We start from the raw sequence: 56249 nt of genomic DNA, 5'->3' as shown, positions 1-56249 counted from the left end.
GTCCGGCAACAGGGCGAGCTCGCGCGCGCCGAGCAGACCCACGGTGTCCGGCAGCACCGGCGCGTGCAGCGACACCACCCGGCAGCCGCGCAGCAACTCATCCAGGCCGGTACGGGTCACGCCGAGCTCGGCGGCCGCCGGCTCGGACAGGTACGGATCGGCACACCTGACCTCGGCACCCAACGCGCGTACCAGCGCGATGTAGGCGCACCCGGTCCGCGAGGCGCCGACCACCCCGACGGGTGAACCGCGCAGCTCGTACCGGGACGGAGCCGCCTTGGCGGCTGTCCATTCGGCACCGGCGCGCAGGGCGTGGTCGAACCGGTGCAGGCGGTGCAGCAGTGCCAGGGTCAGCGCCAGCGCCTGCTCCCCCACCGCGTGCGCCATCGCCGCACCGGCCTGGGTCACCCGCACGCCGCGGGCGAAGCCGTCGGCGGTGACGTACGGCCGCACCGACGCGCCGGTGTGCGCCAGCAGCCGCAACCGGGGCGCCCCGTCCAGCACCGAGGCGGTCAGTGGCGGGCAGCCCCATCCGGTCACCACCGCGTCCACGTCGGCGAGCAGGCGGGCGAAGCTCTCCGGGTCTCTCGGGTCGGTGCCGGGCGGCGGCAACACCAGCCGCCCGGCGGCGGCGAGCCGCTGGTCGAGTGGCGCCGGGAAGAACATGTCGCGCAACGCGGCCGGCAGAGCGACCGCGACGGTGAGGGCGGACTGCACGTCTGAGAGTTTAGGTCGTAGCCGTTAATGATGGGTACCCCCAGCCATCGCGGCATTCACTGCTGAATCGCAATTTCGGCCTTGACCTAAAGTGCGATGCGCCGCCTACGATCGACCCTGGTCGACACCTGTCGACCCGCACCCCTCGGAAGGAGCAGCCGTCGATGAGAACGACCGCCCGGATAGGTCTGCGAGCGGCAGCCGGTGCCGTGCTCGCGTTGAGCGCCGTCCTCGCCACTCATCCGGTACCCGTGGCGGCCCAGCCCGCCGTCTTCACGCTGTACCTCAGCCCCACCGGCTCGAACAGCAACACCGGCAGCAGTCCCGCCTCGCCGCTGGCCACCCTCGACGGCGCCCAGGCGGCGCTGGTCGCGGCCGATCCGCACACGGACGTCGAGGTACGGATCGGCGCGGGCACCTACGTGGCGACCGGCGCGCCGGCACGCTGGCGGTTCTACGTTCCCGGTCACTCCATCTCGTTCCTGCCCGCGACCTACCGACCGGGCCGGATCACACCGCAGTCCCAGCGGCCGGTCTTCCACGGCCCCGACACCCCGGCGTGGTGGTTCCAGGCGAACCTGCCGGACGGCAGCCCGGGCGGCGACACCAACCTGCGCTTCGTGGACCTGATCGTCGAGCACTACTCGGCCGGCGGCATGACCATCGCCGGACCGACCGGCGTCGACGAGAACGGGGTGGCGGTGCCGACCTCCGCCGGGCTGAACCACAACGTGGTGTCGGGCATGACCTTCCGGGACGGCGGCTCGCTGTACGTGCCGTCGCACTACGGCTGGGGCGCGCTCGACTTCGTCAACTCCAGCGACAACCTGATCGTCGGCAACCTGTTCGAACGCCTGGAGAACTCCGGGGCGGACGGGTTGATGCACGGCGTCTACCTCGCCCACGACAGCAGCCGCAACACCGTGGTCGGCAACCAGTTCGTCGACATCAGCAACGACCCGGTACGCGTGCGCAACGACAGCGACGACAACCGCGTCTACGCCAACGTCTTCGTCCGGGCCGGCGCCGACGGGTTCGTCACCGACTGGTTCTGCGACGCCACCTGCGTAGCGGAGAATCCGGGCCACACCCGGGAGTGCGCCTCGCACGGCAACGTGTTCCACGACAACGAGTTGGTCTCCGGGTACACGGTCAAGCGCCTTGCCGTGTCGCACCTGTTCGTCGGCGACAACGACTACCCCGGCGAGGCCGGGTGCGACAACCACGGGCAGCCGCGGATTCTCGCCTGGTCCAACCACGGCCCCTCGGCCTGACACCGCACGCGCGCCTGCGCCAACCAACGGGTCGGCCCGCGCCGCGACCGTGACGGCCGCGGTTCGCGGGTCGGCCCGGAGGCCGGGGTCTTCGGGCGGGCTCAGCCCTTGATGCCGGACATGGTCACGCCTTCGGCGAAGTACCGCTGCCCCATCAGGTACGCCAGGAAGATTGGCACGAAGGCCACCACCGAGCCGGCCAGCAGCATGTTCAGCGGCACGTTCTGCTGCTGCAGGGAGGCCACGCCCGTGGTCAGCGTGCGCATGCTCTCGCTCTGCCCGATGACCAGCGGCCAGAGGAAGTCGTTCCAGTGCCAGAGGAAGACGAAGATGCCCAGGGTGACCAGGATCGGCCGGATCAGCGGCAGCACGATGGTGCGGTACACCCGCAGCTCCGAGCAGCCGTCGAGCCGGGCGGCCTCGAACAGCGAGTCGGGCAGCGTCTGGATGAACTGGCGCATGAGGAACACCGCCTGGGCGTTGGCCAGGCTGGGCAGGATCAGCCCCCAGTAGGTGTCCACTCCGTTGGCCTTCGCGATGATGATGAAGGTCGGGATCAGGGTGATCTGGTACGGCACCATGAGCATGGCCAGGAACGACCAGAACATCGTCTCCTTGCCCGGGAAGCGTTTCTTGGCGAAGGCGTAGCCGGCCAGCGAGGACAGCAGGAGCACCGCGACCACCGAGACCACCGCGTAGACCAGAGTGTTCAGCGTCCACCGCAACACATTCTGCGCGCCGAGCAACTGATGGTACGCCTCGGTCGACAGCGGCCACGGCCACAGGCTGCGCGGGAACGTCACCGGTCCGGTGGGCCGGAAGGACAGCACCACCATCGCGTAGAACGGGAACAGGGTGACCAGCGCGGCCACCGCGAGAAACACCGCCCGCGCGGCGGTGCCCGCCCGGCCGGGTCGCAACGGCCGGTAGCGCCAGCCGCGACGCCGCGGATGCGCGGCGTCGTCCGTCGGGCGGGCCCGGGTCCCGGGCGGCGCGGAGGTCAGGCTCATTGTTGCCTCCCCAACGTACTGCGCTGGATCAGCGCCACGATCAGGGTCATCACGAACAGCGCCAGACCGATCGCGCTGGCGTACCCCAGGTCGAAATAGTGGAATCCCTGGTCGTAGAGCGCGAAGACCAGGGTGTAGCTGGCCCGCACGGGCCCTCCGCTGGTCATCACGTACACGGTGTCGAAGACCTGGAACGACACCGTGGTCTCGATGACGGCCACGAAGAACAGTGCGGGGCGCAGGTGCGGCAGCACGATGTGACGGAAGCGCTGGACCGGGCCGGCGCCGTCGGTCAGCGCCGCCTCCTCCAGTTCGGTCGGGATGTCCTGCAGCCGGGCGAGCAGGATCAGCATCCCGTACCCGAAGCGGGACCAGACCGAGACGAGTACCAGCGCCGGGATCACCAGCCTGCTGTCGGCAATCCAGGACCCGTGCGGCAGTCCGAGCAGCCGCATGAGACTCGACCACGGACCGTTCGCGGAGAACACCCAGGTGAAGATGACCCCGGCCAGCACCAGGCTGGTGACCACCGGCAGGAAGAAGATGGAGCGCAACAGCTTGGTGCCCCGGAACGATCGGCGCACGAGCAGCGCCATGCCGAGCGCGACGGCCATCGTCAGCGGTACGGCCAGCACCGTGTAGATGACGGTGACCCGCAGGGCCGACCAGAACGTCGGGTCGTCGACCAGGCGGCGGAAGTTCGCCAGGCCCTTCCAGTGCGCCTCACCGCCGATGGCGTAGTCGGTGAAGGCCAGGACACCGCCGGCGATGGCCGGACCGAACCGGAACACGACGAACAGCAGGAAGCAGGGCAGCACGAACAGCAGCCCGGATCGCGCCTCCCGCCAGTTCACCCGGCGCGCGCGGCGCTGTTGCGGCCGGTCTGGCTCGGCGCGCCTCGTGCCGCGCCGCGACCCAGCCCAGTCGTCGCTGACGTTGGCCATCGCTGACCCCCTTGTCTCACGCGGTACGACCCTCAGGCGGCACAGCCTTCATACGGCACGGCCCTCACGCGGCACGGCCGGCCCGCGCCGCCACGACGCGGGCCGGAGCCGCCTGGGAGCCGCCTAGCCCAGCAGCGGCTGGGCGGACTTGGCGGCGGCGCGCAGTGCCTGGTCGCTGCTCTTCTTGCCGAGCAACGCCGCCTGGATCTCCGGAGCCAGCACGCCCATCACGTCACGGGCCTTCGGCTGGATCGGGCCGACCGTGGTCAGCCCGACGTACTTCTCCAGCTCGCCGAGGACCGGGTCGCTGGCGTACAGGCTGCCGGTGGACTTCCTCGGCGAGAAGAAGCTCGACTTGGTGTCGAAGTCCTTCATCACCGTGTCGCTGGTGGCGTAGGAAATCCACTTTCCGGCCGCGGTCTTGTCCTTGGCGCCCTTGAGCATGACCAGCGAGCCCACGGTGCCGTACTGCACCTGCTTGGCGTCCTTGAGCGGCGGCAGGATCTTGATGTTCTCCGCGCCCCAGAACTTCGTGACGTCCTGCGGCGCGAGGTTCCACACGCAGGCCACCTTGTTCTGCGCCACCCGGGTCTGCTCGATGGGAGGCTGCGCGGTCAGCATCGTCTTGTCCACGTAGCCGCCGTCGACCAGTTGCTTGGCGAAGTCGAGTGCGGAACGGCCCGCGTCGCTGTCGAACGCCACCGACTTGCCGTCCGAGCTGAACACGTCACCGCCCGCCTGCCACAGCAGCGGGTAGAAGGTCAGGTTGAGGGTGTTGGACAGGTCGCCGGCGTACTGGGTGACGTCGTACCCCTTGGCCTTGAACTTCGGTGCCATCGCCAGCAGGTCCTGCCAGGTGCTCGGGTAGGTGGTCTGGCCCACCGCGTCGAACACCTTCTTGTCGCACATCAGCGCCTGCACGCTGGTCAGGATCGGTGCGCCGAGCATCTTCCCGTCCAGCGTCACGGACTTGGTCACGTTCGGGTAGTAGTCGGACTTGGTCGCCGAGTCGAGGTACTGGGCGACCGGCTGGATGTTGTTGACGTACTTGGGCAGCTGGTCCGGGATCAGGTACACCACGTCCGGGCCCTTGTTGCCGGCGATCGCCGTGGCCAACGCCTGGTCCCGGTTGGCCCACGGGAAGATCTCCACCTTGACGTCGATGTTCGGGTTCTGCGTCTGGAACGCCTTGACCGTGTCGTTCCAGAACGCGTGGTGCTTCGTGTCGTCGGCGATCACCGGATAGATCCACATGGTGACCGACTGCTTGCCGCCCGAGCCGCCGGACCCGCCGCATGCGACGAGCGACGCGCCCGCGGCGAGTGCCAACGCTATGGCCAAGACGCTCCTGCGCTTGCGCATGTCGTCTTCCTCCCCGGTTGGTGGCGGGGTCACCGGCCAGGACCCTGGCGGATCTCCGCTCGCTTCGCAGCAGAATAACTTACGGTCCGGGCCGATATCTGCCCCCGCGCGACTGTTTCTTGGGTCTAGCGGCCTGCGGACGCGGCCGAAACCCCTCAGTGCGACTGACCGTCGTCGCTCGGGGACGCGGTGAGACCGCCCGGCAGGCCGAACAACTCCACCGCGTTGCGCCAGGCGATCCGCTCCGCGGTCGGGCCGCTGACCCCGGCGCCGATCAGCGACCCCAACGCGCAGGCCGGATCGATGAGGGTGGCGTCGGTGCCGAACATCAGCCGCCGGTCGTCGACCGCCGCGACCACCTCGGCCAGCCGGGCGGCCGGCGCGTGCGAGTAGCACGGCTCCAGGTACAGCCGGTCGCAGGCACGCGCGGCCTCGATGGCGTGGCGCCAGCCGGCCGCGCCCAGGTGCCCGGCCACCGCGCGCAGCCCGGGAACGTCCAGGCAGAGCGCGGCAAGGTCGAGCACAGAGCGATCCCAGGTGTGCACGAGCGCCGGTACCCGGAAATCCGCCACCATGGCCAGCGCGTCGCGCACCTGTGGCGAGGTGATCGGCGAGCCGGTGTACTCGGTGTGCAGCTTCGCCCCGACGAAGCGGCCGGTGGACAGCAGCTCACGCAGGTCCCGCTCGCCGGCCTGCAGCCGGCGGGGGTTGACCGTGACGTACCCGTAGAGCCGATCGGTGGTGGTCAGCGCCTCGGCGAGGGCGCGGTTGCCGGACGGAGCGTCGTACTGCACCGCCGTACTGGAGGAGACGATCGCCCGGTCGATGCCGTACCGGTCCATGACGGCGAGGTTCGCCGCCGTGCCGGAGGCGCCCGCGGTGAAGAACCACGGGCCCCAGTGCGCGTGCACGTCGATGATCACGTTGGCTCCCCGGTCGTCATCGGGGCGAGCAGCGCCCGGGCATTGCCGCCCGCGACGAGGGCGATCTGTTCGGCGGACAGGCCGCTGCGCGCCAGGCGCAGCCGGGGCACGGCGACCTCGTCGAAGGGGGTACGGGAGCCGAACAGCAGGCGGTGCGCGCCGACCGACTCCGCCACCAGCTCCAGCCCGTCGGGCGAGTTGAGCAGCCGCGTCGAGGTGTGGAAGCCCGGCTCGTCGCGGGCCACCAGCAAGAAGTCGCCCAGATGGTAGAAGTGCGTGTCGAGGAAGACCACCCTGGCGCCCAGGCCCGCGTACGGCCGCCAGAACCGCCGCACGTCGCCGCCGGACAGGATGACCAGCCCGAGCCCGGTCGCGTGCCGGGCGACGTGGCGCATCGACGGGAAGTCGGGCTCGATCCCCTGTTCGTCGGGGAACAGCCGGACCGCACCGATCCCCCGGCCGACCACGCGTTCCAGCTCGGCCAGCGCGCCGAGGGGGTCGCGCAGGTCCACCGCGGCGACCGGCAGCACGTCCGGGGCGGTCATCGCGAGCACCTCGTCGTTGCCGGCGCGGGCATCCGACAGCGCCGCGCGCAGGCTGGCCACGGCGGCGGTGGCCACACCCTCGGTATGGATCGGGCGGGCCGGCTCGGGCCGGTCGGGGTATGCCCCGGCGAGCACGTCGATGTCCAGGGCGATGGGCATGGTCGCGTCGGCCCGGAGAGCGTCGAAGCTCATGCCGCCCGGCCCCGGTCGGCTCCCGTGCCGCTCACCTGTTTCAGGGCGCGCAGCGTGTGGTCCCGGTCGTCCGGCCCCAGCTCCGGTCCGAAGTGGTCGGTGGCGAAGCCGGCCGGGATGCGGCCCTCGGCCGCGGCGATCCACAGCATCCGCTGCACGTACCCGTCGACCGGTTCGGCGAAGGTCGCCGCGGCGAACCGGTCGAGCCGGGCGGAGCCGGCCACGAACTCCGGGTACCGGCGCTCCGCGAAGGCCCGCAGCACTCCGGCGCTCGCCGGTACCGCCGCGGCCGCGATCCCCACCAACGCCGCCTGCGCGCCCCACAGCAGGGAGGCGCCGAACATCCGGTCCTCCCCGGTCACGGCCAGCCGGCCGGCGGCCGTGCACGCGGCGATCCCGGCCTGGCAGGCGACCGCGTCGTCGAGCCTCGCCACCTTCAGCGCGGCGACCCCGGGATGGGCCAGCAGCTCGGCGAGCAGCGTGGCCGGGTACGGGTTGGAATACAGATCGAAGGCGATCATCGGTAGGCCGGACGCGCACCAGATCGCGTCGTGTACGGCGACCGGATCCGGCCGGCGCGCGCCGCGATCCGGCGCTGTGCCGACCCCGCGATCCGGCGCTGTGCCCGCGCCGCGCTCCGGCGCCACACCGGGGCCGGGCGGCGGCGCGAAGACCAGCAGGCCGGCGGCGCCGAGCCGGGCGGCGCTCTCGGCGTCGCCCGGACCCGTCACGCCCACGACGACCGGCACCCCGGTGGCGACCGCGGTGGCGATGACGGCCTCCCGGGTCGACCCGTCCAGGAACGGCCCCCGACCGGTGTGCGCCAGCACGGCGAGCCCGTCCGCGCGATCCGCGACCAACCCGTTCAGGTAGCGGTGCAGCACCTGCCGGTCCACGGCCCGGTCGCTGGACAGTGGGGTGGCCGCCGCGGCGATCAGCCGCCACCGCAGCCGCTCGCGCAGCCGGGCGGCTGCGGGGTCGAGGTGCGGCTGGCTCACGAGGTCTCCCGGTGAGCGTCCACGATCGCCGCGGCGATCGCGTCCACGTGCCGGTCCGTGTACCGCTCGTTCCAGTCGATCACCACGAGCCCGTTCGCGACCAGCTCCTCGGCCACCGGGCACAGCCCCGGCCCATACCCGGAGGTCAGCGGGTACCGGGACTCGCCGTAGACCGGGGCACCGGTCAGCGCCGGCGCACAGTGCAACGGTTCGTCGAGGTACCCGGCCCGCGCCGGGATCCCCGCCCGGACCAGCGCGCGGGCGAACGCGGCGGAGTCCAGCGGCGGGCGCAAAACCAGTGGCAGCAGCCACCACGCGTGGGCCTCGACGTCGCGGGCCAGGTGCACGCCGGGCAGCTCGCCGACGGCCGCCAGCAGCCGTGCCGCGGCCGCCCGCCGGGCCGCCAGGACCCCGGGCAGCTTGGCGAGCTGGGCTCGGGCCACGGCGCCGCACAGCTCGCTCATCCGGTAGTTCAGTCCGAAGCTGACGTGGTGCCGGCCGGTGTCCCGTGGCCACCCCTTGTCCGAGAACAGCCGCATCCGCCGGGCCAGCTCGGCGGAGTCGGTGATGGCCAGGCCCCCGTCGCCGCAGGTGATGTGCTTCCACTGCTGGAGGCTGAAACAGCCGATCGCGCCGCCGGTGCCGACCAGCCGCCCGTCCGGGTAGCGGGCCAGCCATGCCTGGGCGCAGTCCTCGATGACCGCGATCCCGTACCGGTCGGCGACGGCGCGCAGTCGCGTCATCGCGGCCGGCGCGCCGAACAGGTGCACCGGGAGGATCGCCCGGGTACGGGGACCGATCAGCTCGGCCACCCGATCCGGGTCGAGGTTGCCGGTCAACGGGTCGACATCGGCGAACACCGGCACCGCGTTCTGCGCGAGAATCGGGCCGACGGTGCCGAAATCGCTGATCGGTGACGTGATGATCTCGTCACCCGGGTCGGGCGCCACCGCGGCCACGGCGACGTGCAGCGCGGCGGTGCCGGAGCTGACCGCCACCGCGTACCGGACACCGTGCAGCCGCGCCATCTCCTCCTCCAGCGCGCGCACCTCGGTGCCCCAGACCGCGTTGAGCATGCCGGAGCGGATGACTCGGGTGACGCCTTCGATCTCCTCCTCGCCGAGAGTGCGACCGCCGGCGTTCATCAGGCTCGGAAAGGGCTCCCTGACCGGTTGCGCCGACTGGGTCGGATAGGACATGCGCGCTCCCCGGGTGCACCTAATACCGGACCTGACCGTAATCTGAGAGACAGTGGGTCAGCAAGAGAGACGGGATGGCATCGTGGACATCGAGATCGGGGTGGTCGGCCCCCACGACCTCGTCGATGACGTGGCCGCGGTCTGTGAGCAGCAGCCGGGAGTGACCGCCTGGCGCTTCGACTACGACCACGAATCCCAGGCGCCGGCGCTCGTCGAGGCGCACGCCGCCCGGGTCGAGGCGTGGCTGTTCACCGGCGTGGTCCCGTACACCCTGGCCCGGGAGGCCGGGACGCTGACCCGACCGGCGGTCTTCGTCGACTACACCGGCGACACGCTGCTGCAGGCGGCGGTGGCGCTGCTGCGCGACGGGCACGACGTCGCCCGGGTCTCGGTCGACACCCTCGCCTCGGCCGACGTCACCGCGACGCTGACCGGGGCCGGGATCTCCACCGCCAAGGTGCGCACGCTGCCGTACCGGGCCGGGCTGGACTCCGCCGACGTGGTCGCCTTCCACCGCCGTACCCGTCGCGGGGCGGACGGTACGGTGGCCGCCGTCACCTGCCTCAGCTCCGCCTACGAGGTACTGCGCGACGAGATGCCGGCCCTGCGGCTGGTCCCGTCGACGCACTCGGTGCGCATCGCGCTGCGGCAGCTGATGCTGCAGGCGGACAGCCAGTTGCAGGAGGACGCCCAGATCGCGCTCGGCCTCGTCGAGCTGGACGGTGGCGACGACGGCCTGCTCAAGGAGGCCGCCGCGCTGGGTGGCAGCCTGGCCCGCTACACCGGGGGTACGCACCTGCTGGTCACCACGCGCGGCCCGCTGTACGAGGCCAGCGGCGGGTTCACCGCGCTGCCCATGCTCGCCCGGCTGGCCGATCGGCACGAACGCGTGCATATCGGGCTGGGACTGGGGCGCAACGCGGCCGAGGCGGAGAGCCTGGCGCGGCGGGCACTTGCCCGGGCCAGGCGGATCGGGCCGGTCGCCGCCGTGGTCTCGCTGCGCGGCGACACCGACATGGTGCTGGAGACCACCGCCGGCTCCCCGGCCGGCTCCCCCGCCGAGCCGGCCAACCTGGCGGTCATCGCCCAACGGGTCGGGCTGTCGGTCCCCACCCTCCAGCGACTGCGCGCGGTGCACGTGGCCGCCGGCGCTGACCCGCTGACGACCCGAGAGGTCGCCGAGCGGCTCGGCGTTCAACAACGGACCGCACGGCGCATGCTGCACCGGCTGGAGCTGGCCGGGCTGGCCGAGCGCATCGGCAACCTGACCCTGGGCGCGTCCGGGCGCCCGCTGACGCTGTACCGCCTCCTGCTGTAACCCACCGGTCACGCCGCGGCGAACCCGCCGGTCACGCCAGCCACCGGTCGAGGTTGGCGGCGACGAAGTCGTCGTCGCGCAGGTGCGGGTACGCCGCCCAGACCCGGTCCAGCTCGGCGAGTTGCCCGACCGACAGCTGCTCGTCCGGGTCCAGGCACCACCGGCCGGCCAACAGCCCCTGGCGCCGCAACACCTCATGGATGCCCGGGATGCAGCCCCGGAAGTCGTTCGCCGCGTCGAAGATGGCGGCATTCGCGTCGGTGAGCTGACCGTCCACGCACATCAGCCGGCGCAGCGCGGCGTCGTCACCGGCCCGCGCGCTGGCCGCCTCGTCGAGCAGGCCGACCGCCCGGTGTACCCAGACCGCCCACTGCCCGAGCAGGCCGCCGACGAACTCCACGTCCACCACCCGGCCGTCGACCACCACCCGGTGCCTCGCCACCAGATCGCCCAGGATGTGGTCGTCGTTGCCGGTGTAGAGCGCCAGGTCGCCGGCCCGACCGGCCCGGCACACCCCGTGCAGGACGTCCAGCGTCCGGTACCGGTCGAACGGTGCGACCTTGATGCCGACCACCGATTCGACCGAGGCCAGCCGCGTCCAGTAGTCGCGGGACAGCTCCCGGCCGCCGACCGCCCGCTGCAGGTAGAACCCGACCACCGGGAGGACTTCGCCGACCGCCCTGGCCCGGTCGATCAGCGCGTCCTCGTCCAGGTCGGCGACCGGCGACAGCAGCACCATGTGATAGCCCAGCCGGGCCGCCAACTCGGCCTCGGCGACCGCCGCGGCGGTGTCGCCCACGACGCCGGCCACCAGCACGGTGCCGCGTCCCGGCTGCCCGGCCGCGGCCTGGCGGGCGCAGTCCGCGGCCAGTTCCAGCACCGGCTCGAGCAGGCCGTGGCCCGGCTGGTGGATGGCGAACTGGGTGGTGTGCACGCCGACCGCGAGGCCGCCCGCGCCGGCATCCAGGTAGTACCGGCTCAACGCCCGCTGGCGCCGCTCGTCCAGGTGCCGGTCCTCGGTCAACGCCAGCGGGTGCGCCGGGATCACGCAGCCACGCCGGAATGCCTCCAGGGCCGCCGCGGACGGATCGCTCGTCGTCGTGGTCACGACCGTGCCACCCTCGGGTCGCCGATCCGCCGCCATCAGAACCGACCGTCGCGCTGCTGGAAGTGGGTCGGCTTGCCGTGCAGCGGCAGCCCGGCGGACACCCAGCCGGCGATCTGTTCGATGAGTTCGGCGGGCGTCACGTCGGGGTACCCGAACAGGCCGTGGCAGCGCTGCGCGTTGGACAGCAGGGCGGTGGCCGCCTCGGTGCCGACCAGTACCGGAGCCCTGCTCAGGGCAGCCCCCATCGCCAGGGCCGCCTGCCGTACCGACAACGTCTCCGGTCCGGTCACGTTCAGCACGAAGGGCGGCACCGCCGCGTGGTGGAACGCGCGCAGCGTGACTTCGTTGGCGTAACCCTGCCAGACCACGTTGGCGTGCCCCATCGAGAGGTCGATCGGCCGGCCCGCGTGCACCGCCGAGGCGATGTCCACCAGCACGCCGTAGCGCATCTCCACGGCGTAGTTCAGCCGGATGAACGCCATCGGGGTGGCGTCGCGCTCGGCGAAATGGGCCAGGACGCGTTCCCGGCCAAGGCAGCTCATCGCATATTCGCCGACCGGGCCGACCGGGGTCTGCTCGGTGCACCCGCCGGAGGTGACCGGCACCAGCGGGTACACGTTGCCGGTGGACAGCGCGACGATCCGGGATCCGGCGAAGCGCGCCGCCACCCGGCCGGGCAGGTACGTGTTCGTGGCCCAGGTGGCATGCTCCCGCCCGGAGGTGCCGAACTTCGACCCGGCCAGAAGCACCACGTTCGCGGCGTCGGGCAGGCCGGCCAGAGCCCCGTCGTCAGCGAGGTCCGCGGCGATCACCCGGGCACCTTCCGCGCTCAGGGTTTCGGCCAGGCCCGCCTCGGAGAATCGGGAAACCGCGAAGACCTTCGCGCCGGTACCGGCGGCAGCCACCGCCCGCACCGCCAACCGCACCAGACTCGGCCCCAGCTTGCCGCCGGCCCCCAGGACCAGAATGTCGCCGTCCAGCTTGGCCAGGTCGCCGACGAGCCCGGTGCGCGGCCGGGACAGCCGCTCCTCCAGCTCCGCCACCGAGTGCAGCATCCATCCTCCCCGCCGATTAACGGTCCTGACCGTAACCGGCGATCGGTGGCAGCGTCAAGCACTCTCGCGGCCGGGCGGGCGAGTGCGGCGCCTCCTGGCCTGTCCGTCCTCAGTGGACGGACAAGCTACGACCAATCTGGCTCGACGCGTCTGACGCCGCGCCGCGACCCAGACCAGTCCGCGGGGTGCCGTGGGAGAACAGCGATCCCGGGCGGATTTGACGACGCTTTCTAACACCGTTAGATTGTGTCTAACACCGTTAGAAAGAGGGTCGGCGCATGGCACCCCGACAGCGGCGCAAGGCTGAACAGCCCAGAAACGAACAGCCCAGAAACGAACAGCCCAGAAACGAACAGCTCAGCCAGGAGGCCATCCGCGCCGCCGCGCTCGAACTGGTCGACGAGCAGGGCTTCGCGGCGCTGTCCATGCGCACGCTCGGCGCTCGCCTCGGCGTCAAGGCCGCCTCGCTCTACTACCACGTGCCCAACCGGGCCGCGCTGCTGCGCCTCATCGCCGACAGCATCGCCACGGAGGCGCTCGGGGCCACCCGCGAGGGCCTCGACTGGCGCACCCTGTTGACCCGACTGGCGACCGACCTGCGCCGCACCCTCAGCGCGCATCCGGGCGCCGCCGTCATCGTCGCGACCCAAGACGTCTCCCCGCAGGTCTACGAGCCCGTGGTGCCGGCCGTCCTGTCCACCGCCCACGAGTCGCTCGACCTCACCGACGACGAGGCGCTGTATCTGGTCCAGTCCCTCTACATCCTGGTCACCGGCCACGCGCTGGCGGAGTTCGGCGACGCGCCGCAGCCTCCCGCCGCGCCCGCCGAGTACTACAACGCGTGGTTCGACATCGCCGTGTCCACGTTCCTCGACGGGATCGCGGCCCGCTACGCCCGCTAATCCACCTAACTACAAAGGAACTCCGATGTTCGCTCCGGCGCTCGTGCTGCTCATCGCCGCACTGCTCTACTTCCTCGTCACCACGTTCGTGGACCTCCACCCGCTCAACAACGTGCGCGACTCGAAGCGATCCGAACGGATCACCGAGGCCGCCATCAACGGGCCGGTGATGGCGCTGCCGGCGGTCCTGCTGGTACTCGCGGCCGCGCTGTCGCTACCCGTACTCGCCTACGCCGGCGGCGCCATGGAGGCGCTCATCGCCGCCGGCGGGTTGAGCCTGTGGTGGCTGCCGTACCTGGCCGGGAAGACCGTGCCGTGGGCGACCGCGGGCACCGGCGTGTCCTGGACGGAGCTGCACTCCCGCACGTACGCGCACACGGTCACCGTGCTGCCCCGCATCGGCGACCGACCCCGGCCGAACCTCGAACACATGATCCTGCACAGCCTGATCCTGCTCGGCGCGGTCTTCACTCTGGTCGCGGCGGCCTCGCTGTGACCACCGACGACCAGACCGTTGACGTGCGTTCGCGTCGCCGAACCAGGCGTGCAGGACGCCTTCAGCCTTGCCGGCACAGGCGGCGGTAGGCGCCCGGCGGCATGCCATTAGGCCGCCTTGTACGCCCGACGGGTCAGTCGCGGTCGGTGTTGTTGAGATACGTGAGGATCGCGATGACCCGCCGGTGCCCACCGTCGGTCGGGGGCAGGTCGAGCTTGTTGAAGATGTTGCCGATGTGCTTGCTGACCGCCCGTTCGGTGATGACGAGCCGCTCGGCGATGCCGGGGTTGGCGTGCCCCTCGGCCATCAGGGACAGCACCTCCAGTTCGCGGGGGCTGAGCCGGGCCAGCGGGCTGGCCTGCCGGGCTGCGACGAGTTGCGCGACGACCTGCGGATCCATGGCGGTACCGCCGCCGGCGACCCGGCCCAGTGCGTCGAGGAAGTTCTCCACCCGGGACACCCGGTCCTTCAGCAGGTAGCCGACCGCGCCCTGGCCGTCGGCCAGCAGCTCGGCGGCGTAGACGCGCTCGACGTACTGCGAGAGCACCAGCACCGGCAGGCCGGGGTACCGGCGGCGTGCGGTCAGCGCCGCGCGCAGCCCTTCGTCGCGAAAGCTCGGCGGCATCCGGACATCCACCACCGCGACGTCCGGTGGTCGGCAGTCGACCGCGGCGAGAAAGTCCTCCGGCGTGCCGACGGCGGCGCTCACCTCGAAGCCGGCGGTGGACAGCAGCAGCTTGAGTCCCTCCTGGAGCAGCACGTTGTCTTCGGCGATCACGACGCGCACGGCAACTCCACCCGTAGTCTCGTGGGCCCGCCCCTCGGGCTGTCCAGACCGACGCACCCGTCCAGTGCGGCCACCCGGCGGCGGATCCCCGACAGGCCCGTCCCGCGGCTCTCATCGGCGCCGCCTGCGCCATTGTCGTCGACCCGGACGAGAAGGCGCGCACCGTCGTGCTCCAGGCACAGGCTCGCCGTGGTGGCGCCGCTGTGTTTGGCGATGTTCGTCAACGCCTCGGCGATGACGAAGTACGCGGCGCTCTCCACCGCGGGCAGCAGCCGTCCCATCGGGTCGATCCGCGTCTCCACCGGTACCGGGCAGGCCACCGCGAGCGCGTCGACCGCCCCGGAGAGGCCACGGTCGGCGAGGATCGGCGGGTAGACGCCCCGCACGACGTGGCGCATCTCCTCCAGGGCATCCTCGACGCCGGAGCGAGCCCGCTCGATGAGCTGATCGGCGAGCTGCGGGGCGGCGCTGCGCTGCCCCTGTGCGACACCGAGCTGGATCGCGATCGCCACGAGCCGGGCCTGGACACCGTCGTGCAGGTCACGTTCGATGCGGCGCAGCTCCGCGGCGTGGGCGTCGAGCGCGCCGGCACGGGTGGCGGACAGCTCCTCGACTCGGCGGGACAGCTGACCGTGCGCGGACGGTGCGAGCAGCACCCGGTACGCGGTGGCCAGGGCACTACCCAGGATCGGGATGCCGTACCGCAGCGCGACGAGCGAGGCGAAGCCCGTCAGAGCCGGTACCGCCAGCGCCCGCGACCAGCTCGTGATCGGGATGAAGAAGGTCATCGGCGCCTCCGGCGCGGCGACCCACCAGAACAACGGAGTGCTCAGCCCGCCGACGGCCAGTACGCACAGGGCCGGAACGCACAGGGCGGCCGGCAACCCGACCGCCGCGTGCAGCACCAGCCAGGCCAGCTCCCGCGGCGTCGCCGGGTCGCGCAGCGCGGCACGCAACCGGACCACGACGGAGCCGGAGTCCGGTGGTGCGCCCTGCGGAATCGCGGCGCCGAGCAGCCGGCCAGCGCTCCGGCGCTGCCCGTCGGCCAGCGACCGGACCATCCGTAGCACCCACGCCAACACCGGGACGCCGATGCCCACGAGGCTGAGCACCGCCGACCCGACGAGGCCGGCCAGCACCAGCGCGGCCACTGTCGCGCTCAACCCGCCGGCCAGCAGGTACCGCGCACTCCTCGCCGCCCTTGCCACGCCCCTCATTGTGCTACCGGCGTGACCCGCGCCGGGAGGCACTGCCGCGCCGCGCCGCGAACCCACCGCGGCGCGGCACGAACGGTGACCCCGGGTCGAACCCGGTCAGACCGCGCTCGGGTAGAGCTGGGCGACCCCGCCGGCCAGGCTCGCCTGTATCTGGCGCGCGTCATTGTCGGCGAGGATTTCGACCGAGCCCGCTTCGAGGGCGTCGAGCGACAGCGCCGCGATCACGGCGGGATCGCTCTTGGGAGCGTCGACGAACGCGACCATGTCGGTATCCAGGTATCCGACGTGCAGGGCGGTGACCTGCGTACCCTGTGCCGCGAGTTCGATGCGCAGGGCATTGGTCAGTGACCACTGCGCGGACTTCGCCGCGGCGTAGCCGCTGTATCCCGGAAAGGTCACCCACGACAGCACGGACAACACGTTGAGGATCGCGCCGCCACCGCTGGCGGCCAGCTGCGGGGCGAACGCCCGACTCATCGCCAGCGTGCCGAAGTAATGGGTCTCCATCTCCAGCCGGATGTCCTTCAGCGAGCCGTCGGAAGCCGACGCGCCCGTGTAGGAACCCGCGTTGTTGACCAGCAGCGAAACTCCCGACACCGTCTCCGCCGCCGCGGCCACCGACGCGGCATCTGTCACATCGATGGTCACCGGGATGACACCCGGCACGTCCAGTGACGCGACGTTGCGGACGCCGCCATAGACGGTGGCGCCCCGGGCCACGAGCTGCTCCGCGAACCGCCTGCCCAGTCCGCGGTTGGCGCCTGTGACAAGGGCCGTACATCCGTCGATCTTCATCGTTTCTCCTCGATCTGTATCCACGCCCGGCGATGTCCTGGTGTCAGGCTGCCGGGCAGTCGTGATATGCCTCGATGAGCCACCGTCCCGCGTGCTGGGACAGCACCCAGGTGGCGAGCGACCACCGGTCGGCGGAGGGCTCGGTCTCCCCCGGGAAGGCCGTTCCGCTCCGGCTGGTCACGATGGCCGTGGTGGCGTTGGGAAAGCGCACCTTCCGCACCTGGTGGATGCGCCGGGAACCCTTGAGCTGCGCAGCGAACGCCTCCGCCATCCTGGTGCGGATTTCCGCCTTGTCCGGCAGGAGAAAACCGGGCAGGATCGCGGTCGCATCCTCGGCGTAGTGGTCGACGAACGCCGCCGCGTCGTTGTCCGCCCATGCCTGCGATACGGCCTCGATGACCGCGCGCACCGCTCGCTCGTCCCCTGTCGGTTCCATGTCGTACCTCCGGTCCGTTGACTAGGTTCCGGTGATACAGACTCGGACCGGACCCCGAACGCATCGGTCCCGGCGCCAGAGGTTTGCCGGCAGGCTCTGGGGTTCCTTCCGCGGACTGGTGGCGTTGGCACGAGGAATTGCGGGTTAAGGTTCTGTGGTGTCGATGCACCCGGAGTCGCCGCCCCTGCAGGCGCACTACCCGGACCCACGGGGGTCAGACATGGCCGCCGCGAGGATCCTGCCGGTGCTGCACAGCAGGTTCAGCCCGCAGCGATTCGACCCCGATCACCACTTGTCCGACGCGGACGTGACGACGTTGCTTGAGGCGGCCCGATGGGCGCCGTCGGCCGGTAACTCCCAACCCTGGGCGTTTCACTTCCGTCGGCGCGGCGACACAGGGCATGCCGAACTGGTTGACTACCTCGCTGCGAGCTCACGCCGATGGGCCCCGCAGGCCAGCGCGTTGGTCGTGAACCTCGCCCATCGGGAAGTGGACGACAGCGGCATGCCATACTCCGAGTTCGCCGACTACGACCTGGGCCAGGCGGTCGCGCACATGACTGTGCAGGCCCACGCAATGGGCCTGGCGTGCCGCCAGTTCCGCGCCTTCGACCTCGACGCCCTCCACGACAGCCTGCACGTGGCACCCGGCTGGCGCATCCTCACCATGACCGCTATCGGAATGGCGGCTGAGCACGACAATCCCATTCCACGACACCGCCGCAGCATCATCGACCTCACCACCGCCGGAGTCACACCAACGGACGAGCACGCTCGCGAGCTTCGGCCTACCGAGATGCCGGGGCGATCGTCCGGGTGAGATGGACTATCGGCTGACCGGTCGGGAGGTACGTGGTGCGACCGGTCGGCCGGAAGCCGGCACGCCGGTACAGGCGCTGGGCACGGTGGTTGGCCTGTCCGGTCCAGAGTTGGAGCACCAGGTGACCGTGTCGGGCGGCGTGTTCGGCGATGGTATCGAGCAACCGCTCACCGATGCGCCTGCCCCAGTGGTCGGGGTGCACGAACACCATGGAAATGTGGCAGAGGTAGGGCAGCGGCGCGCCCACCCCGTCCTCATCGCGTCCCGGTTCGGCCAGTGCCATGCCGACGACCTCACCCGCCTGTACGGCGACGAGCGGCAGAGCGCCGGTCTCGGTGAGTTTCGTACGCACCCGAGTGCGCCGCTTCTCGTCGGGCACCTTGCCCCGCGCGGTATTCGCCAGTTGCCACACGCTTACCGCCGCGTCCAGGTCGACCGACCCCGACAGCAGGCGAGTGCGTACCGCATCGTCAGGAGTCGGTGTGCCCATCACCGTCGTAGTCACCCGGGCGCTCTCAGGGCAGTCGCAACTTCAGGTCGAGGAACGTCGCCAGCGCCTCGATCTCCTCGTGGATCGCGGAGTCCATCGCCTTGGTGAACGGCACGTCCCGGTGGATGGCGTCGACCCGCAGCACCCCGGCCGGCCGGTCCGAAGTGGCGTCGAGCTTGCCGACCAGCCGGTCGCCGTAGAGGATCGGCATTGCCCAATAGCCCCAACGCCGCCTCGCCGCCGGCTTGTACATCTCCAGCTGGTAGTCGAACTCGAAGATTTCCTCCATCCGCTTGCGGTCATAGACCAGGCGGTCGATCGGGGACAGCAGGGCCGCGCGGCCGGAGAACGGCTGGTCCAGCGCGGAAGGATCGACCCGCCAGGTCCCCCGTACCCCCTCGATCGCAGCTGGCTCGCCCACCTCGCCGACGTCCCGCGGTTCGATGGGAGATCCCGTAGCGCGGGCACGGGCGATGCCCAGCGACCGCAGCCGCCGCTCCGCGCGGATCCGCCTCGCCTCCGCCGCGGGAACCACGGTGTCGTCGGGGAACACCCGTTCGGCCAGATCCCAGAGCCGGTCCCGGCCCGCCTGCCGCCCCGCCACGGCCACCTCGCCACGCGCCTCCATGAACTCCAGCAGGCGCAGCACGTTGCGGTTGTTGGTCCAGCCGCTGGATTTCCAGGGCACCTCGCAGGTGTCCGGGATCTCCCGTGCCGGCAGCGGGCCGTCGGTGCGCAGCAGGTTGAGAATGTCCAGCCGGCAGCCCTTGTTGGCGGCAACCCAGTCCCGGTACGCCGCGCGCCAGCCGCCGGCCTCGCCGCCCTTGTCCCAGTCGGCCATGTCTGCCCGGTACAACGCCAGATCCTCGGCCGGCCGGATCAGGCCATTCACCTCCAGCAGCGCCCCGTCGCCCAGCGCCGATTCCAGATCCTCGGGAGAGAACGACGAGCCGAGCCGGCTCCAGGCCACCAGCTCCGCGCTGGGCGCGACGGCCGGCGTCAGATCCACCTGCAGCAGGGTCAACTGCCGCACCAGTTCCAGCAGATCGCCCGGCCGGTCCCGGTGCAGCCACTGGGCCCGTACCGCGATGCGGCGCGCCTGCTCACGAGTCAGCCGGTGGGTGGTCATCGGCCGAGACTACCTGCGGTGTCGCGGGGCGGCAGCTACCGCACAGGTGAGACGCGGGGGGTCGACGACGTACAGGTGACCCGGCTGTCCTGAAGCTCAGAGCCTGCTGGCAAACCTCTGGCCGGGTTTGCCAGTAGGCTCTCAGGTCAGCCGGTGGTGACCGGCAGCGTGGCGTACCCGCGCAGCACCAGGCGGTCACGCCGGGTGGCCGGGCCGGCCAGGCTCAACCGGGGCAGCATGGTCAGCAGGAGCGGGAACGCGATCTGCGCCTCCAGCCGGGCCAGTGGCGCGCCGAGGCAGTAGTGGGCGCCGCCGCCGAAGGAGACCGGCTGGATGTTCGCGCGGTCCGGGTCGAACCGGTGCGGGTCGCGGTAGCGTGCCGGGTCCCGGTTCGCCGAACCGAGCAGCATCGTCAGCGGCGCGCCGCCGGGGACCTCCAGCCCGTCGCCGAGGTCCAGCGGTCCGCTGGTGAACCGGCTGGCCAACTGCGCCGGGGAGTCGTACCGCAGAATCTCCTCGACGAACGCCGGCGCCAGCTGCGGGTCCGCGCGCAACCGGTCCGCCTGCTCCGGATGCTCCAGCAGGATGTGAATTCCGGTGCCGAGCAGGTTGGTGGTCGTCTCGAAGCCGGCGACCAGCAGCAGCACCAGGTTGGCCAGCAACTCCTCGCCGGTCAGTCCGGCACCGGCCGTGTCGTCGTGCACGGCGACCAGCGCGCTGGTCAGATCCTCCTGCGGGGCACGCCGGCGCGCCTCGATCAGGTCGACGAAGTATGCCTCCATGTCGCGACCGGCCAGGTCGGCCAGCCGCATCTCCTCGTCCGTGCTGATCGGCTCCAGGACCACGGTCAGGTCGGCGGCCCGCTGCCGGAACCACGGCCGGTCCGCCTCGGGCACTCCGAGCAAGGCGCAGATCACGCCGATCGGCAGCGGGTAGGCGAACGCGTCGACGAAGTCGGCGCTGGCCGGCATCGCCTCGATCAGCTCCTCGGCCTGCGCCGCGATGACATCGCGCATCGCGGCGACCCGGCGGGCGGTGAACGTGGCCGCGGCCGCTCGGCGTACCCGGGTGTGGTCGGGTGGGTTGGTCTGCAGCATGGACAACACGATCGAGGCCACCCCGCGGTTGTCCCGCCAGTCCGGCCAGAAGCCGTCGTAGTCGGCGGCGTCCGCGAGGCGCAGGCTCGGGTCGCGCAGCAGGCGGCTGATCAACGCGTGGGTGGTGACGAACCAGCGGCCGTCGAGTGCCTGGAACAACGGCGAGTGCGCCCGGAGGACGTCGTAGGCCGGGTACGGGTCCAGTCGTCCTTCCGGCTGAATCAGCGACGCCAGCGCGGTCTGGTAATCCATCCTGGTACCTCTCGGGTCGGCGGTCCGGTGCCCCTGAATCATGCCCCGCACCGCAGCGGCCGGACCCGCCGACGGTGGGTCCGGCCGATCGACACGGCTCGCGCGCCGCCGTGGTTCAGCGATGAGACAGTTGTACGCGCAGCAGCCGGGCGGCGTGCGGTGCCAGCGTCGCGCCGAATCCGTCCCTCATCGCGCCGAGATCGGTGTGGCTCCACAGGTCCCGGACACTGGCCGCGCGCCCGGCCGTGATGCCGAGATCGCTCCAGTTCGCGGTGACCGTGGCTGCCGTCGCGTCGAGGTTGAACAACGCGACCGTGTAGCTGCCGTGGCCGTTGTCGGAGAACCACACCTGTTGCGGGGTGGCCTGGGAGACCGGCCGAGCGGGGCGGCCGGACTGGTCGACCGCGATGACCTCGCGGTTGGTGAGCAGAGACAGGTCGTACGGGTCGAGCTTGGTCAGGTCGGTGCCGAGCAGCAGCGGCGAGGACTGCAGCGACCACAGGGTCATCACGCTGACCCGCTCGTCGGGGGTGAGCCCGTCGACGTCGCCGTTGCCGATCTCCACCGAGTCCATGTCGTTCCAGTGGCCCGGGCCGGCGAACGGTACCCACTTCGGTGCGTCGGTCCAGCGCTTGACGACGCGCTGTTTCCAGTTCGTGAGGAATCCGGGGCAGCTGCTGTAGCACTCGACGTCGCCCTCGATGCGCCAGCCGTTGGCGTAGGAGGCCCAGACCGACGCGTCGTCGAACGACAGCGAGTTGGACAGCTCCAGGTGGATCCTCCGGTGGGTGCGGTCCAGTGCGGCGCGCCACTGCTGGATGTCCCCGGTGTTGTCGGCCGGGTTGTTGCCACCGCCGGGGCCGATGAAGTCCATCTTGATGTAGTCCACGCCCCACGAGGCGAGCAGGTCCGCGTACGACTGGATGTACTGGGCCGCTCCGGGCTTGGTGTAGTCGATGCGCCACGAGTCGCCCAGGGTGTTGCCCAGCGTGGTGGTGTCGGCGATGTCGGCCGCGTGGTACGGGGTGCCGTAGATCGGCAGGTTGGCGTCGACCGCCGCCTTCGGGATGCCCGGTACCAGGTAGATGCCGAACTTCAGGCCCAGCGAGTGCACGTACCTCGCCACCGGCGCGATGCCGTGGGGGAACTTGGTGGCGTCCCAGGCGTCGCGGCCGTACCCGTCGAGATGGTCCGACCAGCCGGCGTCCACGTTGACGTACTGGTAGCCGTACCGCTGGAGTTGGCGGTGCATGACGTCTGCCTGTGCCTCGATGGCCGCCTCGCTGATGTTGCCGCGCAGGGAGCTCCAGCTGCTCCAGCCCATCGGTGGACGGGCCGCGACGATCGGGTGCGGCGCCCGGCCGGCCTGTGCCGGCTGCGCCGCGACCGCGGTGAGCGTCACGCAGAGCGCCGCCAGTGCGGCGACGGACGTGAGCCTGCGTCTCATGGTCGCGTTACCTCCCCAGTCTCTTGACCGTCAGTCACTTGACCGTTTCGGATGCGTGGACGGGCCGCCTTCGGGCACCGGCTCACGGCCCGATCGGCGGACACCTATCCCAGACATCGGAGTTATGGCGACCATCGCACTGTACGAACCAGGATGTCAACGGCTAACCGCTTCGAGACATCGGACCTCAAGCGCGGTGCACGGCATGGTCCGGCTGTCCCGGCGCCTCTGTCAGGAGCGGGTACTGGCTCGCGTGACGACAGACCACGCCGCAGCCGGCGGGACCGGTTCGTGGCCGAGGGCCGCGTGCGCGCAGGCCGCGCCCTGCTCCCGCAGAGACTGCGCGACCGTGGTGAGTCCGAGCTGGGTTGCCACGGCCGCGTCGTCCCAGCCGGTCACGGCTACGTCCGAGGGAACCGTACGACCGGCGGCGCGCGCCGCCCGGATCGCCCCCGCCGCCTGTTCGTCGCTCATCGCCGCGATGGCGTCGGGCGCGTGGGTGCCGGACAGCAGGGCCGCGGTGGCCTGCTCGGCCTCGGCCGCGTCGTTGTGCGCGCACACCGCGACGACCACGTCGCTCCACGGGATGCCGATGTCCTCGGCCGCCTGCCGGTATCCCTCCAGCCGCTGCCGGGTGACCGGGAACGTGGCACCGGCGATGTCCGGGCCGCGGGTGATGGTGCTGATCCGGTCCCGGGAAAGCGGGAAACTCACGACGGCCGGACGCCCGGCGCCCGCGAACGCCGCAGTCCCCACCGCGCGTGCCGCCGCCCGGTTGTCGATGCTCACGAGCCCCAACCCGGCGACCTCCGGTCCGCCGTGCACGACGGCCGGCCGCCGCACCGCCCGTACCGCGCCCAGGACCGGGTCGTCGTCCGAGGTGGTCCAGACGATGAACCCGTCTACCGCGGCAGACTGTATCCGCGAGACATCGTCGTCGGCACCCGTGATCGGCAAGATGGTCATGCCGTAGCCGCTCTCGGCGCAGACATCGGCGATCCCGGCGAGGAAGGACGCCGCCTGCGGGTCTTCGAACGCGTAGCTGAGATGCTCGCCCATCACGACACCGAGCGTGCGGGTGCTACCGCGACGCAGCGACCGGGCACTGGGGTCGGGTCCGGCATACCCCAGCGCAGCCGCCGCGGCGAGCACCTTGGCCCGGGACTGCTCCGACACCCGGCTCGGGCGGTTGTAGGTGTACGAGGCGGTCATCACCGACACGCCCGCCCGCTGCGCCACCTGGGCGAGAGTCACCCGCTTCGCGTCGGCAGCCGAGTCCATGGCGTCCAGCATAGTTGTCTGTGTATCGTTACACGGCATGACGAAGACCAATGGTCACGCGCCTCGCGAATTGATCGTCTCGGCTTTTGTGGCTTTTGCTTCATTCGGAGCGTTCTGGGGAGTGTGGGGCGCGTCTGTGCCACGAGTGCAGGCGCAGGCCGGCGTCAGCGACGGACAGCTCGGGCTCGCCCTGTTGTTCGTCGGCGCGGGCGCGCTTCCCGCGATGCTCCTGGTGGGCAGGGCGCTGGACCGCTGGGGGCTGAAGGTGGCCGCCGGCGTGATCAGCGCACTCGGCGTCGTGGGCGCCGGACTGGCGCTGACCGCGGTCGATCTGGCCACCCTGTGCGTCGGGCTCGCGCTCGTCGGCGCCACCAGCGGTGCGGCCGACGTGGCGATGAACGCGGTGGCCGGGCGGGCGGAGGAGTTGGCCCGGCGACCGGTGATCACCCGGGCTCACGGCACCTTCTCGAGTTTCGTCGTCCTCGGCAGCCTCGCCACCGGGCTGGCCTCGTCCGCGTCGCTTCCGCTGACCGTCCCGTTCCTCGCCGCCGCGGCCCTCTCCGTCATCGCCGGAGCGGCGATGCTCGGGACGCTGCCCGCCGGCGTCGCCGGCACCAGCCCCGGCCACGCGGCGTCAGCCCGGCCGTCATCGCCGGCCCAGCTGAGAATGGTCCCGCTCGTGCTCATCGGGACGCTCGGTGCGCTCGCCTTCGCCAGCGAGAACGCCCACCAGAGCTGGAGCGCGGTCTTCGCCCACGACCAACTCCACGCTGGCGCGGGGCTGACCGCTGTGGCGCCGGCCGTCTTCGCGGCCACCGTCGCGATCACCCGGTTCGCCGCCGGAGGGCTCGGGGCCGCGCACGTGCAGACCGTTCTGCTCGCCGGCGCGCTGGCCGCCGGGGCGGGCGCGGTCATCATCGCGGTCTCGCCCACGCTGCTCGTCGCCGCCGTGGGGCTGACCGTAGCCGCCGCCGGCACCGCAGTGCTGTTCCCCACCCTGGTCGGGGTCGTCTCCCGCAACGTCGACGAATCCCGCCGGGGCCGGGCGACGGCGGTCGTCACGACCGTGTCCTACCTCGGGTTCCTGTTGGGCCCCGTGTACGTCGGCCTGTGCGCGGACGCCTTCGGGCTGCGCGGGGCCATGTTCGCCGTCGCCGCGCTCGCGGTGGCGCTGTTCGTACTGGCCCCGGCGTTGTTGCGGCTCAGCGGTTTCCACCACCGCGCCGACCGCGACGGCGCCGGCCGCGACCATGCCGGCCGGGACGACACGGCTTCCGGGGTCGACGTCGGCCGGCGGACGGCCGAACGGCGGACCGCCGGCCCCAGCGGCGGAGAAGTCGCCGCTGGGGCGGGGCATGGCGGTGCCACGGGCCGCTGAACGCGGCCGAGCGCCTACGGCTTCTTCGGGTCCACGCCGAACCCGTTGCACTGCCGGCCGCCGTTGATGCAGTACGACACCAGGTACGCCTGGCGGGCCGGGTCCCAGCCGTTCATGAAGTCGTAGTGGAACGTGTAGCTGGGCCCGGAGGAGTACGCGAGTCCGCCGGTGTCGCCGTTGCGCAACGGGTACGGCAGCTTGATCTCCAGCATGGGCAGCGGCACCGGATGGTCGACCGGGCAGCTGCCGTTCACCGGCCACGCCATGTGCGACTTGTGGTCGGTGCTGTCCAGGTGTACCCCGTCCCAGCAGCTCGGCGCGGTCAGCCGGACCTGGAGGCTGGACCCGGCGGGACAGGACGCCGGGATGTCGCTGCCGCGGTAGCCGGTGCACTGCCAGTTGCCCTCGAAGTGGGCGACGTCCGGGGTGTGCGCGTCGCCGACGAGCAGCTTGAAGCCGGCCGGGAACGGCTTGACCGTACGGTAGTCGGTCACCCCCGACTTGTAGTAGACGGTCGGCTGGTCCGGCTGCAGCGGCACGCCGCGCTGCAGCAGGGTCGGGAACCAGTAACCCGACGCGTCCAGCGAATCCTGGCATGAGGTGGCTCCGCCCACCAGGGACTGCGGCGTCGAGTTCGCGTTCGTGGTCGGGCTGCCGACGAACGAGTGGTTGTGTGAGGCCCCGGGGAGGCCGGGGAACACGATGGGGTCGTCGCTCAACGTGTGGTTGACCGTGCAATCGGCGTGCATCTCGTGGTACGGCACCCGCGGCGGGTCGTCGGCCGCGACCGCCGGGCCGGCGACGGCGACCCCGCCGGCGAGCGCGATCAGCACCCCGGCGATGGTGAGGTACCGGCTGCGTGGCCTGAATCTGGGCATGGTGGATCGGATGGTCATGTCGACTCCCTGGCATTGAATCGAACATCGACGATGGTTGATTCGGGAGGCTAGCAGCGACGCGATCCGACCGACAATCGCTTGCCATCGTTTGCCACCGGGGATCGTGGTCCACAGTGGACGCGAGAGATCCAACTTGGCAAATTATTTGGCAAGCAATTGCCGGGCGCCACCGAACCGCCCTACTGTCCTGTCACCTGCCGGCCCCGATCCGCTCCCGGGGCTCAATATCCCTTGCGCCGTCGGCGCCGCGGCGCTTCATCCGCCCAGCGTGGCGATGGCGCGCGCCACAACGACACGCCACACCGACCCGAAGGAGATGCGGTGCAACCCTCATCCGACAGCACCGGCGTGCACCGCCGGCGCGGACGTCCGATCGTCGCCGTGGTGGCCGTCGCCGCGGCGCTCGTGGTCTGGGCGCTGGTCGTCGTTACCCGGCCGGCGAGCGCCGCTTCGGCCTGCGGTACCGCCAATGTCGCCGCCGGCCGACCCGCGACCGCGTCGTCGATCGAGTCCAGCCGGCTGTCGCCGGATAAGGCCGTCGACGGCGACGGCACGACGCGCTGGGGCAGCACTCAGGGTGTCGATCCACAGTGGATCCAGATCGACCTGGGAGCCAGTACCGACATCTGCCAGGTCGTCCTCACCTGGCAGACCTCGTACGCGAAGGCGTTTGACATCGAGGTGTCGGCGGACGGCCAGAGCGGTTGGACTTCCCTCTACTCCACGGCGGCCGGAACCGGTGGCGCCCAGACGATCCCGGTCAGCGGCACCGGCCGGTTCATCCGGATGTACGGGACCGTGCGGGCGACCCGCTACGGCTACTCCCTCTACGAGTTCGCCGTGTACGGCGGGCAGGGCACCGGCCCGTCGCCGAGCACCAGCCCCTCGCGTACCAGCCCGTCGCCGAGTACCGGCCCGACCGGACCGGCACTGCCCGGCGGCGGCGATCTCGGCAGCAACGTCATCGTGTTCGATCCCGGCCAGTCGTCGTCGACCATCCAGGCCAAGCTGGACCAGGTCTTCACCCAGCAGGAGAAGAACCAGTTCGGCACCGAGCGGTACCAGTTTCTGTTCAAGCCGGGCTCCTACAGCGGCCTGAACGCGCAGCTCGGCTTCTACACCTCGATCAGCGGTCTCGGCCAGAACCCGCAGGACGTGCAGATCCACGGAGACATCACCGTCGACGCGGGCTGGATGCAGGGTAACGCCACCCAGAACTTCTGGCGCTCGGCCGAGAACCTGTCCATCTACCCGGTGTCCGGAGTGGACCGGTGGGCGGTGGCGCAGGCCGCGCCGTTCCGGCGGATCGACGTGCACGGCGGCATGACGCTCGCGTCGCCGAACTGCGGCTGGGCCTCCGGCGGCTTCATCGCCGACAGCCGGGTCAGCGGGCAGGTCAGCTCGTGCTCCCAACAGCAGTGGGTCACCCGGGACAGCACCATCGGCAGCTGGAAGGGCTCCCTGTGGAACATGGTGTTCTCTGGCGTGAAGGGTGCGCCGGCACAGAGTTTCCCGAACCCGCCGTACACCACGTTGAGCACGTCCCCGGTGACCCAGGAGAAGCCGTACCTGTACGCCGACGCCAGCGGGTACCGGGTGTTCGTGCCGTCGCCGCGTACCAACTCCAGCGGCGCCACCTGGACCAGCGGCAACACGCCGGGCACCTCGCTGTCGCTCAACCAGTTCTACGTCGCGAAGCCCGGCGTCACCGCCGCGACGCTGAACCAGGCGGTGACCCAGGGGCTGAATCTGCTGTTCACCCCCGGCGTGTACCACCTCAACCAGACCGTCAGCATCAACCGCGCCAACACCGTCGTGCTCGGACTCGGCTACGCCACCATCGTGGCCGACAACGGTGCCCTGCCCATGCAGGTCGGCGACGTCGACGGCGTCAAAATCGCCGGCCTGCTGTTCGACGCCGGCACCGTGAACTCCCCCGCCCTGCTGCAGGTCGGGCCGGCCGGCGCCGGCGGCAACCACTCCGGTGCCCCGAACCTCATCTCCGACGTCTTCCTGCGCGTCGGCGGCGCGGGAGCGGCCAAGGCCACCAACGCCCTCGTGGTGAACAACAACAGCACGATCATCGACCACATCTGGTCGTGGCGGGCCGACCACGGCAGCGGTGCGGGCTGGACCTCCAACCCCTCCGACACGGGCCTGATCGTCAACGGCCAGAACGTGACCGCCTACGGGCTGTTCGTGGAGCACTTCCAGAAGTACAACGTGGTCTGGAACGGCAACGGCGGAAAGACGATCTTCTTCCAGAACGAGCTGCCATACGACCCGCCCAGCGCCGCCCAGTGGTCGCACGACGGCATCACGGGGTACGCCGCGTACAAGGTCGCCGGCACGGTCACCTCCCACGAAGCCTGGGGTCTGGGCAGCTACTGCGTCTTCACCGCAGATCCGAGCATCGCCGCGTACCACTCCTTCGAGGTCCCGGTGAACGCGGGCGTCAAGTTCCACGACGTTCTCACGGTGTCCCTCGGCAAGGGCTCCATCACCCACGTCATCAACGACACCGGCGATGCCGCCCTGCCGAGCAACGTCACCCCGCACAATGTCGTCAGCTACCCCTGAGGCTGCCGTGCGGACCTGGCGCCGGCTCGGGCACGGGCCGGCGCCCGGGCGCATTCTGGCCGCGGTCGTCGCGGTGGCGGTCGTCCTGGGTGCGGCGGATTGCGCCAAACCGCTGTCCGCCACGCCCCGGTCCGCCACGCGCTCGTCCGCCACGCTCCCGCCAGGCGCGCGCTCGTCCGCCACGCGCCCGTCCGGCGTGTCGGCCGCGTTCGACGCCACCGACCGGGCCTGGATCGAGATCACCATAGCGATGGACGAACAGGTACGGCCGCTGCTCGACCTGGTGCCCGGGCGCTACGCGGATCGGACCGTGCCGGCGCTCGCCGGCCAGGTACGCGCCATCATCGACACCGAACTGCCCACCCTGCGCCTGCTGCACGACCAGGCCGACTTGCCCGCACAGAACCCGCACGCGGGCATGCTGATGCCCGGCCTGGTCACCGCGGACCAGGTGGCCCGGGCCGCCACGCTGCGCGGCGCCGAGTTCGACGCGTTCGCGGTCGCGACCCTACGGGAGTACCTGGCGCACGGCGCGGATCTCGCGAGGAGTGAGACGAAGAACGGCCAGGAGTCCCGGACCAAGGCGCTGGCCACGACCGCCATCGGCACGCGTACCCACGCCGTATCCGGCCTGTCGCCGCCACCCTGACCGATCAGGCCGGGCCGGTGGATTCGCGGACGGTCAGGTGGGTGGGCAGCAGGACGGCCCGCCGGGCCGCCGGCGCCCGCGGATCGCCGAGCCGGCCGAGCAGAAGCGACACCGCGGCCCGGCCGGCCTGCTCGGCCGGGCCGCTCAACGTGGTGAGCGGCGGGTGGCAGAAGTCGGCCCCGAAGATGTCGTCGCAGCCGACCACGCTGAGCCGGCCCGGCACCGCCACGCCGCGCTCGGCCAGCCGGGTCAGCAGGCCGATGGCGAGCAGGTCGTTGAAGACCACGCAGGCGGTTGCCCCGCTGTTGAGCACCGCGTCCGCGGCCGCCGTGCCGGAGCTGCGCCCGCGGGCGAACGGTCCGACCCGCCGGAACTCCAGGCCGTGCTTGGCGGCGGCCTTGCGCATCGCGTGCCAGCGCGCCTGGTTGGACCAGGACGTCTCCGGCCCGGACACGTAGACGATGTCCCGGTGGCCGAGCGAGACGAGGTGCTCGACCGCCTGGGCGATCCCGTCGGGTGAGTCGATGACGACGCTCGGCAGCCCGCGGACATTGCGGTTGATGGTGACCAGGGGGATCTCGCCGGCCAGCCGGATGAGGGCGCGCTCCGACAGCCGCGAGGAGGCCAGGATCGCGCCGTCGAGCGAACGCCGCATCTTGCGCAGCATGTCGCCCTCCAGGTCGGGCGAGTCCTCAGTGTCGATGAGCACCTCGGCGAGGCCGGCCGCCTTCGACATCTGCTGTGTGCCACGGATGATCCCAAAATAGAACGGGTTCGTGACATCGGAGACCAGCAGCGCGATGGTGCCGGTGCGCCCCGAGGACAGCGCCTGCGCCTGGGAGTTGGGCACGTAGTTGAGTTCCCGGGCGATGGCCCGGATGCGTTCCCGGGTGGCCGGGTTGCCTCGGCCCGGCTCGCTGAGGGCGCGCGAGACCGTGGACGGCGCGACGCCCGCGCGCGCGGCGACATCGTTGATCGTCACTGGGCGCGGCGCGGTCATTTCGCCAGGCAACCACGCCGGGCCTGGTTTTGGCAATTGATGGCAAACGATTGTCGTGTCCCCTCCCACTCGGTACCGTCCGCACAACCGCTATCGATGCCGATCCGAACACCCCAGGAGCAAGGCATGCGTGTAACGCGAACTCTCGCCGGCCTCGGCACGGCGTTGTTATTGGCCGGGATCGCCGCCTGCGGCGGGAGCAGCAATGGTGGCGGCGACGCCACCAACGGCGCCGGCAAGACGATCAACGTGCTGATCGGGGTAAACAACATCTACCCGGACCAGCAGCGCAAGTGGTTCACCGACGTCTCGGACGCGTTCAAGAAGGACACCGGGGCGACGGTCCACTTCGACACGTTCGCGTCGGCCAACGACGAGCTGACCAAGATCCAGACCTCGGTGCTGTCCGGCCAGGGTCCGGACATCTACGCGCTGGGCACCACGTTCACTCCGACCGCGTACGCGACGAAGGCGTTCGTCGAACTGACCGCCGACGACTGGAACGCGATCGGCGGCCGGGACCGGTTCGTGCCGGCCACCCTCGGTATCTCCGGCCCCGACAAGAGTCACGAGGTCGGCATCCCGTTCGCCAGCCGGCCGTTCGTCATGGCCTACAACAAGGACATGCTCGCCGCGGCCGGGATCGACAAACCGGCCGACAGCTGGGACGGCCTGCTCGAGCAGGCCAAGAAGCTGACCGGCGGCGGCAAATACGGGCTGGCCATCGGCTACGCCGACAGCTTCGACCCGTGGAAGTTCATCTGGGCGATGAGCGTGCAGGCGGGCAACCCACTGGTCAAGGACAAGAAGGCGGCGCTGAGCGACCCGAGCACCGTCAAGGCGTACCAGACGTATCTCGGCTGGCTCGCCACTGACAAGGTGGTCGATCCGGCTTCGGTCGGCTGGAAGAACGCGCAGGCCGTGGCCGCGTTCGGCCAGGGCAAGGCGGCGTTCCTGCCGATGGTGTCGGCCAGTTCCAAGGTCACCCTGGACAAGTCGTCGGTCGCCGGCAAGTACGACTACGTGACGATGCCGACGATCCCGCCAGGGATGACCTCGCTCGGCCCGGGCGGTGTCGCCGCGACGAGCATCCTGTCCGGCGACAACCTGGTCGTCGCCAAGTACACGAAGAACAAGGCGCTCGTCCTCCGGCTGATCAAATACCTGACCAGCGCCGAGCAGCAGGACTCGTACTACAAGACGTTCGGTGAGCTGCCGACCAACGCGGAGGAGGCGAAGAAGCTGCAGTCCGATCCGGCGCTGTCGGCGATCGTCGAGTCGGCGTCGAAATCGGTGGGCACCCCGTTCAACGGGGCCTGGAGCCAGATCCAGCTCGCGCTGGTCGACGTCGTGGTGCAGTCGATACCCAGCATCTCGAAGGGCCAGCTGAACGAGGCGGCTCTGAACGGCCTGGTGCAGAAGGCGCAGAGCACCGCCCAGAGTGCGCTCGACAAGGCGAAATGACCGGCACCGAGGTGGTCCGCCGGTCGGAGCAGACCGACCGGCGGGCACCGGACAAGCCATCGCGGCGCTCGATCACTCAGCGCCAGCGTCCACTGTGGATGCTGGCGCCGGGTGGCGTCCTCGTCCTCGTCGTGATCGTCATCCCGCTGCTGCTCGCCCTGTGGATCTCCCTGCTGGACCTCGACCAGTACTCGATCCGGGAGTGGATCCACGCGCCGTTCCTCGGGGTCAAGAACTACGTCGAGGCGGTCACCGACTCCGACCTGTTGCACTCGGTGTGGCTCAGTGTCTTCTACGCGGTGCTCGTGACCGTGGTGACCACGCCGATCGGCATCGTCGCGGCGCTCGCCACCCAGCAGGCATTCCGCGGCCGGGGGCTGATCCGGTCGGTGTTCCTCATCCCGTACGTGCTGCCGGCCTTCGTGGTCGGCACGATCTGGCGGATCATCCTGCAGCCCGACGGCGTGGCCAACCGGACGCTCGGGCACGTGGGCATCCATCCCGGACTCTGGCTCAACGGACCGAAGAGCTTCTGGACCCTGGTACTCATCCAGATCTGGGCGTCCTGGCCGCTGATCTACCTGCTCGCGCTGTCCGGGCTGCAGGCGGTCGACCCGCAGGTGCACGAGGCGGCCGCCCTCGACGGCGCCGACTGGTGGAGCAAGCTGTGGCACATCATCGGCCCGTACCTGCGGGGGCCGGTCGCTCTGGCGATGGTCATCGCGTTCCTGCACAACGTCAACAACTTCACCCTGCCGTTCGTCCTGTTCGGCGTGCCCGCTCCGGATGACGTGGAGGTGCTGCCGGTGCTCACCTACGTCGAGAGCTTCCAGAACTTCCGGTTCGGACTCAGCGCCGCGATGGCGGTCTGTTCGCTCGTCCTGGTGGCCATCCCGATCATCGTGTACCTGCGAGCCGTGCGCCTGGACACCGCGGACGACCCGGACACCCGGAGGCGGGAGGCATGAGCGGGCGCCAACGAGGATCCGGCATGAGCAACGAAGTCAATCGGCTGCTCCCCCGGCCGCTGCAGGTCGCAGTCCTGGTGCTGCTGTTGGCGTTCGTGGGCGGGCCGGTGCTCTACATGGTGCTCGCCTCGATCAACTCCGACCTCGGGGTCGCCGCCGGCGAATTCTGGCCTCGCCAGCTGGACCCGGCCAACTACGTCCGGATCTGGTCAACCGTCGACCTGGGCAAGGGCCTGGTCAACAGCATCGTCGTGGCCGGCGCGACGGCCCTCGCGTGCGGGCTCGCGTCCGTCTCCACCGCGTACGTGCTCGTCCGGCACGCGTTCCTCGGCCGGCTGACGATCCTGCGCGGCCTGCTGGCGCTGCAGAGCATCCCCGGCACGCTCATGCTGCTGCCGGTGTTCGTCCTGTTCGCGAGCCTGGCCAACATCCTCGAGATCACCGTGATCGGTACCCGCTGGGCGCTGTTCATCACGTACCTGACGTTCGCGTTGCCGTTCTCGACCTGGATCATGGTCACCTACCTGCGCGGGCTGCCGCGGGAGCTGGACGAGGCGGCCCGCGTCGACGGTGCCTCGTCGTGGCGGATCCTCACCCGGGTCGTCGTGCCGCTGAGCTGGCCCGGGTTGGTCGTGGCGTGCATCTTCGCGTTCCTGCTCGGCTGGAACGACGTGCTGTTCGCCTCGGTGCTGACCAACCCGGACACGCGTACCGCCGCGGTGTCTCTCCAGGTCTTCGGCACCTCGCAGGAGGGCGGGGCCATCCCCCTGTACGGGCAGCTCATGGCCGCCGCGCTCGTCTGCGCCGTACCGGTGGTGGCCCTGTATCTCGCCTTCCAGCGCTATCTGGTGGGCGGACTGACCGCGGGAGGAGTCAAGTGACGGCGGGTACCGGAACGTGGGCCCTGTCCGGGTTCGGCGATGAGATCGACGCCGACCCGGTGGTCCAGCTCAGCGTGCTGCAGGCTCTGGGAGCCCGGCACATCGAGGTGCGCAGCGCCTGGAACACCAACGTCGTCGAGCTGTCCGACGAGCAACTCGACACGCTCGCCGCCCTGGTCGCCGGGCGGCAGATGGCCGTGTCCGCGGTCGCGTCGCCGATCGGCAAGGTCGACGCGTTCGGCGACCCGGAGACCGAGCTGTCCCGCTTCCGCCGGGCGGTGCGGGCCGCTCAGCGGCTGGGCAGCCGGTACATCCGGCTCTTCTCCTTCTACCGACCACCCGGCACCGCCCCCGCCGACATCCGTGACACCGTGCTGCGGCAGTTGCGCGACTACGCGACGGTCGCCGAGCGGGAGCACCTGGTCCTGCTGCACGAGAACGAGAAGGAGATCTACGGCGACATCCCCGACCGGGTCCTGGACCTCATCGAGGCGGTCGGCTCACCGGCTCTGCGGGTGGCCTGGGACAACGCGAACTTCGTGCAGGTCGGCGTCCGGCCGTTCACCGACGGATACTCCGCACTCCGCCCGTACCTCGAATACCTGCAGGTCAAGGACGCGCTGGCGGCGGACGGGACAGTGGTGCCGGCCGGCGAGGGCGACGGGGAGTTGCTGGCCACGGTCACCGCGCTGCGCGACGACGGGTACGCCGGATTCGCCTCGCTCGAACCGCACCTGGCCGTGGCCGGCGCGCTCGGGGGCTTCTCCGGGCCGGCCGAATTCGGCCGGGCCGCCCGCGCGTTCGCCAAACTCACCGACGCCATTGGAGTACGCCTCGCATGATCCAAACTGTCATCGTCGGGTCGGGCATCATCGGCCGCAACCACGCCGCCGCGATCCGCCGGCACCCGGGCCTGCGGGTCGCCGCGCTCGTCGACACCGTGGCCGAGGCCAACGCCGCGCTGGCCGCCGAGTTCCCGGACGACCCGCCCGGCTGCTACCCCACGCTGGAGCAGGCCCTGGCCGACCGGCCGATCGACCTGGTCGCCGTCTGCGCGCCGACCGGGTTGCACGTCGACCTGGTCGAGCAGGCACTGGCCGCCGGCCGCCACGTGGTCGTGGAGAAGCCGCTCGACGTGACCCTCAAGCGGGCCCGCCACCTGTCCGACGTGGTCCGGGACGCGGAGGCCCGCGGACTGGTGGCGAGCGTGATCAGCCAGCATCGCTTCGACCCGGCCAGCGTCGTGGTCGCCGAGGCGATCGCCGGCGGCGCGCTCGGCCGGCTCACCTCGGCGGTCGCGTCGGTGCCGTGGTGGCGCACGCAGGAGTACTACGACGCGGCCGGGTGGCGCGGCACCTGGCGGTTCGACGGCGGCGTGATGATGAACCAGGCGGTGCACACGGTGGATCTGCTCGCCTGGTTCATGGGGGCACCGGTCGAGGTGTTCGCCCAGTCCGCGCGGCTCGCCCACGAAGGCATCGAGACCGAGGACGTCGCCGTCGCCACGCTGCGCTTCCCGTCCGGCGCCCTGGCGGTGCTGCACGCGACCACGGCCGGCTTCCCCGGCTTGGGCGTCCGCCTCCAGGTGCAGGGCACGCGCGGGTCGGCCGTCATCCACGCGGACCAGCTGGAATACCTGGCCACCGACGGCGCGGCCGAAGACCGAACCCCTTCCGTGGTAGCGGCGGCAGACCGCTTCGGGGCCGGCAAACCCGACGACTCCTTCGTGGTGGGGCACCTGCGCCAGTACGACGACATCGCCCGCGCCATCGAGAAGGGCGGCCGCCCGTCGGTACGCGTCGATGACGGGATCACCGCCCTGGCGACGGTGCTCGCCGTGTACGCGTCGGCGGCTCTGCACCGCCCGGTGGCCCTCGACGAGGTGCTGCGCGGGGACCACGACGACGTCGACTTCGGGAGCGCGCTGTGAGATTTTCCGTGTTTACCGCGTCCACACCCGACTGGACTCCGGCCGAGACGGTCGCGCGGCTGGCCGCGGCCGGCGCCGACGGGGTCGAGTGGCGGGTCACCGACCAGGTCGACGACGGCACGGTCGGCTTCTGGGCCGGCAACCGGGCCACCTGGCCGCTGACCGGGCTCGAAGAGCGGCTGCCGGAGATGGCTCGGCTGGTCCGCGACGCGGGGTTGGCGTGCTCGGCGATCGGCGGGTACGCGCGGTGCTACCAGCACGAGGACGTCGACCGGCTGCTGGCGGCCACGGCGGCGCTCGGCGCCGAACGGGTACGCGTGATGGTGCCCGCCCTCAACGGCTCGAGCTACCCGGCGCTGTTCGAGGAAGCGCGCAAGGACTACGCGTGGGTCGCCGAGCGGGCCGCCCACCACGGGGTCAAGGCGCTGGTCGAGTTGCACCACCAGACGATCTGCGCGTCGGCCTCGGCTGCGCTGCGGCTGCTCGACGGCCTCGACCCGGCCCACGTCGGTGTCATCCACGACGCCGGCAATCTGCTCATCGAGGGCCAGGAGGAGTACCGCTCGGCGTTCGCGATGCTCGGACCGTATCTGGCGCACGTACACGTGAAGAACGTGGCCTGGCGCCAGACCGGTCGGCGCGAAGACGGCTCGGCGGTCTGGTCGGCCGAATGGGCGCCCCTGCGCGACGGGCTCGCCGACCTCGGGGAGTATTTCGGCGCGCTGCGGGAGCACGGCTACGACGGCTGGGTCACGCTGGAGGACTTCTCGACCGCGCTGCCGCTGGAGGAGCGTACCCGCGACAACCTGGCCTACGTCCGCGCGCTGGCCGGCTAGGCTTCGTCCTCTCTCACCGACCCAGCAACAGGAGACACCGTGACCCACCCGGTCGCGGTGTCTCCGTCAGGCGAGGGCGCGGTCGCGGACGCGGTCGTCCGCGGCCGTGCGGGCGGCCCGGACGAAGGCCGCCACCTGTCGCGAACGGCTGCCCTCCGGCCACGCCACGACCAGCATCGCGGGCGGGGCGTCGCGCACCGGCCGGTACGTCACTCCGCGGTGCGGCCGGTCCAGCGCCGTCTCACCGACCAGCGCCACCGCCCGTCCCAGCGCGACCAGTTGCATCAGTTCGCCGGCGTCGCGTACCACCGGCCCCGGGCCGAGCTCGGCTGCCTCAGGCCACTGCGGCATCGTCTCGCCGGCCAGGTCGGCCAGGCACACGCTGTCCCGGGCCGCCAGCGGGTGCCCCTCGGCCAGGGCCACCACCCGCCGCTCCACGCCGAGCGGCTCGCTCGCCAGGCCCCGCAGGTCGTTCTGCGGATGGTGCAGCAGTCCCACATCGGCTCGCCCGCTGCGCAGCATCGCCGCCCGCTCACCCAACGAGAACGCGAACTGCACCGGCACCGTGTCCGGCTGCGACTCGTACGCGGCCAGGATCCGCGGCAGCAGGCCCCCGTCGCCGCCGGGCTTCATCGCGAGCACCAGCGACCGCTGCGGCGATCCGGCGCGCCTCGTCCGGCGTACCGCCGCCGACACCGCGTCCAGCGCCACGCGCGCCTCGCCGAGCAGCACCTCCCCCGCGGCGGTGAGCCGGGTGCCGCGGCTCGTGCGCTCCAACAGTACGACCCCCATCCGGTGCTCCAGCCGCCGGATCGCCCGCGACAGCGGCGGCTGGGCGATGCCGAGCCGGGCCGCGGCCCGGCCGAAGTGCAGATCCTCGGCGACCGCAACGAAGTACCGCAGCTCCCGGGTCTCGATGTCGTCCATACCTCAACGGTATCGACTCCCACCCGATCGATCTTGGACGCGATGCCGCCGCGGTGCTCCGATGGAGTCATGTCAACAACGAAAATCGCCCTGGTGACCGGGGCCAACCGGGGTATCGGCGCGGCGATCGCCGAGGGGCTCGCCGAGCGCGGAATGACCGTGATCGTCGGCGCGCGCGACGCCCGCTCCAGCGAGCGGGTGGCGGGACGGTTCGGCGGCCGTGCGGTGCCGCTCGACGTGACCGACGACACGTCGGTGCGCGACGCCGTCGCTTCGGTGCGGCAGTGGTACGGGCGGGTCGACGTGCTCGTCAACAACGCCGGTATCTCCGGCGGTGCGACGGGTCAGGCCCCCGGCGAGGTGGATCTGGCGGTCGTGCGTGGGGTGTTCGAGACGAACCTGTTCGGCGTCGTACGGGTCACCGAGGCGTTCCTGCCGCTGTTGCGCGAGGCGGTCGGTGCCCGGATCGTCAACGTCTCCAGTGGTACCAGCTCGCTGGCCTGGCAGTCCGATCCGGGCCGCTCGTTCGCCTCGTCCCGGATCAGTGTCGCCTACCCGGCGTCGAAGGCCGCGCTGAACATGCTCACCGTGCTCTACGCCAAGGCGTTGGCCGCGGACGGGATCGCGGTCAACGCCGTGGCGCCCGGTGCCTGTGGCACGGACTTCGCCACGGCGTTGGGACTGTCGCTGGAGCGCACCGCGGAGCAGGGCGCCGGGATCGCCGTACACCTGGCGACCGTGCCGGACAGCCCGACCGGCGCGTTCCTTCAGGACGACGGGCCGGTCCCCTGGTGAGCGGCGGCACCGCCACCCTCCGCGCGGTCACCGGGGCTCAACGCTCGGCCGAATCCGGCTTGGCCTGGGCTGTGGCTACGGCTCCGCCTTCGGCTTGGGCGTCGACTCCGGCTCCGGCTCCGCCTTCGGCTTGGGGGTCGGCGGCTTCGGCTTCGGTCTCGCGCCGTAGCGCAGTCCATCGATGAGCAGGGCGACCATGGGATCGTCGCCGGCGGCGTCGGCGCCGGCCGGCGAGTGCAGGCGGGAGATCGCGTGCAGTAGTTCCAGGGGATCGACGTCGTCGCGGACCTCCCCGGCGGCGGCCGCGGCGGCGAGCAGCGATCCGAGGGCGGGCTCGAACCGCTGCTGGAAGTAGGCGGGCAGCGGTTCGAAGGCCGGGTTGCCGGAGTGCAGGGCCGCGGCGAGCCCGCGCTTGGTCCCGACGAACTCGGTGAACCGGCGCAGCCAGCGGGTGAGGGCTTCATCGGGCTCGTAGGCGGCGGCCAGGGTCGCGGCGGTGTCGGCGCAGGCGTCGACCTCATGCCGGAAGACGGCGGTGATCAGATCTGAGCGCTCCGGGAAGTGGCGGTAGAAGGTGGCGAGTCCCACCCCGGCCCTGGTGGTGATCTCGCGTACCGGGGCGTCCACCCCCGAGGCGGCGAAGACCTCCCGGGCCGCGTCGATCAGCGCGTCGATGTTGCGCTGCGCATCGGCGCGTACGCGTCGCGCCCGTTCGGGTGTGGCCGCGCTCACTCCGACCCTCCTGTTGCATAAGTGAGAAGGTGTTCCGTATCGTAGTTAAGTGATAAGCCGTTCCGCTTATCGAGCATACGCCGCCGGAGGAGAACCATGCACTACCGCACGCTGGGCCGCACAGGCATCCAGGTCAGCCCCTACTGCCTGGGCGCGATGATGTTCGGGGCCATCGGCAACCCCGATCACGACGAATCGATCCGCATCATCCACAAGGCCCTGGACGCCGGCATCAACTTCATCGACACCGCCGACCTGTACTCCCGCGGCGAGTCCGAGGAGATAGTCGGCAAGGCGCTCAAGGGCCGCCGGGACAACGTCGTGCTCGCCACGAAGGTGCACGGCGCCATGGGCGACGACCCCAATCAGCGCGGCATCTCCCGGCGGTGGATCCTCACCGAGGTGGAGAACTCGCTGCGCCGGCTGCAGACCGACTACATCGACCTGTACCAGATCCACCGACCGGACCCGACCGTGGACATCGAGGAGACGCTGTCGGCCCTGACCGACCTGGTCCGCAGCGGCAAGGTCCGGGCGATCGGCTCGTCGGCCATGCCCGCGTCGGACATGGTCGAGGCGCAATGGGTGTCCGAGCGACGTGGCCTGGAGCGGTTCCGGACCGAGCAGCCCGCCTACTCGATCCTCGATCGCGGCATCGAGCGCGAGGTCCTGCCCGTCGCTCAGCGCTACGGCATGGGAACGCTCGTGTGGAGCCCGCTCGCCCAGGGCATGCTCACCGGGCGCATCCGCAAGGGCGGGCAGACCGACCTGCGCCGCGCCACCATGTTCAGGCATATCAGTGACGAGCGCCGCCTCGACGCCGTCGAACAGATCATCCCGCTCGCCGAGAAGGCCGGCCTGCCGATGACCCACCTGGCGATGGCCTTCGCGATCGCCCACCCCGGCGTGACCTCGGCGATCATCGGACCGCGCACGATGGAGCACCTGGACGACCTGCTCGCTGGCGTCGACGTCCGTCTGTCCGACGAAATCCTCGACCGCATCGACGAGATCGTCCCGCCCGGCACCGACGCCAGCGCACTGGACATGGCCTACCAGCCGCCCGCGATCCAGCACGCGAGCCTGCGCCGCCGGCCCGTCGAGGAACGCGCCGCCGCCTGAGGAACCCGGCCGCCGTCGCGACACGACGTGACCCTGCTGGATTCGTCGCCGGCGATGCTGGACAAAGCCCAGCAACGACTCCAGCGGCTGCCCGGTGAGGCCCAGCGACGGGCCCTGGAACGCCGGTGGGATGACGCTCTGACGTCGTTCGACGCCAGGACCGAGATCGGGGTACTGGGAGTGCCGGGCCGCGCCGACACGGTGGAGGAACTCAGCGAACTCCCCACCTCACGGGGGGAGAGTCGGAAAACCCATGAGGACAGGCGCCGGCCTGGGGCCGGCGCCCTTGTGTTCAAGCGGTCGGCAGGCTGAGCTTCAGCCGGGCGGCGGCGCCGTGCAGGACCACGGCCAGGCCGTTGGCGAACCGGTCGCGGTCGGACTCGGCGCCGACGAGCCGGCCGATGACGTTGCGGGGATCGTCGCCGCCGAACAGCGCCTGGGTGTGCGGAAAGTTCCCGGTGGCGAGTTGGGCCTGGCCGAATCGGGCGGCCGCGTCGATCGCCTCCGGGTCCGAGGCGCTCGCGGTCGCCGACCGGAGTTCGGCGGCGCGCAACGCGTTGCCGTGCACATAGTCGTCGACCATGGCGAGAAGCGTGAACTTGCTGGACGGGTCCAGGTCGGTCCCGGCGAGGGCGGCCAGCGACTGTTCGAAGTGCCGCATGGCATTGGGTCCGGCGGGCGCGTTCTGCAGGAAGTGCAGTACCCAGGGGTGGCGCGACAGCACCTCCCAGGTGCGCGACGCGACCGCGGTGAGCGCGTCGTACCAGTGGGCGGGGAACTCGTCCGCCGGGATCAGCACCTCGGCCATGATCGCGTCGTCCATCAGCGCGATCAGTTCGTCTTTCGTGCGGACGTAGTAGTAGAGCGTCATGGTGCCGGCGTCCAGTTCGCTGGCGACCCGGCGCATCGACACCGCGGCGAACCCCTCGGCGTCGGCGATGGCCAGCGCGGTCGAGGCGATCTGGTCGCGGGTGAACTTCGGCCGGCGGGTGCCGGGCTCGGGGCGGGTCCAGATCAGTGCGGAGTCTTCCACGCTTGCCATTCGTACACCGTACCGCTAACGTTCTTGGTACGTCGTACGAACAACTCGTACCGAATACGAACAAGCGTCTGGAGGGTGTCATGACCGACGTCGAGGTACTGATCGTCGGATCCGGCCCGACCGGGCTCACCCTGGCGTGCACACTCGCGGAGCGGGGCGTCGGGTTCCGGATCGTCGATCGGGCGGAGGCATTCTTCGGCGGGTCGCGCGCCGACGGAATCCAGCCCCGCACCATGGAGGTCTTCGCCGACCTCGGGATCCTCGAACCGATCCTGGCCGCCGGTGACCTCGGCATCCAGATGCGCGCCTACCAGGGCGACAAGGTCGTCTGGGAGGGCCGGATGAGCGACCCGGTCGAACCGACGCCCTCGGTGCCGCACCCGAACATCTGGTTCGTGCCCCAGTTCCGCACTGAGGAGATCCTCCGCGAGCGGCTGGCCGGGCTCGGCGCGCGGGTGGAGCTGTCGACCCAACTGGTCGACTTCACGCAGGACGACGACGGCGTGACCGCGACCCTGGCCGTCGGTGGGCGGACCGAACAGGTGCGGGCCCGGTACCTGGTGGGCGCGGACGGCGGGCGCAGCACGGTACGCAAGCGACTGGGCATCGCCTTCCCCGGTGAGACCGACGAGAGCACGACGATGATGTTCGCCGACGCCCGGGTGGACGGCGTCACCCACGACCACGGCCGGATCTGGCAGGTCGGCGACAGCGGGGTCTCGGTGATGCCGCTGGCCGGGACCGAGCTGTTCGTCGTCGTGGCGCGGCCGCCGGAGAAGCCGGACGAGCCGGTCCTCGACTACCTGCGACGGACGGTCATCGAGGCGTCCGGCCGGCAGGACATCCTGGTACGCGAGGTGACCTGGCACACGACCTGGCGGTCCAACACCCGTCTGGCCGAGCGCTTCCGCGACGGTCGGGTCCTCCTGGCCGGCGATGCCGGACACGTGCATCCACCGACCGGCGGACAGGGGATGAACACCGGCATCCAGGACGGCTACAACCTCGGTTGGAAGCTCGCCGCCACGCTGGCCGGCGCCCCGGCCGTCCTGCTCGACAGCTACGAACCGGAACGGATGGCGGCGGCGCGCACCGCGCTGGACGTCGCGACGCACCTGCTGGAGAAGCACCGCCGCGGCGACGCCGACGCCCACGTGCGCGGCCCCGAGGTGCACGGGTTGACGCTGAACTACCGCGGCGGCCCGTTGTCCCGGGACGAGCGCGCCGACCCCGGCACCGTCCGGGCCGGCGACCGGGCGCCCGACGCACCCGTCACCGGGGCGGACGGCCGGGCGATCCGCCTGTTCGACCTGTTCCACGGTCCACATTGGACGTTACTGGCGTTCGGTGCCGCGCACGCACCCACGGTCGCGTCCCTGGGCGACCGGTTCGGCCCGGTCCTGCGCGCCCACACGGTGGTACGGCAGGGCGAGCCGGCGGACCAGGACGCGGTGGTCGACAGCGACGGGCACGCGCGGGCCGGGTACGACCTGACCGGCGACGCCCTGGTGCTCATCCGCCCGGACGGCTACGTCGGCCTGGTGGCAAGCCCCGGAAGCATCGAGCGGGTGACCGAGTATTGGGCCGCGCTGCACGGCGCACCCAGCCGTGAGACCCCGGCCGTCACGGGGTGAGCCGGCGCCCCTCCGGGTTGAGGTCGCGGACAGCCGGGTCGACGGGGCCTGTGCTCGCCTCCGCCAAAGCCCGGCTCCGGCTGTGCTCAGGCGGTAGTTCGCCGGATCGTCGATGCGGTAACGTTTCCCCGTGCCGGTGAGGCAAACCGGTGGAGCGGCGAAGGAGTGTCGGCATGGCCAAGGGATACTGGGTGACCGCGTACCGGTCGGTGTCGGATCCGGACAAGCTGGCGGCGTACGGCGCGCTGGCCGGTCCCGCCATCACGGCCGGCGGCGGTCGGTTCCTGGTTCGGGCCCCACACGCCACGCCGCACGATGCCGGGCTGGATCAGCGCACGGTGGTCGTCGAGTTCGACAGCCTCGAAGCCGCCAAGGCCACCCATGACAGCGAGGCGTACCAGGCGGCACTGGCCGTGCTGGGCGACGCGGTGGAGCGCGACTTCCGGATCGTCGAGGGAGTGGCCTGACGCGTCCGGTTCAACCGGCGGCTTCGGGAGGCTCCACGGCTACGATTCGCCGCCGGTCTTCGGCTCGACCGTGTAGTGGATGGTCTGCGCCACGATCCAGCCGTCCTCGATGACGTACGAGTCGACCCCGTCGCGTACCCGCGCCAGGTCGCTGTCGGCCGTCCACTCCAGCATGAAGACGCGTCCCTCGGCGAGCTGCCGGACGTACGTGTACCGCGCGTCCGGCACCTCCTCGGCCAGATACCGGGCCAATTGCCGGGCGCCCTCGCGACCGTGGAACACACCGCGCCGCTCCAGCACCACACACTCCGGCGACAGGTTGCGCTCGATGTCCTCCTCGAACCGGCCCTGCGCGGACAACCGGAGGTGGTCGTCGAACACCTCGGCCGGCGGGCGTGCCCGCGGATCGTCGACACCGTCGGATGCCACGGGTCCACTCTGCCAGAGCCCACCGGCCCGACAGCGGTGTTTCGCCCCGCTCCCCCGGCACGACGACGCCCCTCGGGGATCGGGATCAGGGTGACCCAGGGGTTCGCACCCGATGAGTAAGGGCCTCTCCGCGCGCCACATTGGCTGCGTGACCGCCTCCGCCGTACCCCGACGCCACCTGTCACCCCTGATCACCGTCTGCCTGCTGGCCGCCGCCTGGGGCTTGGTCTATTCGGTGTACCGCGGGTACTACGGGTTCGGCGGAACGGTCGGCATGATCGGCACGGTGAAGTCCACGGCCGAGTGGCGCACCCTCAACCTCACCGCCGCGGCCGTACTGATGGTGGCCGCGGTACTGCCGCTTCTCGCGCCGCTCGCCTCGCGACGGGCGCGGCTGCGGCCGGTACTGCTGGTGGTGTGCTGGATACTCGCGGTCGGCTGCGTCATGCACGGTCTGATCGACGACATGCAGCGGGTGCTCAGCCTGACCGTGGTGCGGCCGGTCAGCTACCCGGCCTCGCTCTGGGCGACGGTGGACACGCGCGCCGCCGACATCCAGGATCTCGCCTTCAACGAAACCTGGTTCCTCATCGAGGGTTTGCTGTGGGGCGCGCTCGGTTGGGTGGTGCTGGGCCCGTCGGGTACCCGGCGCCGGTGGGTCGGGTCGGCGCTGGCCGGGGTGGCGGCACTGACCGCGATCGGGATGCTGAGCGCATTCGGCGTGATCGGCCGGTTCGTCATCGGCTGACCCCGGCCCCGCCCGGTCGAGTTCGTACCCCGGATTTCCGGCCGGGCGAATCGCGACGGATCAGAGCGGCCCGGGCTGAGGAGAGTGGTGGGTGGGCTCGGCCGCCTGAGATTCGGTGGCTGCCCAGCCGGCGAGGAGCTTGAGCCGGTCTTCGATCGGCGAGGACCGAGGCGCGTCCGCCGCCGACGTCGCCACCGCCTGGGCCATCGCCAAGGGGACCACCCCGATCATCGGGGTCACGAAGGCGGGGCACATCGACGGGTTGGTCCGAACTCACGGCATCGAGCTCGCCGACGCGGAGATCGCGGAACTGGAGGCGCTGGCGGATGCTGCGGACGTCGACACGCGCGGCAGCTGGGAGCACGACATGTAGGAGTCGTCGGCGGACCGGAGGAGAGACCACGCGGGAGAGGAGTACGAAACTAGGACGCGCGGCGCCGTTGGGTTTGGCTCCGGTCCGGCCGTGGCGCGACGACGCGCCCGACCGAGAACTCCGGATCGCGAGAGTCCGCACACCATCCCAGGAGGGAACACAACCCGAGCACGATGAGGCCGAGGAGGAATCCCAACGGCACCAGCCAGTCGGTCACGGTTCGCTCCTCGGCCGGTGCGGCGAGCCGGTCGACCGCACCCCGATCATCGCGCCAGGTCGAGAGGTTCGGCGGCCACGAGGTCCAGCTCGTAGGTCTGGCCGATCAGATCCGTCCCGAAACTGCGGTGCGACTGCTCGGCGACGAGCTGAAACCCGGCCGCGCGGTAGATGCGGCCCGCCGACGTGAGCGGATCGTTGGTCCACAGCGTCATCCGCCGGTATCCGGCGTCGCGCGCGAAGCGAATGCACTCGTCGACGAGCAGCCGTCCGACACCCCGACCCCGGGCCGCCGGGTCGACAAGCAGGATGCGAAGCTGCGCGGTGGTCTCGTCCTTGGCCACGCAGAACACGCAACCCACCCGGTCTCCGTCCAGCTCGGCGATCCAGCCCGCGTCGCGTCGCGGGTCCCGCGAGCCCGCGTAGTCGGCGACGATCCGGGCCACGAGCGCCTCAAAGCTCGTGTCCCACCCGAACTCGCGTGCATAGATCTCGCCGTGCGCCATGACCACCCAGCCGAGATCTCCCGGCCGACCTACCTCACGGATGTTGACAGGACCGCTCACGATCACGATCTCCTCTACTGCGCTACTGAAACACTCGGTTCAGTGGCAAGATAGCACCATGAGCGATCCGGTGCGAGCCCCGTCAGCCCGCCAGCAAGAACTGCTGGAACTCGCGTACAAATATGCGCTGGAGCACGGTCTGGCGGAGCTGTCCCTGCGCCCCCTGGCGGCGGCGATCGGCTCGAGCCCTCGCGTGCTGCTGTTCCTGTTCGGTTCCAAGGACGACCTGATCCGCGCCCTGCTCGGACGCGCCCGCTCCAGCGAGCTGGCGATGCTCACCGACCTGCGCACCACCTATCCCGACGCTGACCTCGCCGCCGCGGCCACTCACCTGTGGCGGTGGCTGTCCGCCGCCGAGCACCGCGACCTGCTTCGCCTCTGGGTCGAGGGCTACGCGCGTTCTCTGGTCGAGCCGTCGGGGCCCTGGGCCGGCTTCGCGGCCAGCACGGTGCAGGACTGGCTCGACGTTCTCGCCGAGTACCAGCCCGCGCGCAGTCGACACGGCAGGCGGGCCGTCGCCCAACGCACCACCATCCTGGCCGTTCTGCGGGGCGCCCTGTTCGACCTGCTCGCGACCGGAGACGACGAGCGGGTGGGTGCGGCGGTCACCCGAGAGCTCGCGCACCAGACCCAGGGCTGATCCCTAGGATTCGGCAACGGCACCCAGACCAGGCGGGGTGCCTGGTCTGGGGACCTCAGACCAGGCACCGTGGACGCCGGTCTCCCCGGCGTCCACCACGCGTCAGGCCATACTCGCGCAGCGGATCCGCACCGGCGCGTCAGAAGGCGAGGCCGGCGGCGTTCGGCGACAGGTCTTCCGCGGAGCCCACGACGACCTGATCGGCGATCGACGCGTCGACGCGCAGGTTTACCGAGGTGTCGACGTGTCCGGCGAGGTTGACAATCCGCAGTTGCGATCCGGAGAGGTCATCGGCCCAGTGACGCACGATGAGGTGGTTGTCGTCGGCCCAACCGACGATGTCGTTTCTTCCCGACAGCCGGACGGTCTTCTGGACAGTGCCGGTATTCGCGTCGACGATCCGCGCCGGGGCGCCGCCGACCGGGTCGTCGTGTAGGGCGATCTGCGTCCCACGCGGAGAGAAGGCGTACTCGGACTGGAGTTCGGCCGTCGCGGGAACGCTGTGGGTCAGCATGCCGCCGCGGTTGTAGAAGCGAACCCCCGTCACCGGGTCGATCTGGCTTTCCTGACCGCCACTGTGCGAAACCGTGATCGCGACCTCCTGTCCGCTCGGTGCCCACACGAAGTCCAGTCCGGTGGAGTTGTCCTCGGTGAAGTCGACTTTGGCGAAACTCGCCTTCAGCGTTGCCGCGTCCACGATCGCGAACCCGGTGTCACTCAGGCGGGCGCGCACGGTGAACAGGATTTCGGTGCCGTCAGGCGACCAGGTGCCCTGCCCGGTGTAGGTGCTGATCCAGCGCACGTTTCCGGTGCCCGGATCGAGGATCCCGCTGCGCAGCGGGCTGGATGGCGTGTCGTCGCCGGTTCGGACCAGCACGCGCGTGCCGTCCGGGGACGGCAGCGCGCTGAGGTAGGGCAGCGAGACGTACGCGCCGGTCGCCTTGTCGAGCAGCAGCGATCGCGGTTTCGGCGACGCGTCGGTCGCCTGGAGTCCACTGTAGGCGGTCACGACCCACCGGTGGCCCGCCAAACCACCGCCAGGCTGCGCGCTGCGTCCCTGCGTCAGTTGAACTCCGACGGGCACGGTCGCGGCGGTCAGCACGACGGCCGCCGCGGCTGTGAAGGTGACGCGCAAACGGTGCTGCCGGCGGACACGGCGCACGACGGCAGGCCCGACACCGGTCGGAGGAGGTGCGCTACCGATACGTTCGAACGCATCGCGTAACGCCTGGTCCAGTTCTGTGTTCATCGGTGTGTCTCCGCTATCGCGAGGGTGTCGAGGTCAGGGCAGAGGATGCGAAGCCGGGCGAGCGCCCGTGCGATCTGACTGCGGACGGTCGTGGGTTTGCAGCCGAGGAGTTGCGCGATCTCGTCGTCCGGGAGGTCTTCGAGGTAGCGCAGCACGAGAACCGCACGGTGCTTGGGCGCGAGGCGGCGCAGCGCGTCCGACAGCGCCACGCTCAGGTCGACCCGCTCGGTGAGATCGGGTCCCAGCCGGTCGGGAACCTGATCGGTGCTCACCTCGCGGCCGTGTCTCGGCTGCCTCCACCAGCTGACCTGCTGGCGGTACATGGCTCGGCGCAGGTACGCGTCCGGCTCGCCGCGGATGTCCTTCCAGTGCCGCAACGCTTTCGTCAGCACCGTCTGGAGCAGATCCTCTGCCTGGTGGCGGTGACCGGTCATGGCGAGCGCCATGCGGAAGAGAGCGTGCGACCTGGCTTCGACGAAGGCGACGAAGTCCCGCTCCGTATCAGCGTCCACCCGGACCCCGCTCGGCGACGTCGGCCGGCACCCGGGTGTCCGCAAGCTGTTTACTCATGCCTACACAGACGCCTGCCGGAGCGCCGATGCTGCTTGCCGGTTCAGATTTGTGGTCCACTCACCTCTGCGGCGCCGGATGGTCGAGCCAGCCCGGCAGTTTCCCGCTGGTACGCAGTTGGTCCGTGCCAGCCACCCCGGCCAGGACGGCGCCCCCGACGACGGTGACGGCCACGGGCGGCAGGAGGACCATCGGCGGCGTCACCAGGATCAGCACGATCAACCAGCCCACCCGGGTCTTCGACAGCCGGCCGTCGTACGCGTACTCGAAGATCGTCCGGCCGGCCAGGAACAGGGCGGGGCCGCCGACGACGAGGCACGCCCAGGCGGCCGGCATGTGCCCGGTGGGCCGGGCGATGACGAGTTCGAAGCCGGCGGCGGCGGCCACCACACCGGCGACCATGACGGAGTGCGTATAGGGAGCCAGGCGGGGTCCCCTGCTCGGTCTGCGCCGGGACACCAGAACCGAGATCACCCCACCGGAGTACGCGTACAACTGCCACAGCAGCAGCGTCGTGGCGAAGGCCGCCAGGAGGGCGACGACCCGGGCCACGCCGAACCCGCCGTCCCTGCTGAAGATCAGCGCGGGCACCAGGATAAGGTCGCCGAGCGCCAGGATGATCACCTGCTGGTACCGCTCGGCGAAGTGCTCGCTGGTCTTGTCGTACTGCTCGAGCGGCACCCGACCGTGCCACGGCGTGGGGTAGCGGGTGGCGGCGGACAGAAAGTCGATCGCCAAGGCTCCGGCCCAGAGGGCGGCCCGTTCCGGGTTTCCGACGAAGACACCCACGATCCACGGGATCCCCGACACCCCGAACCAGAACAGAAACCGCGCCGCCCGGACCTGCACCACATAGTCGTGCAGCGCACTGACCAGCAGGATCCCCCGCAGGAGATGGATGCCCACGTACGCGCCCGCGAAGACTCCGGCGTGCTCCGCGAACGCCGAGGGTATCGCGATCGTCATCAGGGCGGCGCCGAGCATCGTGGTCGTGAGGACGGCTTCGATCGGCGCCTGCTCGGGGTCGTAGTAGTCGGTGAGCAGCGCCGTGATCGACCAGGTCCACCAGATCGCCATGACCAGCACCAGGGTTTGACCCACGCCGGTCCAGGTGAGATTGTGCGCGAGTCGTATCGACAGCAGCGCGAAGGCGGCAACGTAGACGAGATCGAAGAGCAGTTCGAGAAGCGTCGCCCGTTTCGGCGTGCGGGGATTGCGGACCAACCGAGTCGCATCCGTGCCTGTCATCGACCAGCCGTCCCGCATCGCGGCCCGGAAGGCCGCACTGTCACGCATCCGGTGAGATGACCGACGCCGTCGTCAAGCTAACCAGACCGGGCGGGCCCGCGTACCCGAAATCCGCCGGACCTACCCCTTCCGTGGCTCGCCCGTCGGATCCCCACTCCGCCGTGGCAGATACCAACCGAACTGCAATCCGTCCGTCACGTCGATGCCCAGCAGGATCGCGGTGGCGATCAGAGCGACGAACACGGGCGGCAGCAGCACCATCGCCGGACTCACCGCGACCAGCAGGGCCAACCAGGCCAGCCGACTCTTCGACACCAGGTCGAGCAGTATGTACTCGAAGATCGTCCGGCTGGCAACGAATACGGCCGGACCGCCGAGGATCACGAACACCCAGCTGACCGGGGTGTCACCGGTGGGCCGCCCGATGACGAGTTCGGAGCCGGCGACGGTGAGCACCACACCCGCCACCAGGAAGAAGTGAGTGTAGGGCGCCAGGCGGGAGCCAGACCCCCGACGCGACCGCTCTACCTCCAAGGAGGTCGCATCGGTCGAGTGCACGAACAGCTGCCACAGCAGGAGCGCCTTGGCGAACGCCCCCAGGAAGGCGACGATCCGGGGCAGGTCGAACCCGGTACCGCTGATTCTCAAAATCGGCACCAGGATGAGATCGCCGAGGGCCAGGATGATCACCTGCCGGTACCGTTCAACGAAGTGCTCGCCCGCCTTCTCGTACTGCACGACCGGCACCTGGCCGGGCCAGGGCCTGGGCGTGGGATACCGCGCCACGCTGGCGCCGACGTCGACCGATATCGCGACAGCCCACAGGATGAGCTGGGTCGTGGCGTCGACGAGGACGCCGGCGATCCACGCGATCCCGGCAACCATGAACCAGAACAGGAACCGCGCCGCCCGCGCGCGTGCCTCCGCGTGTGCCTCACCGCGCAGCGCGGCGATCAGCAGGATCCCCTTGACCAGGTGGATGCCCACGTACGCCCCCGCGAAGACCCCGGCGTGTCCGGTGAACGCCGACGGTGTCGCGACCGCCATCAGGGTCACGCCGAGCATCGTGGTGGTGACGATGGTCTGGATCGGTGCCCGCTCGGGATCGTAGAAGTTGGTGAGCAGCACGATGGACGTCCAGATCCACCAGATCGCCATGAGGATGACCAGGGTCCGGGCAGCCGCGAGCCAGCTCAGGTTCTCGGCGAGCCGCGTCGACGTCAACGCGAAGGCGGCCACGAAGACGACGTCGTAGAGCAGCTCCAGCAGAGTCGCCCGCTGTGGCGCGTCGGACCGACGAAGCAGCCGAGCCGTGGTTGCCATCGACCAGCCGTCCCCCGTCGCGCTCGGCGGCCGCGCCGAGGCAGGACCGCCCCCCACGATGGGCGCCCAGACGCCCCCTTCGCTCAGTTAAGCAGAGCAGGGCGGTCGCCACGCCCGAAAAGGGCGCGACCGGGCGCTGTCACCCGCACGATGATCGGGGCATGTCGGCCGAGTCACGCAGGTAACCGCCGAGCGGCGGCTGTGCGTTCTACGGGTGTGGGAAGCCGGCAGCAGGATTTCGCGGAGTTCTACCGCCGGTTCAAGGACGAGTGCCCTGTTTCTGGGCCTGGGCACCGAGCGGGGCCAGCCGGCGGGTGAGCCAGTCGGCCCCGGGTCAGACCGCGCGGAGGGCGGCGCGACGCGGACGGTGGCGAAGCCGATCGACCGCCGCCGCGGTCGCTTCGTCGGCGGGTAGCCAGACGACAAGCTGTTGGGCATCCGGGGTGGGGAGTTCGAGCGTTTCCCGGTCCCACCGCAGCCGCGCGGCGTGCGGATGGTTCATCGTGAGCGGCACCCGGGGCGGGGGCAGGTGACGGTGGAGTCGGCGGGTGAACTCGGCGCCCGCGACGGGTGCGAAGTCGGCCGTGAACCACTCGAAGCTCTCGGTGGACGGTCCGAGCCACAGGTTGAAGACCTGCTCGTCCGCTACCTGATGCCAGTCGTCGAAGGTGGTCCCGGCCTGTGGGTGGGTGAAGACGTACCTGGTGACGTTGGGTTCCCCGGCGTCCAGCAGCCCGGTGTCGCGCATGACGACGGCGAAGGTGTCGGTGTGGGCGAGCACATCGCCCAGCCGGTTGGTGACGAAGGCGACGCCAGGCTCAAGGAGTGTGAGGATCTGCCGCACGGCCGGGCGCACGGATCGCTCGGGCGGCCCGGGCCGCGAGTGACCGGCGCACGTGCCACCGCTGATTTTGGTGAGGTAGCGCAGATGGGTGCGTTCGGCCGCATCGAGGCTGAGCGCGTCGGCGAGGGCGATGACGATGGGATTGGACGGGTTGCGGTCGCGGCCCTGCTCGATCCTGGTGAGATACTCGACACTGATCCCGGCTCGTGCGGCCAGCTCTGAACGCCGTAGTCCCGGGGCGCGTCGTCGCTGGAGTGCCGGTAGCCCCAGATCCTCCGGCCGGATGCTGTCGCGCTTGGCCCGGATGAAGTCTCCCAACGGCGTACCCACGCGTCGAGCCTACGCCCCGATCGGCGCACCGGGCGGAGCGCAGGGTGGCCCTGCGGGGGCCAGCCTAAAGCCGGTCTGGCTGGCGACCGGAGGACGGAGGACCGTTCACGACATGGACGACAAGAGCAAGCTCACAATCATCATCGGCAGCGTCCGCGAGGGCAGGTTCGGGCCGGTCGTCGCCGCCTGGGTGGCCGATCACGCCCGGGCGCACGGCGGCTTCGAGGTCGACGTCGTCGATCTGGCCGACGCCGACATTCCGTTGTCTCTGCCTGCCGTGTCGCCGAAGTTCGCCGGTGACGACTACCCCCGACCCGAGGGCATGAAAGAACTCACCAGGAAGCTGACCGACGCGGACGCCTTCGTCATCGTCACGCCCGAGTACAACCACAGCTACCCCGCCTCGCTGAAGGCGCTCATCGACTGGCACTTCACGCAGTGGACGGCCAAGCCGGTCGCGTTCGTGAGCTACGGCGGCGCGGCCGGAGGCCGGCACGCGGTACTTCATCTGGAGAACGTACTCACCGAACTCCACGCGGTGACCATCCGGGACGGGCTCGCCTTCTCGAACTACTTCACCGCCTGGCAGGACGGTGCGCCGATCGACGGCGCGGCGGCCGGCTACGCCAAGACTCTGCTGGAACAGCTCTCCTGGTGGGCGAGTGCCCTGCGGTCCGCCCGGGCCGCCGCGCCGTACCCGGGCTGAACACGAGTCGCCATGACCGGGATGGGAACCGACGGCGGTCCGGAGACGTCCACCTTGTCATGAGACTGCTGTTGGTCGCGGTGGCCGTGCTCGCGCTCGGTGGCTGTGCCGGGCCGGGCGCCGATGGTCAGAGTTCGGGTACGGCGCCGCTGCGGGGTTTCGGCGTCGAGGTCGACCAGGCCGTCGCGCCGCTCGTGACAACGGTGCACCTGACGACGTGCGGCTCGTGGGGCTGCTACGAGCAGGACGTGCCGCTGTTCGTCTCCGGCCCGACCAGCGCCCTGCCCTGCCCGTCGCGGTCGGCCGAGCCCGATGCGGCGTGCGGGATCGCGCGCGTACCGGGCCCCGGCCCCGGGTACGGCTACGCACCGGTACCCGCATTGACGGTGGACGACGTCACCGTGACGGTGACGACCCCGTCCGGCGCACCGTTTCCGGTCAACGCCAAGGTGGTGGTACACCCGTCGACCGTGTGCCCGGACGCACCGGGCCGGCCGGGCCACGCGACGGTGCCGGACGCCCGGCCAAGCTGCCCCGGTGGTGCGCCGCAGGCCAGGCTGCGCATCGCCGCCGATGGCACCGTCAGCCAATCTTCGTAGGGTCGCTAGCGTCCGAGCGGACGTGCTCCCTCCCGCCGTGAACGTCCGATGCGCAGGTCCGGGACGAGGATCAGCAGCCCGAGGAGAACCGGGCCGACCACAACGGATGCCAGCAGCGGAGGCACCCTGACGAGGACCGGGGTCAGCCCTCCCAGTACCGCGATGGCGATGGGGCGCGGTGCGGACACGTAGCCGAACACCAGGTACCCGAACACGGTGCGGCCGGCCAGGAACAGGGCGGGCCCGCCGGCGATGACCGCGACCCAGGACCATCGTGGGTGTGCGTAGGGGTGCGCGATCGTGATCTCGAAGCCCACCGAGGTGATCATGATGCTGAACACCATGACGAGGTGGCACCAGTCGAGCCGGTGCGCGGGCACCCACCGGTCGGGTCCGGCGGCCAGGTAGGAGACCATTCGCTCGCCGGACTGGTACGTGTAGATCCGCCAGAGGACGGCGGTCGTGGCGAAGGTGACCGTCAGCGCGCCGATCCGTCCGGTGGCGACACCCCCGGAGGTGGTCACGTAGGTCGATCCCATGGTCAGCACGGCTTCGCCGATGACGATGATGATGATCTGGCGGAACCGCTCCGCCTGGTGCTCCGGCGAGAACGGCCAGTCCGACTGTGGCGAGCGACCCAGCCCGGGGGTGTACCAGTGCAGCTGGGAGCCCAGGTATTCGAGGACCACCGCGAGTGTCCACAGCAGCGCCCGGGTGGTGCCGTGGGTCAGCGCACCGACGATCCAGGGCGGGGTGGAGGCGCCGAACCAGAACACCAACCGGATCGGTCTGGTGTCCCGGGGATGGGGCCGTAGCGCCAGGAACAGCACGGCGGCACGCCCCAGTTGGACGGCGAGGTTGGTGCCGGCGAAGACCAGGCCACTGCGCTGGAACGCCGACGGCAGCACACAGGCCATCACCAACGTGCCGAACATCGCGGCGATGAGCATGAGGATGAACGCCGGGTGGTGAAGATCATATACGTCGCCGGTGCTGACCGTGAGAATCCAGACCCGCCACAGCGTCAGTGCCAGCAGCAGCACCTGAAAGGCCCCGGCCCAGGTGAGGTGCGCGGCCAGCGTCGCGGACAGCTGGGTGAGGGCGAAGACGAACACCAGATCGAAAAACAGCTCCAGCAGCGTGGACCGGGTCAGCGCCTCGCTGCCGCGCAACCGCTGCGCCTCGGATGCCTCGTCCGCTCCGCCCACGCTGGAACAAACGGCGCTTCCGGCACGGGGATACGTCCGGCCACCGGAACGTGAGCCTCCCGCTCCTCCGCTTGGGCGGCGCGGTGGTGCCGGGTACCCGACGGCGGGTACCCGGCACCCTTTCACATTTTCGACGCTACTTCAGGCCGTACGCGTGGATGATGGTCTGCTCCACGGTGTTGCCCGCCGAGTCGGTCGCGCTGGCCCGCAACGAGGCGAACCCGCTGGCCGGCTGGTTGACCGTGGCGGTCCAGCCGTCCTTGGTGTTGCTCAGCGCGGCTGTCTGCCAGGTCTTGCCGTCGTCGTAGGACACATCGACGCTCAGCTTCTTCACCGTGGCCGAGCCGCTGCCGGGCTGGTGCCCTACGGCCACCGGAATGGTGAATCGGCCGCCCGGCGCCCGGTTGCTGGCGTCCAGCTTCGGCGTGAACCGCACCGCCATGACCGGCATCGGGGCGAACCCGGTGCCGCTGACGTGTCCGGAAGGGAATGTCCATGCCGCCTTGACCGTGCTGCTCAGCCCGCTGAAGCCCGACCGGGTCGCCTGGGTCTCCACCCGGTACCGCGCGGCATCCGCCGGCAGCGTGAACTCACCACCGGGGACGGGTTCCTGGGCGATCTGGGTTCCGTTGCGGTACACGGTGACCAGTCCGGAGTCGTACATCGACCCTCCACTGTGGCCGGAGGAGTCACTGAACAACGGGGGATCCACGATGAGCGTGTCGCCCTGGCGGGTGACGAAGTCGAACGGGAAGTTCGGCGTCGGGAAGGCCGGACCGAACGGACCGGTGTTCCACTGCTCCTGGTACTTCCGGTTCGGCTCGTACGTCACCGTCGAAGTGAGAACCGCGTCGGTCACCGGCCAGCCGTCCGCCCCGTTCGTGCCCGTGTCGAGTTCGTTGTTCCAGGTCGCCTTGTTCAAATAGCGGGTGATGGTGTCCGGCAGGCTCACCAGAATCCCTGCCGACCAGCCGCCCACACCCAACGGAGACTGTGCGCCCTCGAACAGGTAGTTCGCGTCGTCGCCGGGTTGAACTGCCCCGAGGTCGGTGTGCACGGTCGCCAGGTCCCTCTTGGCGTAGTGCTTCACGAACCCGGTGGGCAGGCCGCCGGCCGGGAACTCGGCGACCCCGTAGAGATAGGGCGTACCGGTCGGAGTGCCGTCCGCGTCCAGCTTGGTGAACTCGCTGGAAATGTTGCCGCGCAGTTCCGTGGCCGGCAGGCTCGGCCCGATCTGCGCGGTGGTGATGCCGTCGAAGGTATCGCCCAGGGCGCCCGAGCTCACTCCGGTGGCCGGGGTGATGTGGTCGTAGCCGACGGACGCCAAGATGGAAGACACCGTGGCATCCGGCACAGTGACGTCGATCGGCTTGGCGATCCGGGCGTCGAAGGTGACGTGGGTGTCAGCGGTGAGGTTGAGCCCCGGCTCGGCGACCATCGCCAGATCCGGATACTCGCCGCCGGTGTCGGTGTAGATGCTGGATCCCAGGTCGTAATGGCCCTTGGGTACCCGCAGCGTCACGGTCCCGGACGGGTCGAACGGGAACGCGGACACGTTCGCGTTGTCCGCGTCGGTACCCAACAGGAGAGCGCCGTAGTCCGTGGAGGGGGCGCCCTTGCTGTCCACGAAGCTGATGGTCAGGTTGTAGCTTTCCACCTCCTTGTCGACGCCGACCGGCGTGCTGACCTGCACACCGCCGGCGGTGGCCAGCAACTCGCCGGAGTAACGGCCGTCCGGCCCGGCGACCCGGGTGTCCACGGTGAGCGTGACCTGCGCCTGACCACCCGCCGGCACCGTGACCTGGTTGGCACTGAGGCTGAACATGCCGGCCGCCGGTGCCGCACCACCCGGACCACTCACGCCCAGGGCGAGGTTCAGCGTCACGGCGGCACCACCGGCGTTGTGGTACGTCACGGTCTTCGTGACCGGCTGGTCATCGGCGTGCGGCCACTGCTGCAACCCCAGCGACACGCTGGCCGGATCGCTGGTAACCGACTGACCGATCGCCCGACCGACATCGACCCGGCCGGCACCCTGCTGATACCCGGTCAGATCCGGATTCGGCTTCGCCGAACCCATCAGCGCCGCCTTGAACTGCGCC

Annotated in this window: 55 protein-coding genes and 1 pseudogene (1 of these 56 running past the window's edge); 23 read left to right on the top strand and 33 right to left on the bottom strand. The window is 70.6% G+C overall.

The genetic code is table 11. The features are described from left to right. Positions 1-717, bottom strand: partial view of a hydroxyacid dehydrogenase gene (locus tag Raf01_RS39260; RefSeq protein WP_203923189.1) — the 5' portion only. Its footprint begins 297 nt before the window's first position; 717 of the gene's 1014 nt are visible here — the first part of the coding sequence; the start codon lies at positions 715-717; its stop codon lies off the left edge, out of view. Between the two features lie 164 nt (positions 718-881). On the opposite strand from Raf01_RS39260, the gene Raf01_RS39255 reads away from it, so the two are divergent. Next, positions 882-1991, top strand: coding sequence for a right-handed parallel beta-helix repeat-containing protein (locus Raf01_RS39255; RefSeq protein ID WP_203923188.1), 1110 nt, complete (start codon positions 882-884; stop codon positions 1989-1991). A gap of 101 nt (positions 1992-2092) precedes the next feature. Here Raf01_RS39255 and Raf01_RS39250 read toward each other — a convergent pair whose 3' ends face one another. The 7 genes from Raf01_RS39250 to Raf01_RS39220 form a co-directional block, all read right to left on the bottom strand. After that, positions 2093-3001 (bottom strand): carbohydrate ABC transporter permease, encoded by a 909-nt coding sequence (locus tag Raf01_RS39250; RefSeq protein WP_203923187.1) that lies wholly within the window; start codon positions 2999-3001, stop codon positions 2093-2095. Then, entirely contained in the window at positions 2998-3945 is a 948-nt protein-coding gene (locus Raf01_RS39245) for a carbohydrate ABC transporter permease (protein ID WP_203923186.1), read from the bottom strand. Before Raf01_RS39245 ends, Raf01_RS39250 begins: the two co-directional genes overlap by 4 nt. A gap of 123 nt (positions 3946-4068) precedes the next feature. Next, positions 4069-5307 (bottom strand): ABC transporter substrate-binding protein, encoded by a 1239-nt coding sequence (locus Raf01_RS39240; protein WP_203923185.1) that lies wholly within the window; start codon positions 5305-5307, stop codon positions 4069-4071. Positions 5308-5462: 155 nt separating this feature from the next. Continuing rightward, positions 5463-6230, bottom strand: coding sequence for an amidohydrolase family protein (locus Raf01_RS39235; RefSeq protein ID WP_203923184.1), 768 nt, complete (start codon positions 6228-6230; stop codon positions 5463-5465). Next, positions 6227-6967: an amidohydrolase family protein gene (locus Raf01_RS39230; RefSeq protein ID WP_203923183.1), complete on the bottom strand. Its 741-nt coding sequence runs from the start codon at positions 6965-6967 to the stop codon at positions 6227-6229. The genes Raf01_RS39235 and Raf01_RS39230 overlap by 4 nt, the downstream gene beginning before the upstream one ends. Next, on the bottom strand, positions 6964-7965 hold the full coding sequence (locus Raf01_RS39225; RefSeq protein ID WP_203923182.1) for a dihydrodipicolinate synthase family protein: 1002 nt from the start codon (positions 7963-7965) through the stop codon (positions 6964-6966). The genes Raf01_RS39230 and Raf01_RS39225 overlap by 4 nt, the downstream gene beginning before the upstream one ends. Further along, the gene (locus tag Raf01_RS39220; RefSeq protein WP_203923181.1) at positions 7962-9164 is read right to left on the bottom strand and encodes a DegT/DnrJ/EryC1/StrS family aminotransferase; all 1203 of its coding nucleotides are present in this window, start codon (positions 9162-9164) and stop codon (positions 7962-7964) included. Before Raf01_RS39220 ends, Raf01_RS39225 begins: the two co-directional genes overlap by 4 nt. Before the next feature lie 82 nt (positions 9165-9246). On the opposite strand from Raf01_RS39220, the gene Raf01_RS39215 reads away from it, so the two are divergent. Then, positions 9247-10482 carry a response regulator gene (locus Raf01_RS39215; RefSeq protein ID WP_203923180.1) on the top strand — a complete coding sequence of 412 codons (1236 nt, stop codon included), beginning with the start codon at positions 9247-9249 and terminating at the stop codon, positions 10480-10482. Positions 10483-10513: 31 nt separating this feature from the next. Here the strand turns inward: Raf01_RS39215 and Raf01_RS39210 are convergent, their stop codons facing one another. Then, complete coding sequence (locus tag Raf01_RS39210; protein WP_203923179.1) at positions 10514-11590, bottom strand: dihydrodipicolinate synthase family protein; 1077 nt, start codon at positions 11588-11590, stop codon at positions 10514-10516. Between the two features lie 35 nt (positions 11591-11625). Then, on the bottom strand, positions 11626-12645 hold the full coding sequence (locus Raf01_RS39205) for an NAD-dependent epimerase/dehydratase family protein (RefSeq protein WP_203923178.1): 1020 nt from the start codon (positions 12643-12645) through the stop codon (positions 11626-11628). A 278-nt stretch (positions 12646-12923) separates the two neighbouring features. On the opposite strand from Raf01_RS39205, the gene Raf01_RS39200 reads away from it, so the two are divergent. Together Raf01_RS39200 and Raf01_RS39195 are read left to right on the top strand one after the other, a co-directional pair. Then, entirely contained in the window at positions 12924-13547 is a 624-nt protein-coding gene (locus tag Raf01_RS39200; protein WP_203923177.1) for a TetR/AcrR family transcriptional regulator, read from the top strand. Between the two features lie 25 nt (positions 13548-13572). Continuing rightward, positions 13573-14043 carry a hypothetical protein gene (locus tag Raf01_RS39195; protein WP_203923176.1) on the top strand — a complete coding sequence of 157 codons (471 nt, stop codon included), beginning with the start codon at positions 13573-13575 and terminating at the stop codon, positions 14041-14043. 133 nt (positions 14044-14176) lie between these two features. On the opposite strand, the gene Raf01_RS39190 is transcribed toward Raf01_RS39195, so the two are convergent. From Raf01_RS39190 to Raf01_RS39175, 4 genes are all read right to left on the bottom strand, one after another. Then, a complete protein-coding gene (locus Raf01_RS39190) occupies positions 14177-14830 on the bottom strand; it encodes a response regulator transcription factor (RefSeq protein WP_203923175.1) in 654 nt (217 codons plus the stop codon). Next, positions 14818-16038 carry a sensor histidine kinase gene (locus Raf01_RS39185; protein WP_239134314.1) on the bottom strand — a complete coding sequence of 407 codons (1221 nt, stop codon included), beginning with the start codon at positions 16036-16038 and terminating at the stop codon, positions 14818-14820. The genes Raf01_RS39190 and Raf01_RS39185 overlap by 13 nt, the downstream gene beginning before the upstream one ends. A gap of 105 nt (positions 16039-16143) precedes the next feature. Then, the gene (locus Raf01_RS39180; RefSeq protein ID WP_203923173.1) at positions 16144-16842 is read right to left on the bottom strand and encodes an SDR family oxidoreductase; all 699 of its coding nucleotides are present in this window, start codon (positions 16840-16842) and stop codon (positions 16144-16146) included. Positions 16843-16885: 43 nt separating this feature from the next. Beyond that, positions 16886-17278 carry an SgcJ/EcaC family oxidoreductase gene (locus Raf01_RS39175; RefSeq protein WP_203923172.1) on the bottom strand — a complete coding sequence of 131 codons (393 nt, stop codon included), beginning with the start codon at positions 17276-17278 and terminating at the stop codon, positions 16886-16888. A 163-nt stretch (positions 17279-17441) separates the two neighbouring features. On the opposite strand from Raf01_RS39175, the gene Raf01_RS39170 reads away from it, so the two are divergent. Beyond that, the gene (locus Raf01_RS39170) at positions 17442-18098 is read left to right on the top strand and encodes a nitroreductase family protein (RefSeq protein WP_239134317.1); all 657 of its coding nucleotides are present in this window, start codon (positions 17442-17444) and stop codon (positions 18096-18098) included. On the opposite strand, the gene Raf01_RS39165 is transcribed toward Raf01_RS39170, so the two are convergent. The 5 genes from Raf01_RS39165 to Raf01_RS39145 all read right to left on the bottom strand — a co-directional run bounded on the left by Raf01_RS39165 (position 18067) and on the right by Raf01_RS39145 (position 23794). Next, complete coding sequence (locus Raf01_RS39165; protein WP_203923171.1) at positions 18067-18603, bottom strand: GNAT family N-acetyltransferase; 537 nt, start codon at positions 18601-18603, stop codon at positions 18067-18069. The two genes, Raf01_RS39170 and Raf01_RS39165, sit on opposite strands and share 32 nt — an antisense overlap. Before the next feature lie 10 nt (positions 18604-18613). Further along, positions 18614-19717 carry a DNA glycosylase AlkZ-like family protein gene (locus Raf01_RS39160; RefSeq protein WP_203923170.1) on the bottom strand — a complete coding sequence of 368 codons (1104 nt, stop codon included), beginning with the start codon at positions 19715-19717 and terminating at the stop codon, positions 18614-18616. Positions 19718-19863: 146 nt separating this feature from the next. Then, positions 19864-21066 (bottom strand): cytochrome P450, encoded by a 1203-nt coding sequence (locus Raf01_RS39155; protein WP_203923169.1) that lies wholly within the window; start codon positions 21064-21066, stop codon positions 19864-19866. Positions 21067-21181: 115 nt separating this feature from the next. Further along, the gene (locus Raf01_RS39150) at positions 21182-22513 is read right to left on the bottom strand and encodes a glycoside hydrolase family 27 protein (protein WP_203923168.1); all 1332 of its coding nucleotides are present in this window, start codon (positions 22511-22513) and stop codon (positions 21182-21184) included. A 231-nt stretch (positions 22514-22744) separates the two neighbouring features. Further along, positions 22745-23794: a LacI family DNA-binding transcriptional regulator gene (locus Raf01_RS39145; RefSeq protein WP_203923167.1), complete on the bottom strand. Its 1050-nt coding sequence runs from the start codon at positions 23792-23794 to the stop codon at positions 22745-22747. Here Raf01_RS39145 and Raf01_RS39140 point away from each other — a divergent pair. Further along, a complete protein-coding gene (locus Raf01_RS39140; protein ID WP_308442692.1) occupies positions 23793-25172 on the top strand; it encodes an MFS transporter in 1380 nt (459 codons plus the stop codon). The two genes, Raf01_RS39145 and Raf01_RS39140, sit on opposite strands and share 2 nt — an antisense overlap. Before the next feature lie 14 nt (positions 25173-25186). Here Raf01_RS39140 and Raf01_RS39135 read toward each other — a convergent pair whose 3' ends face one another. Then, positions 25187-26068 carry a DUF1996 domain-containing protein gene (locus Raf01_RS39135; RefSeq protein ID WP_203923165.1) on the bottom strand — a complete coding sequence of 294 codons (882 nt, stop codon included), beginning with the start codon at positions 26066-26068 and terminating at the stop codon, positions 25187-25189. Positions 26069-26392: 324 nt separating this feature from the next. Between Raf01_RS39135 and Raf01_RS39130 the strand changes: the two genes are divergently transcribed. Next, complete coding sequence (locus Raf01_RS39130; RefSeq protein ID WP_239134312.1) at positions 26393-28651, top strand: discoidin domain-containing protein; 2259 nt, start codon at positions 26393-26395, stop codon at positions 28649-28651. Between the two features lie 7 nt (positions 28652-28658). Next, a complete protein-coding gene (locus Raf01_RS39125; protein WP_203923164.1) occupies positions 28659-29300 on the top strand; it encodes a DUF305 domain-containing protein in 642 nt (213 codons plus the stop codon). 4 nt (positions 29301-29304) lie between these two features. Here the strand turns inward: Raf01_RS39125 and Raf01_RS39120 are convergent, their stop codons facing one another. Continuing rightward, positions 29305-30300, bottom strand: coding sequence for a LacI family DNA-binding transcriptional regulator (locus Raf01_RS39120; RefSeq protein ID WP_203923163.1), 996 nt, complete (start codon positions 30298-30300; stop codon positions 29305-29307). 126 nt (positions 30301-30426) lie between these two features. On the opposite strand from Raf01_RS39120, the gene Raf01_RS39115 reads away from it, so the two are divergent. From Raf01_RS39115 to Raf01_RS39090, 6 genes are read left to right on the top strand one after another with little or no spacing between them, the layout of a single operon-like run. Next, positions 30427-31764 carry an ABC transporter substrate-binding protein gene (locus Raf01_RS39115; protein ID WP_203923162.1) on the top strand — a complete coding sequence of 446 codons (1338 nt, stop codon included), beginning with the start codon at positions 30427-30429 and terminating at the stop codon, positions 31762-31764. Beyond that, on the top strand, positions 31761-32732 hold the full coding sequence (locus Raf01_RS39110; protein WP_203923161.1) for a carbohydrate ABC transporter permease: 972 nt from the start codon (positions 31761-31763) through the stop codon (positions 32730-32732). The genes Raf01_RS39115 and Raf01_RS39110 overlap by 4 nt, the downstream gene beginning before the upstream one ends. 23 nt (positions 32733-32755) lie before the next feature. Then, a complete protein-coding gene (locus Raf01_RS39105; protein ID WP_203923160.1) occupies positions 32756-33613 on the top strand; it encodes a carbohydrate ABC transporter permease in 858 nt (285 codons plus the stop codon). Continuing rightward, on the top strand, positions 33610-34455 hold the full coding sequence (locus Raf01_RS39100) for a sugar phosphate isomerase/epimerase family protein (RefSeq protein WP_203923159.1): 846 nt from the start codon (positions 33610-33612) through the stop codon (positions 34453-34455). The genes Raf01_RS39105 and Raf01_RS39100 overlap by 4 nt, the downstream gene beginning before the upstream one ends. Then, entirely contained in the window at positions 34452-35543 is a 1092-nt protein-coding gene (locus Raf01_RS39095; RefSeq protein ID WP_203923158.1) for a Gfo/Idh/MocA family protein, read from the top strand. The genes Raf01_RS39100 and Raf01_RS39095 overlap by 4 nt, the downstream gene beginning before the upstream one ends. After that, positions 35540-36379 carry a sugar phosphate isomerase/epimerase family protein gene (locus Raf01_RS39090; RefSeq protein WP_203923157.1) on the top strand — a complete coding sequence of 280 codons (840 nt, stop codon included), beginning with the start codon at positions 35540-35542 and terminating at the stop codon, positions 36377-36379. The genes Raf01_RS39095 and Raf01_RS39090 overlap by 4 nt, the downstream gene beginning before the upstream one ends. A 66-nt stretch (positions 36380-36445) precedes the next feature. Here the strand turns inward: Raf01_RS39090 and Raf01_RS39085 are convergent, their stop codons facing one another. Continuing rightward, the gene (locus Raf01_RS39085) at positions 36446-37306 is read right to left on the bottom strand and encodes a LysR family transcriptional regulator (RefSeq protein ID WP_203923156.1); all 861 of its coding nucleotides are present in this window, start codon (positions 37304-37306) and stop codon (positions 36446-36448) included. 69 nt (positions 37307-37375) lie between these two features. Between Raf01_RS39085 and Raf01_RS39080 the strand changes: the two genes are divergently transcribed. Then, entirely contained in the window at positions 37376-38101 is a 726-nt protein-coding gene (locus Raf01_RS39080) for an SDR family NAD(P)-dependent oxidoreductase (protein ID WP_203923155.1), read from the top strand. A 75-nt stretch (positions 38102-38176) separates the two neighbouring features. Here the strand turns inward: Raf01_RS39080 and Raf01_RS39075 are convergent, their stop codons facing one another. Further along, positions 38177-38833: a TetR/AcrR family transcriptional regulator gene (locus Raf01_RS39075; RefSeq protein WP_203923154.1), complete on the bottom strand. Its 657-nt coding sequence runs from the start codon at positions 38831-38833 to the stop codon at positions 38177-38179. 96 nt (positions 38834-38929) lie between these two features. On the opposite strand from Raf01_RS39075, the gene Raf01_RS39070 reads away from it, so the two are divergent. Further along, positions 38930-39955, top strand: a complete 1026-nt coding sequence (locus tag Raf01_RS39070) for an aldo/keto reductase (RefSeq protein WP_203923153.1) — start codon at positions 38930-38932, stop codon at positions 39953-39955. 292 nt (positions 39956-40247) lie between these two features. Here Raf01_RS39070 and Raf01_RS39065 read toward each other — a convergent pair whose 3' ends face one another. Next, positions 40248-40997, bottom strand: a complete 750-nt coding sequence (locus tag Raf01_RS39065; RefSeq protein WP_203923152.1) for a TetR/AcrR family transcriptional regulator — start codon at positions 40995-40997, stop codon at positions 40248-40250. An 80-nt stretch (positions 40998-41077) separates the two neighbouring features. Between Raf01_RS39065 and Raf01_RS39060 the strand changes: the two genes are divergently transcribed. Then, complete coding sequence (locus Raf01_RS39060) at positions 41078-42631, top strand: FAD-dependent monooxygenase (RefSeq protein WP_203923151.1); 1554 nt, start codon at positions 41078-41080, stop codon at positions 42629-42631. A gap of 173 nt (positions 42632-42804) precedes the next feature. Beyond that, entirely contained in the window at positions 42805-43098 is a 294-nt protein-coding gene (locus Raf01_RS39055; RefSeq protein WP_203923150.1) for a DUF1330 domain-containing protein, read from the top strand. A 39-nt stretch (positions 43099-43137) separates the two neighbouring features. Here the strand turns inward: Raf01_RS39055 and Raf01_RS39050 are convergent, their stop codons facing one another. Next, the gene (locus Raf01_RS39050) at positions 43138-43527 is read right to left on the bottom strand and encodes a nuclear transport factor 2 family protein (RefSeq protein ID WP_203923149.1); all 390 of its coding nucleotides are present in this window, start codon (positions 43525-43527) and stop codon (positions 43138-43140) included. Positions 43528-43675: 148 nt separating this feature from the next. Between Raf01_RS39050 and Raf01_RS39045 the strand changes: the two genes are divergently transcribed. Together Raf01_RS39045 and Raf01_RS39040 are read left to right on the top strand one after the other, a co-directional pair. Next, complete coding sequence (locus Raf01_RS39045) at positions 43676-44275, top strand: DUF3995 domain-containing protein (RefSeq protein WP_203923148.1); 600 nt, start codon at positions 43676-43678, stop codon at positions 44273-44275. Positions 44276-44414: 139 nt separating this feature from the next. Beyond that, a complete protein-coding gene (locus Raf01_RS39040; RefSeq protein WP_239134311.1) occupies positions 44415-44648 on the top strand; it encodes an aldo/keto reductase in 234 nt (77 codons plus the stop codon). A gap of 263 nt (positions 44649-44911) precedes the next feature. On the opposite strand, the gene Raf01_RS39035 is transcribed toward Raf01_RS39040, so the two are convergent. Beyond that, complete coding sequence (locus Raf01_RS39035; RefSeq protein WP_203923147.1) at positions 44912-45430, bottom strand: GNAT family N-acetyltransferase; 519 nt, start codon at positions 45428-45430, stop codon at positions 44912-44914. Between the two features lie 58 nt (positions 45431-45488). Here Raf01_RS39035 and Raf01_RS39030 point away from each other — a divergent pair, with 58 nt between their 5' ends. Beyond that, a complete protein-coding gene (locus tag Raf01_RS39030; RefSeq protein WP_203923146.1) occupies positions 45489-46070 on the top strand; it encodes a TetR family transcriptional regulator in 582 nt (193 codons plus the stop codon). Between the two features lie 139 nt (positions 46071-46209). Here the strand turns inward: Raf01_RS39030 and Raf01_RS39025 are convergent, their stop codons facing one another. The 5 genes from Raf01_RS39025 to Raf01_RS39005 all read right to left on the bottom strand — a co-directional run bounded on the left by Raf01_RS39025 (position 46210) and on the right by Raf01_RS39005 (position 51634). Continuing rightward, entirely contained in the window at positions 46210-47079 is an 870-nt protein-coding gene (locus Raf01_RS39025) for a TolB-like translocation protein (RefSeq protein WP_203923145.1), read from the bottom strand. Between the two features lie 236 nt (positions 47080-47315). Then, positions 47316-47831, bottom strand: coding sequence for a SigE family RNA polymerase sigma factor (locus Raf01_RS39020; RefSeq protein WP_203923144.1), 516 nt, complete (start codon positions 47829-47831; stop codon positions 47316-47318). Positions 47832-47949: 118 nt separating this feature from the next. Next, a complete protein-coding gene (locus tag Raf01_RS39015) occupies positions 47950-49185 on the bottom strand; it encodes a low temperature requirement protein A (protein WP_203923143.1) in 1236 nt (411 codons plus the stop codon). A 72-nt stretch (positions 49186-49257) separates the two neighbouring features. Then, entirely contained in the window at positions 49258-50460 is a 1203-nt protein-coding gene (locus Raf01_RS39010) for a low temperature requirement protein A (protein WP_203923142.1), read from the bottom strand. A gap of 334 nt (positions 50461-50794) precedes the next feature. Beyond that, entirely contained in the window at positions 50795-51634 is an 840-nt protein-coding gene (locus tag Raf01_RS39005; RefSeq protein WP_203923141.1) for a helix-turn-helix domain-containing protein, read from the bottom strand. Between the two features lie 112 nt (positions 51635-51746). Here Raf01_RS39005 and Raf01_RS39000 point away from each other — a divergent pair, with 112 nt between their 5' ends. Further along, positions 51747-52340 carry an NADPH-dependent FMN reductase gene (locus Raf01_RS39000; RefSeq protein WP_203923140.1) on the top strand — a complete coding sequence of 198 codons (594 nt, stop codon included), beginning with the start codon at positions 51747-51749 and terminating at the stop codon, positions 52338-52340. 59 nt (positions 52341-52399) lie between these two features. Further along, the gene (locus Raf01_RS38995) at positions 52400-52939 is read left to right on the top strand and encodes a hypothetical protein (RefSeq protein ID WP_203923139.1); all 540 of its coding nucleotides are present in this window, start codon (positions 52400-52402) and stop codon (positions 52937-52939) included. A 5-nt stretch (positions 52940-52944) separates the two neighbouring features. On the opposite strand, the gene Raf01_RS38990 is transcribed toward Raf01_RS38995, so the two are convergent. Then, a complete protein-coding gene (locus Raf01_RS38990; protein WP_203923138.1) occupies positions 52945-54147 on the bottom strand; it encodes a low temperature requirement protein A in 1203 nt (400 codons plus the stop codon). A 136-nt stretch (positions 54148-54283) separates the two neighbouring features. Continuing rightward, a pseudogene (locus Raf01_RS38985) lies at positions 54284-56249 on the bottom strand (S8 family serine peptidase); the annotation flags it as partial.

The sequence above is a fragment of the Rugosimonospora africana genome (genome assembly GCF_016862975.1).
Taxonomy (GTDB): Bacteria; Actinomycetota; Actinomycetes; order Mycobacteriales; family Micromonosporaceae; genus Rugosimonospora; species Rugosimonospora africana.
The sequence above is the reverse complement of the archived record's forward strand: the minus strand, read 5'-3'. Positions and strand labels throughout refer to the sequence as shown.

Excerpts from the sequence above, each read along its gene's own strand:
- Raf01_RS39255 (WP_203923188.1), top strand. The coding sequence starts at position 882 with ATGAGAACGACCGCCCGGATAGGTCTGCGAGCGGCAGCCGGTGCCGTG.
- Raf01_RS39250 (WP_203923187.1), bottom strand. The coding sequence starts at position 3,001 with ATGAGCCTGACCTCCGCGCCGCCCGGGACCCGGGCCCGCCCGACGGAC.
- Raf01_RS39245 (WP_203923186.1), bottom strand. The coding sequence starts at position 3,945 with ATGGCCAACGTCAGCGACGACTGGGCTGGGTCGCGGCGCGGCACGAGG.
- Raf01_RS39240 (WP_203923185.1), bottom strand. The coding sequence starts at position 5,307 with ATGCGCAAGCGCAGGAGCGTCTTGGCCATAGCGTTGGCACTCGCCGCG.
- Raf01_RS39230 (WP_203923183.1), bottom strand. The coding sequence starts at position 6,967 with ATGAGCTTCGACGCTCTCCGGGCCGACGCGACCATGCCCATCGCCCTG.
- Raf01_RS39220 (WP_203923181.1), bottom strand. The coding sequence starts at position 9,164 with ATGTCCTATCCGACCCAGTCGGCGCAACCGGTCAGGGAGCCCTTTCCG.
- Raf01_RS39205 (WP_203923178.1), bottom strand. The coding sequence starts at position 12,645 with ATGCTGCACTCGGTGGCGGAGCTGGAGGAGCGGCTGTCCCGGCCGCGC.
- Raf01_RS39200 (WP_203923177.1), top strand. The coding sequence starts at position 12,924 with ATGGCACCCCGACAGCGGCGCAAGGCTGAACAGCCCAGAAACGAACAG.
- Raf01_RS39195 (WP_203923176.1), top strand. The coding sequence starts at position 13,573 with ATGTTCGCTCCGGCGCTCGTGCTGCTCATCGCCGCACTGCTCTACTTC.
- Raf01_RS39180 (WP_203923173.1), bottom strand. The coding sequence starts at position 16,842 with ATGAAGATCGACGGATGTACGGCCCTTGTCACAGGCGCCAACCGCGGA.
- Raf01_RS39175 (WP_203923172.1), bottom strand. The coding sequence starts at position 17,278 with ATGGAACCGACAGGGGACGAGCGAGCGGTGCGCGCGGTCATCGAGGCC.
- Raf01_RS39170 (WP_239134317.1), top strand. The coding sequence starts at position 17,442 with ATGCACCCGGAGTCGCCGCCCCTGCAGGCGCACTACCCGGACCCACGG.
- Raf01_RS39160 (WP_203923170.1), bottom strand. The coding sequence starts at position 19,717 with ATGACCACCCACCGGCTGACTCGTGAGCAGGCGCGCCGCATCGCGGTA.
- Raf01_RS39155 (WP_203923169.1), bottom strand. The coding sequence starts at position 21,066 with ATGGATTACCAGACCGCGCTGGCGTCGCTGATTCAGCCGGAAGGACGA.
- Raf01_RS39150 (WP_203923168.1), bottom strand. The coding sequence starts at position 22,513 with ATGAGACGCAGGCTCACGTCCGTCGCCGCACTGGCGGCGCTCTGCGTG.
- Raf01_RS39140 (WP_308442692.1), top strand. The coding sequence starts at position 23,793 with ATGGCGTCCAGCATAGTTGTCTGTGTATCGTTACACGGCATGACGAAG.
- Raf01_RS39145 (WP_203923167.1), bottom strand. The coding sequence starts at position 23,794 with ATGGACTCGGCTGCCGACGCGAAGCGGGTGACTCTCGCCCAGGTGGCG.
- Raf01_RS39135 (WP_203923165.1), bottom strand. The coding sequence starts at position 26,068 with ATGACCATCCGATCCACCATGCCCAGATTCAGGCCACGCAGCCGGTAC.
- Raf01_RS39120 (WP_203923163.1), bottom strand. The coding sequence starts at position 30,300 with ATGACCGCGCCGCGCCCAGTGACGATCAACGATGTCGCCGCGCGCGCG.
- Raf01_RS39115 (WP_203923162.1), top strand. The coding sequence starts at position 30,427 with ATGCGTGTAACGCGAACTCTCGCCGGCCTCGGCACGGCGTTGTTATTG.
- Raf01_RS39110 (WP_203923161.1), top strand. The coding sequence starts at position 31,761 with ATGACCGGCACCGAGGTGGTCCGCCGGTCGGAGCAGACCGACCGGCGG.
- Raf01_RS39105 (WP_203923160.1), top strand. The coding sequence starts at position 32,756 with ATGAGCAACGAAGTCAATCGGCTGCTCCCCCGGCCGCTGCAGGTCGCA.
- Raf01_RS39095 (WP_203923158.1), top strand. The coding sequence starts at position 34,452 with ATGATCCAAACTGTCATCGTCGGGTCGGGCATCATCGGCCGCAACCAC.
- Raf01_RS39085 (WP_203923156.1), bottom strand. The coding sequence starts at position 37,306 with ATGGACGACATCGAGACCCGGGAGCTGCGGTACTTCGTTGCGGTCGCC.
- Raf01_RS39080 (WP_203923155.1), top strand. The coding sequence starts at position 37,376 with ATGTCAACAACGAAAATCGCCCTGGTGACCGGGGCCAACCGGGGTATC.
- Raf01_RS39070 (WP_203923153.1), top strand. The coding sequence starts at position 38,930 with ATGCACTACCGCACGCTGGGCCGCACAGGCATCCAGGTCAGCCCCTAC.
- Raf01_RS39065 (WP_203923152.1), bottom strand. The coding sequence starts at position 40,997 with ATGGCAAGCGTGGAAGACTCCGCACTGATCTGGACCCGCCCCGAGCCC.
- Raf01_RS39060 (WP_203923151.1), top strand. The coding sequence starts at position 41,078 with ATGACCGACGTCGAGGTACTGATCGTCGGATCCGGCCCGACCGGGCTC.
- Raf01_RS39055 (WP_203923150.1), top strand. The coding sequence starts at position 42,805 with ATGGCCAAGGGATACTGGGTGACCGCGTACCGGTCGGTGTCGGATCCG.
- Raf01_RS39030 (WP_203923146.1), top strand. The coding sequence starts at position 45,489 with ATGAGCGATCCGGTGCGAGCCCCGTCAGCCCGCCAGCAAGAACTGCTG.
- Raf01_RS39015 (WP_203923143.1), bottom strand. The coding sequence starts at position 49,185 with ATGCGTGACAGTGCGGCCTTCCGGGCCGCGATGCGGGACGGCTGGTCG.
- Raf01_RS39010 (WP_203923142.1), bottom strand. The coding sequence starts at position 50,460 with ATGGCAACCACGGCTCGGCTGCTTCGTCGGTCCGACGCGCCACAGCGG.
- Raf01_RS39000 (WP_203923140.1), top strand. The coding sequence starts at position 51,747 with ATGGACGACAAGAGCAAGCTCACAATCATCATCGGCAGCGTCCGCGAG.
- Raf01_RS38995 (WP_203923139.1), top strand. The coding sequence starts at position 52,400 with ATGAGACTGCTGTTGGTCGCGGTGGCCGTGCTCGCGCTCGGTGGCTGT.